Genomic DNA, 44,444 nt, shown 5'->3' on the forward strand with positions numbered 1-44,444 from the left:
TCCCATCTCCGAAAAAACCTCGGACATGGAAAAAAACGAAGGCTTCTTCGATTACTGGTGGGATGAATCTGAAGGCAAAATCTGGCTGGAGATCGACAAACTTGAGCAAGAGTTTATCTATGTGAATTCTCTGGCGGCAGGAATTGGATCAAATGATATCGGCCTGGACCGGAGTCAGCTTGGGGATACGCGGATTGTAAAGTTTGAGAAGGTTGGGCCAAAAGTTCTGCTGGTTCAGCCCAATTACGATTATCGGGCCACGTCAAATAATCCGCTGGAAGAAAAATCTATTAATGAAGCGTTTGCTCAATCCGTGTTGTTTGGATTTGAAGTGGCTGCGGAAGAGGACGGTCGAATCCTGATCGATATTACCGATTTTTTGATGCAGGATGCCCACGGTGTGGCCGAGAGACTTAGCGAGAGTGACCAGGGAAATTATTCAGTGAATCAATCCCGCTCGGCAATTCACTTGCCGGGGACGTTCAATTTTCCCAAAAACACAGAGTTTGAGGCGACACTTACATTCACGGGAAGCGGAGCCGGGGGTTGGCTCCGGTCAGTCACACCCACGCCGAATGCGGTAACCGTTCGTCAGCACCACTCCTTTGTGGAACTGCCGGATGATGAGTATCAACCCAGAAAATTCGACCCACGCTCTGGCTATTTTACGATTGGATACCAGGATTACAGCGCTCCCATTGGCGGTGAGTTTTATAAGCAGTATATCGTCCGCCACCGGTTGGAAAAGAAAAATCCGGAAGCGGATGTTAGTGAGCCGGTTGAGCCGATTGTCTATTACCTGGATAACGGAACTCCCGAACCGGTTCGGTCGGCTCTGCTGGACGGTGCCCGCTGGTGGAACCAGGCGTTTGAAGCGATTGGATACGAAAATGCGTTTCAGGTTGAGATTCTGCCGGATGACGCCCATCCGCTTGATGTCCGGTATAATGTGATCAACTGGGTGCACCGGTCCACGCGGGGCTGGTCGTACGGATCTTCAGTGGTGGATCCGAGAACGGGCGAGATCATCAAAGGAAATGTGCTGCTGGGATCGCTGCGGGTTCGTCAGGATTACTTGATTGCTGAGGGATTGCTGGCCCCGTATGAAGAGGGCACGGAACCCGATGATGAGATGCTGGAGATGGCGCTCGCCCGAATTCGTCAGCTATCGGCTCACGAAGTAGGTCACACACTTGGCTTAGCCCATAACTTTGCCGCCAGTACCAACGATCTGGCTTCCGTAATGGATTACCCGCATCCCCGGGCGACGGTTCTTCCGGATGGTACACTGAGCCTGGAAAATGCTTACGATACCGACATCGGCAAGTGGGATAAACGAACCATTGCATACGGCTACCAGGATTTTCCGGATGATGTAAACGAGGAAGAAGCACTTGAAGAAATTATACAGGAGACTCTGGATATGGACTTGCTTTATATTTCTGATGAAGCCGCGCGTCCCCAAAACGGTGTTCATCCGAAAGCTCATCTTTGGGACTACGGAACCGATGTGATTGATCAGATGGATCATATCCTGGATATTCGCAGAACTGCGCTCAACAATTTTGATGAGGAAGTAATCCGGATGGGACGGCCGATGGCAGATCTGGAAAATGCACTCGTCCCGATCTATCTCTATCATCGATATCAGATAGAAGCCGTTTCGAAACTGATTGGGGGTGTGAACTACGCATACAATCTTCGTGGGGATGATCAAACCAATCCTGAAATAGTAGATGCCCAACTTCAGCGAAATGCCGTTCAGTCGCTCATTCAAACCCTTCAGCCCAATGAATTAGCCCTGCCCGAAGAGATTCTGGATCTGATCCCGCCACAACCGGTGCAGACTCCATCATCCAGGGAACATTTCAGGGGATATACCAATCCCATGCTCGATCCGGTAGCGATGGCGGAAGTTGCGGCAGATCAAACAGCCAATATGATTTTTAACGCGGAACGAGCAGCCCGGCTCACAACACAATCAGCAAGGAATCCTGTATTTCCCGATTTGATGGAAGTAACGGAAGAGGTATTGAATGCCACAATTTTAGGAGACATGAGTGAAGGATATAAGGGAGCCATTCAGCGAGGTGTGAATATAGCCGTTTTTCGAAATTTGGTTGAACTCGCCTCCAACGAAAATGCCTCACCGGATGTAAAAGCGATTACCAAATCTGTTCTCGAAGATCTGCAGCTTAATTTAACCGAGCGTATATTAGGACTTGACAACACGGTTTGGAACGCTCATTATAACTATATTCTCGGGTTGATCGAACAGTACAACAAAGAACCCGAATCATTTTCAACACCTCCGGCTCCATACACTCCTCCGGGTTCGCCGATTGGAAGTGGGTATCTATTTGAATATGGATGCGGAACCTTATCCATCGAACATTAAACAAAGCTATAATCATGTCTAATCAATTGTCTACAAAGCTTTTATTTATCATTGTTTTAACTATCGGGATTCTTTTAGTTGGCTGTCAGGGAGATTCCGATTCTGAAATGTCAGATTCTTCGGCAGAAGCAGAAACTGTTCTGAGTTCTGTAATGAGCGACACCCTGAACGCCATTTCCGAACCATTGGTCGATCATATGTACACAGCCGATCCGTCAGCCCACGTGTTTGATGGTACGCTCTACATCTATCCATCGCACGATTATGAATCCGGAATTCCGCAGGATGACCTCGGCAGCCATTTCGATATGAAAGATTACCACGTGTTTTCGATGGAAACTGTGGGTGGAGAAGTAACCGATCACGGAATGGCTTTGCACGTAGATGATGTCCCCTGGGCAGATCGGCAGATGTGGGCTCCCGATGCCAACAGGAAAGGTGATACATACTACTTTTATTTTCCGGCAAAGGATGAGAATGGAGTATTCTTCATAGGTGCGGCCACGGCCGACTCACCCACCGGACCTTTTGATCCGCAGCCTGAACCGATTGAAGGTAGCTACAGTATGGACCCGGCTGTGTATAAAGACACGGATGGTGAGTATTACATGTATTTTGGCGGAATCTGGGGCGGTCAGCTCCAGCGGTGGGAAACCGGTGAGTATGTGGAAGAAGATGTTTATCCTGCAGATGACGAACCCGCGATTATGCCAAAAATTGCACGCATGAGTGATGATATGCTGAGCTTTGATGAAGAACCCAAAGATGTGATGCTTTTGGATCAAAATGGAGATCCAATCACAGCCGGAGATAACGACCGACGATTTTTCGAAGCCGCCTGGGTTCACAAATATAACGACACGTACTACTTCTCATACTCCACAGGCGATACTCACAAAATAGTCTATGCAACCGGTGATAATCCCTACGGACCGTTTACATACCAGGGAGTAATTCTGGAGCCGGTCATCGGATGGACAAACCATCATTCCATTGCTGAGTTCGAAGGAAAATGGTACCTGTTCTACCACGACACAGAACTCTCCGGTGGTCAGACTCACCTCAGAAATATCAAAATGGCTGAGATGACACATAATCCCGATGGAAGTATTGAGACGATAGATCCGTATCCGGATATGGAGTAAAACGTGAAACGGCAGATGTGAAATTGTATTTACCTCTCCCAAACCCTCTCCTCAAGGAGAGGGCTTACAGTTACTTGTGGGCAACCTGGTTTGATTTAAATCATTTGATGATGGCGAACAAAAGAGAAAATAAAACTCCCCTCTCCCGCGGGAGAGGGGCCGGGGGTGAGGGCGAAAAAAGCAACAAATCGATAAAGCTTTCACTCCATGCAGGCGCAGAGCCCTATCAATTCAGATATGCAAAAGAACTCCGCCGGGAAATGACAAAGGCTGAAGAAGTGCTTTGGGAACAACTTCGCGCCCGTCGTTTCCTAAACCTAAAATTCAGGCGACAGCACCCAATTCTTGATTTTGTTGTTGATTTCTATTGCCACGAACTAAAGCTGATTGTTGAAGCTGATGGCAAATATCATAGTGAAGAGAATACTCAGTATTATGATGATGAACGGACGAAAGAGTTACAGCGATATGGTTACTTAGTTATAAGATTTTCAAATGAGGAAATTTTGAATGATATGGATCAGGTTTTGAGACAATTGAAGAAGAAAGTAAAAATCAGAAAAACTCTGCCATAACGAATGTTCGACGATTTTACCTTCGAAAAAAATGACCGTGGCTTTTCGCAGAAAGCTTTTTCCTTCATGCGAAAGACGATTATTCCGGCCACGAAATATCTCTTTAGTCCGCGTATCATCAACCCGGAAAATATGCCGATGACCGGGCCGTGTTTTATTTACGGGAATCATGCCAACTACTTTGATCCCTTCATGATCAATGTCGGCATGACCCGAGAACCCACCGCCGGAGTGATGACCCGCGACCAGTTTCATAAAACGCTCCCGCGAATTTTCATGGACAGCATCGGCATTGTTCCAACCAGCAAGTATGTACCCGAACCTGGAAGCATTCGCAGTGTGTTGAAAATGATGGATCAAAACCGGATGATTGTCATTTTTCCCGAAGGCGGCCGTCGCTGGGATGGAAAACCAAAACCTCTCATCGAAACCACACTTAAGTTGTTTTGGAAAATGAAGATCCCGGTTCACCCGGTACAAATTCATGGGTCCTATTTAGGATGGCCGCGGTGGGCAGATAAAATCAGAAAAGGAAGTGTAGAACTACATTTTTGGATCCGCTGCATGCATCCGATTTTGATGATTATGATACATTTGCCAGTCAATGCCGTAAACTGATCACATTTGATGAATATCATCCGCCGGAGAATGCGATGCCGCAAAAATGCAGTAAACCGGCATCAGGTATTCACCGATTTCTTTATCGATGCCCGGATACCGGTGTAGATGGAGCCGTTTTCTCACCCGACGGCGAGCATGTATTCAGCCGGACATCCGATTTTCGATACCGAATGAACACCGCCTCCAGGTTGATCGCCCCGGATGATTCGATTGTATCGATCATCGATCTGCATGAAGAGATTAACGCCATGCCGATGGTTTTTGAAGATTCCCGGGAAAAAGTATTGCTTCAAAAAAATGGCAGTTTTGTAAATACTCTGGACAAAGAACAGCGCCTTCAGGCAATCGGTCGCGGTTTAGCACAACTTACACCAGGCGGGCTTAAAATCGCAGTCGGTTCACGTAAATTTGATTTAACGCTGGATCAAATCCAGTACACCTCTGTTGAGCAAAATCATAAATTGACAGTTACCGGCGCTGATCAAAGTATCCAGTTCAACCTGGAAGGACAAAGTGCCCTTCAATGGCAACTTTATATAAACAGGTTGAAAGCTGGCGAAAATCCTGTAAATTCGCTGTGACATGGGCTCCTGGACACTCGACATATCTGCCGGAGAATTTTTTCTCGATTTTGCCTGGATGGGCGTTCTCCTGGTTATTGCTACCTATCTCAGAAGCAAAGTAAGTATTCTCCAAAAATACTTGATTCCCGCCAACCTTTTAGCCGGAACACTCGGGTTGATTTTAGGTGCAAATCTGCTGGGCTGGATCGACCTTACATCCGAACGATTGGGAACCTACGTCTATCACCTCTTGGCACTTCTGTTTATAGCTTTAGGTTTACGTGCACCGAAAAGCAAAATGGGCCTCTCATCTGTAAAATTTGGGCTGATATTTCTCTCCGTTTACCTGGTGCAGGCAATTGTTGGGTTGATTATTGCCTTTATCCTGATCTATACATTTCTGCCGGATCTGTTTGCCGGGATCGGGTTGCTGCCGCCTTTGGCTTTTGGGATGAATCCCGGGATTGCGTACACCATCGGTACAAACTGGGAGCAGTTCGGATTTGCAAGCGGCGGAATTGTAGGACTTACCTTTTCTGCCTGTGGGTTTATGGTGGCTTATACGGTTGGTATATGGTTGGTACGGCAAGGCATCAAACAAGGACGCGCAGCCTATATAAACTCCGATGATGAACTGCCGGATGAAGTGAAAAAGGAATTTTGGATAAACCGAAAGCAAATGAAGAAGAGAAAATTACCACTTCTTCCGAGAATATTGAGTCGTTTTCACTTCATCTCGGGCTGATCGGTTTTACATTTATACTTACTTACCTGGTGGTAACAGTGCTGGAGTGGGGACTGATCTCCGTTGGAGCTGAAAATGAGGTTACAACGCTTTGGTCATTTCATTTTATACTTGCAGCAATTGTGGCTCTTTTTGTTCGCAAGATGATGGATACCGTGAATGCCAGCCGGGTGATTGACGACACAACAATGACCCGCTGCTCCAATCTATTTATGGATTTTATGATTGTGGCTTCCGTTGCCGCAATCAGTCTTGTAGTGGTTGCTCAATACTGGGTGTCTTTACTTGCCATTTCAATCCTGGTGTCTCTTGCAACATGGTGGGTCATTCAATATATGACTCGGGATGCATTTCAGCAGTTTGAATTTGAACGCTTTGCAACCATTTTTGGCAACATGACCGGAACTCTACAGTCGGCGTTGGTTCTTCTTAGAATTGTAGATTCGGGGATGAAATCACCCGCCAGTTATAACCTTGTGTATGGTAGCGGACTGGCACTTGTTTTTGGCTTTCCGCTGCTTCTTCTCATCAACGCACCCGTCCACTATTTTGATGATCCCACAGAAGGATTCTGGATGGTGCTTTTTGCCCTGATTGCCTATTTGGTTTTGCTTGGTATTGCCTGGCAGTATCTGAAGAGGAATGGGGATTGAGATAGAACCAAATTCAGGGGTTAAAATTCTTTTAAGAATTCTTTCTTGATGCGAGCTATTCACTTCTAACTTCCTTACTTTTATAAGTAAGAAAGTGGAGAAAATTATGGCTCGGGGAGCTGAATCATATCAATTTTTACCTCTCCTACCTTTTCGATTCAGGTTTGCCGGTTATATAATGATTTTTCTGGGAATCGGAGCTGCATATCTTTATTTCTTCGGGGGCCGCCCCACATATTTTGAAATCCCTGTTTTTGCAATAGTGACGTCTTACGCCGAGACAAGATGGTTTGTATTTGCCCAGACTAACGCACTGGACGAACTTGCATTTGTTTTTTCACTACTTGGACTTCTGGCAATCCTGTTTTCTAAAGAGAAACACGAATTGCCGGAAATATCTTTTTTGAGGATCAAAGCCATTATTTATGGGGTCTACGGTACCTCTCTCTTTCTGATTCTACTATATATCACTGTTTTCGGTTGGCCGATTTTTATTGCTATAGCCTGTGCCTTTGCATTTTTCATGGTTCTCTCCATCATCATTTTCAGAGTTTTGGTTTACAAGTATCAAAAAGAGTATAACAACAGTTCAAACACAAAAGAAGGAGCGCTATGAAACGTATAATGTATTTTTTTATGACCACAATGGTGTTCATTGTTCTAAGCTCATGCGGATTATTGGATGGAAATGACGATGATTCAGGCACAAGTCCGCTGGGAGGAGATCCGTCACCAATGGCTGCATTAGGAAATGAGTTTTCACTGTATGCAGCAGGACTTGGAGTTTCTGAGTCGAATGCAGTGGTTACGTATCAGTCGGATGATATTGCTACAATTACAGCCAGTGGTAAAGTTACGGACCCGATGATGAAATCAATTTTGGAGCTTTCGCCCACATTTGAGATGGAAAGTCAAAGTTCAGATGTATATTCCGGAACAATAAAAATCAGGCTTACATCAAAGGGTATCCAGGATATTTATGAAGACGGCTCACCATTTACTCTCATTAACTACGGGGCAAAAAAAGGTGATACATACAAAAAAAAGGTGAACGGAAAAACGATCACGCGTAAAGTTACCAAGGTATCTAAGGATGATGATTACGAGTACGGATTTATATATATCAAGGTAATTGAAGTTGAGGAGACCGGAAACGGCATACCTGGTGTGTCAAAAATCAAATACGTTGGAAACCATTTATTTGGCTTTGTGGGAATGGAAATATTTTTTGAAGATGGATCCACCAAACGCGCTACGGTAATAAGTGATAACTTTAATGAATAGTAAAAGCTGAGTAATAATTGAATAAAGGAGGCTTTTAATTAAAGTCTCCTTTTTTATTGGATTATTTTAAAAAAGAATCCATTCTTGTGAAAGGAAGCAACGAGCTATTTAAACACTATATTTTTGCAGCATTTCACCTGACTTCCGCACTTTTTTGATGTGAAAAATATCGGCATTGTTTTTTAATGACTTACGGGCATAAAAAACAATGTTTGGGTGTCCTGATCTTTTTTTGGCGTATTTTGGGCGCATGTTTGTACGTAAGAAACCCAATAAAAGTGGAAGCACCAGTGTTCAGGTCATCGATAAAAGCTCGGGCAGCTACAAGGTGGTAAAAACCATGGGCAGCTCAGATGACCCGCAGCAGATCGATCGGCTGATTCGCCGTGCTCACCAATGGATCAGCCATCAACTGGGGCAATCCGAGCTTGATTTTCATGATGAGAAACAGCTGTACCATTCCTTCATTTCCGGAATTCAAAGCGTGACGGTAGCCGGAACAGAGCTGTTGCTTGGCCGGCTGTTTGATCAGATCGGCTTCAACCAGATTGACGATGATCTGTTTCGCAGGCTGGTATTGGCCAGGCTTTGTTTCCCGGTGAGCAAACTCAGGACTGACCGACTATCTGCAAAAATATCATGGAATCACTGTTGATGAGGATGCCATCTACCGGTACCTGGATAAACTCTACAACACTCAAAAGGAAACGGTCCAGCAGATCAGCTACCGCCATACGCGGAAGGTACTGGGCAAAGATATACGGTTGGTGTTTTACGATGTAACGACTCTCTATTTTGAAATTGATAGGGAAGATACCCTGCGCAAAACCGGTTTTAGCAAGGATGGCAAACATCACCGCCCCCAGATTGTCCTGGGCCTGTTGGTCAGCGAGAATGGCTATCCGCTGGCCTATGAAATCTTCCAGGGTAATACCTTTGAAGGCCACACGATGTTGCCGGTACTGGATGCCTTTAAGGATAAATACGGGCTTGACAAGCTGGTGATTGTTGCCGATTCGGGCCTGTTGTCTAAAGCCAATATTACCAACCTGCAAGACAACGGCTATGAGTTTATTTTGGGAGCGCGGATCAAAAACGAGGCAAAATCTATCAAAACCCAAATTCTCGAGTTGAAGTTGACCGACAATCAGAGCAGCGTAATTGACAAAGAAGATGGCATACGATTAATTATCAGCTATAGTGATAAACGAGCTCGTAAAGATCAACGCAATCGCCAAAAAGGCCTGCAAAAGTTGGAGAAACGGATCAAATCCGGGAAGCTCACCAAAGCCAACATCAACAACAGAGGCTACAATAAATACCTGGTCTTGGAAGGAGACGTATCGATCAGCATTGATCGGGAGAAATTTGAAGCCGATGCCAAGTGGGATGGACTGAAGGGATACCTGACCAACTCCACGCTCGGCAAAGACCAGGTGATTGAAAACTACGCTCATCTATGGAAAATAGAACGGGCCTTTAGAATTTCGAAGACAGACTTAAAAATCAGGCCTGTTTATCACAGGCTTCAACGCAGGATTGAAGCTCATATTTGTATCGCTTTTGTGGCATACAAGGTCTACAAAGAGCTGGAAAGGCAATTAAAAGAGAAGAAGTCAGATCTAAGCCCGGAAAAAGCTATCGATATCGCAAAAACGATCTATGCCATAAAAGTCGTCACTCCCTTGAACAAGGAGGAAATTCATCAAACCCTAATCTTAAATGAGGAACAGAGGATGCTGGCTGATTTATTCAACTTTTAACAGGGTGTCCCAATGCGGAAGTCAGGAAGCAACGAGCTATTTAAACACTATATTTTTGCAGCATTTCCAGATTCACTACCGGTCAAGTCAATCCAGGGATTGACATCTCCTGCCACTTACATCCTGTATCCTGTACCCTGCCTAATCTTGCTTGTACTTAAACAAGTTCTCAGCTCCCACTTTCTCTTCGGCCTGGTTTAGTGCATATGCACTTTCAAAAAGAACGATAGGATTGCCCTCCATATCTTTTGTGATATGCGTGGAGTAATTATTTTCCAGTTTTTTGATGATCTCTTCACTTTCATTCGGCAACCACCGGGCAGAATTATACGAAACCGGCTGCTGATGAAGTTCAACGCCATATTCGGTAGACATTCTATGCGTAACAACATCAAACTGAAGAACGCCAACGGTTCCAAGCAGAAGCTCATTCCCAACGCCTTGGGGAACTTCAAAAACGTGAACAACACCCTCTTCAGAGAGCTGCTTCAATCCCTCACGAAGTTGTTTTCGCTTGAATGGATCTTTGGTTGAAACCTTCATAAAATGTTCCGGTGTAAAGAGCGGAATCACATTAAATTTTACTGGCTTGTCGGAATAGAGGGTTGAACCGATTCGGAAAAATCCCGGACTAAACAGCGAAACAATATCTCCGGGATAGGCTTCCTCCATGATGTGGCGTTCGTCTCCCATTAATGTATGTGGAGTAGACATGCGAACTTTCTTGCCGGTTCCTTCATGAATAGCTTCAAGGCCCCGCTCAAATTTGCCCGATGTAACCCGAACAAAAGCCGCACAATCGCGGTGATCGGGATTCATATTGGCCTGCAATTTGAATACAAATCCGCTAAAAGGTTGATTGAGATTATGTTCTTGCTCTTCTGAATTCTGATAAGGTTGCGGACTCGGAGCCAAATTCTGGAAATAATTTAGAAATACATCCAATCCAAAATTGTTCAACGCCGAACCAAAGAATACGGGAGAAACTTCGCCAATCTTAAATCCCTCACGATCCATGTTTTCAAACATATCCTCAATCAGAAGAATCTCTTCAGTTAAATCCTCTTTTTCAGGTCCGGATAATGAACTTTCAGCTAAACCCTCCTCCAGAGATGTAAAAACATCGGTTTCCGCTTTTTGAGCACCATGTTTAGATTTTCGATAGAGATGCATCTCTTTGCCGATCAGGTCATAAATTCCCTGGAATTTCCGTCCGTATCCAACAGGCCAGCTTGCGGGAATCGCTTCAATACCAAGTTTATTTTCCACGTTACTCAAAACTTCCAGCGGATCCATACCGGGACGGTCGCACTTATTTACAAACGTGATAACCGGTACCTGGCGCATTTTACAAACTTCAAACAGTTTTTCTGTCTGTTCCTCCACACCTTTGGCAACGTCAATTACCATTAAACCAGAGTCGGCGGCAACGAGAGTTCGCAGGGTATCTTCAGAAAAATCCTTGTGGCCGGGGGTATCAAGGAGATTGTATCGGATGCCGTCTTTCTCAAACCGAAGAACCGACGATGTTACTGAAATTCCACGCTCTTTTTCGATTGCCATCCAGTCGGATGCTGCATACCGGGCCGCTTTCCTCTGGCGGATGGAACCGGCTTCATGAATAGCACCCCCATACAGAAGCAGTTTTTCCGTGAGAGTTGTTTTTCCAGCATCCGGGTGCGAAATGATAGCAAAGGTTCGCCGCTTTTTCGCCTCCTCTAAAATCTGATTGTCCTGAACAGTTGTTTCGGTTTGTGGCATTGTTGGGTATTACTCAGTAAAAATTCAAAGAATTATAAAATAAGGAATTTTGTATTCGGGTTCACCTTGTGAGTTCATTAGATAAATGAATGAAGTGAATAGTAAAAGTAGATCAAACTGTATCTAACAATTTTGAATTTAAAAAGTGTAAAAACAATAGCTTAATGAAAACATGATAATCATCTGCATGTTTAGGTGAATGAAACGAAGGGAAAAAATTTTTCCAAAAAAACAATCATCAATAAAATATTATCTAAACATGTTTACCAAAAAAAGATTCTCCGTTATTACATCCTTTATACTTTCTATTTTCCTGGTTGCAGGGATTAGTAATTTGCAAGTCCAGGATGATACAGTGGTAGATGTAATAAACAACAGCGAAGATCCAACTAAAACAGGCCAAGCTGTTTGTCTTTCCTGTCAACAGGCCATTCGGGAAGGGGTTCGAGCTCAGTAAGGTTGGATAGCTCTCGATGAAAATAACGGGCAAGTTTTGGTGCGTGTAAAGTGTCGGGAGAGTGAATAAACATATAAGGGTGCTTACCGTCGCGAATCCAGTTGGCAATAATGATCGACCACTCCTTCAGGTGAGATTCATTTTGAATGACTTCATTACCTCCCACAAAACGAATAAATGGATTGGCTCCGGTGGAATCAAATCGAACGGGAATTTTTGGTTTTTTCTTTTTGGCTTTTAAAACCGAAGGGTCGTTACTTTTTAACTCATGGAGGCGCCGGGTATCAAAAACCACCCGGTTGATTCCGTAACTTTTCAATACATTATTCAGATGCCGTTCCTTCTTTCCCTTATCAAAAAAATCGGGGTGACGTACCTCAAGTGCAAAACTCAGGTGAGCCGGCAACACCTCAATTAACTCCTCAATATTCTGCATCTGTTCGTACGAAAAAGATGGACTTAACTGAATGTGAAATGGGCCCAGGTTTGTACGAATCGGTTGAAACAGATCCAGGAAGGAGAGGACCTCCTCGGTCACATTTTTGAGCTGTCTGTGATGCGTAATATTCTTTGGGAACTTGAAACAGAATTTAAAATCGGGAGGGACCTGTTCTCCCCATTTTTGAACGGTTTCGGGCGTTGGAACCCTGTAAAATGTAGTATTGCCTTCCACTGCATTAAAAACTGATGCGTACTCATTGAGAAAACGATCAGGTTTGGCACTTTCGCTAAAAAAGTTACCAACCCAGTCTTTAAATCCCCATTGAGTCAGGCCGATATGATATTTTTTGATGCTCATAGCTCAGGTTGAATACAACATGTATTCTTTTCAATAAACAAAATTTTAGGAAACTATCATTAAAAAAATCAGCAGATAATTTCATTTTTGTAAATGAGCTCGTTCCGTAATCCAGTTTAAAACGAAATTAAACGGCACTTTTAACAATAGTTAAGAAAAAATAATACTCATATTTACCCCGTAAAGACCAAAAAAAGGAAGCGGTTCCAGATTTGCATTGCATCGTCTGAATTCTATATTCTGTGATGGCGATTATAGCTAACAAACCTGCTTGCTTTAGAACGAATTATTCGTTGTTTTTTAATCGTCATAAAGGCATATTTAGTGAAATTTTCGGGTATGATAACTGAGACGCAGAAAGCGATCTCTTTGATGTCCATGAATCTCAATTTTACATAGAAAATGGTTTCAACTCTTACAACTCTGGACTGGATTCTCGTAGCTTCCTATTTTGTATTTGCCCTTTCCATTGCTCTCTATTTCTATAGCCGTGCGGGGAAAAATACAACTGAATTTTTTCTGTCCGGCCGTAATATGCCGTGGTGGATTATCGGTACAAGCATGGTGGCAACCACATTTGCGGCGGATACACCTCTCGCCGTTACCGAAATGGTTGCACTGGACGGAATTGCCGGTAACTGGCTTTGGTGGAACTTCCTGATGGGAGGAATGCTGACCGTATTTTTCTTTGCCCGGCTCTGGCGGCGCAGTGGAGTATTAACAGATGTGGAGTTTATTGAACTCCGTTATGCTGGCAAGCAAGCGGCATGGCTTCGCGGAATTAAAGCGATCTATTTTGGACTTCTGATGAATATTATCATCCTCGGATGGGTATCACTGGCCATGGAATCGATCTTTAATGTGCTGTTTCCGGGAATGACGCTTTTTGGCCAGGAAGCGTTTAATTTTTTAGGGATTCATATTAGTGCACCGCTTCTGTTGGTTGGATTTCTGATTATATTTGTTGGATTTTTCTCCCTGATTTCTGGTCTTTGGGGTGTGGCTGTAACCGATATTTTTCAGTTTGTTATTGCGCTTGGTGGTACAATTGTTCTTGCAGTATATGCGGTGAATATTCCTGAAATTGGCGGAATTTCAGGCCTCCAGGAAAAACTTCCGCCTGAGACATTTCAATTCCTTCCAACTATTGGTCAGACTGCCGAAGGAGTGGCCGTTCTTTCACTCAGTTTCGGTGCATTTGCCGCTTACTTCGGTGTGCAGTGGTGGTCGAGTTGGTATCCGGGAGCCGAACCCGGCGGAGGCGGTTATGTAGCCCAGAGAATTATGAGTGCCAAGGACGAAAAACACGCACTGTTCGCAACTCTTTGGTTTAATATTGCTCACTACTGCCTGCGTCCGTGGCCATGGATTATTGTTGCACTGGTTTCATTGGTACTGTATCCAAATCTGGCTGATTCCCGTGAAGGATTTGTTTTGGTGATGAGAGAAGTACTTCCACCCGGCCTGCTGGGACTTCTGTTTGCTGCATTTTTAGCGGCATTTACAAGCACATTTGCAGCTCACCTTAACTGGGGGACATCCTATCTGGTGAATGACTTCTGGCGTCGTTTTATCAAGCCGGATGAAGATGAAAAGCATTATGTATTTGTTTCAAGAGTTGTAACATTTGTATTAGCGATTCTTGCATTTTTGGTTACCACACAGCTCAGTACCATCCGTGAGGCGTGGGGATTGGTATTGACAGCATCCGGCGGACTGGGCTTGGTTCTGATCCTTCGATGGTACTGGTGGCGTATCAACGCATGGAGTGAACTGGCAGCTTCGCTGACACCTATTTTTCTTGTTATCCTTGTTCTTTTAGGCGTTCCGGTCCCCGGAATCCGTGATCCGTTTCCCATGAATCTCTATTATGTAGTAGCCATCACCACCGTTATCTGGCTGCTTGTAACATTTCTTACTAAGCCAACCGATCACAAAAAATTAACTCTCTTCTTTAGAAAGGTTCGTCCCGGCGGACCCGGCTGGAAACCGCTCCAGGAAGAAAACCCAGACATCGAAGACGACGGTGAACTGATGCCGCTCCTCTACAATTGGATTGCCGGTGTAGTTTTAGTGTACATGGCACTGTTTGGATTCGGACACTTCCTGTTCGGTAATTATGGCAGCTTTGCCATGTGTCTTGTAGCAGGTCTTCTTGCCCTCGGCTACCTCTACTGGGATCTGAGCAAGCGCGGTTTCGATACAATCATCGAAGTGGAAGATTTCGACCACAAGCGTGATGCTTCGGAAGTAGGAAAATAGAAGCCGAGAACCTGGCAGTACAAAGCAGAGCGGAGTTCCTGCCAGGTCGGTTGTCTTATATGTCTTTTGCAAATCATTCCAAATCTATTAGCTTAGAGATATGAGTAAACCAATTACGATCGAAAACTTATCTCTGAACGAAAAGATTGAACTCATGGAAAAATTGTGGGCCGATCTTTCATCCTCAGCACATTATAAGCCTCCAGAATGGCATGGCGAAGAACTTGCAAGAAGAAGAAAAGAAGTAGCTGAAGGAAAGATAACTTACATGGACTGGGATAAAGCCAAAGAAGAGATTCGAAAAGAAATTTTATGACCATTCGAATTCTTGAACCGGCCAGGAGAGATTTAATGAACGGGTTCGTTTCTATGGCATTAGCGATGATCTTAACCAATACAATGCCCCGCAATCTGCCAGGACCCCGACAAAACCGTGTCGGGGACTCTTGCAGGTTGCTGACCTAAGAACCTGGCAGAGCACGAAGCGGAGCGGAGTTCCTGTCAGAGTTCGAATGTTTACTTCAAAACGTACCCAATTGTAAATCGGGGTACGCAACTCTGCCAGGAACCGGAAAAGCACTGGTACTCTTGCAGGTTGCTTTCTCATGAACCTGCCAGGTTGCAAATCTATTCATCAAAGAATGCCAAACCCATAAAAAATCCATATCTTTATTAGCTGTTATACTTATTAAAAAGTTGCCGAATCATGCCAGCCTCAAGTGAACCAATAGCGTCGGCTTCTTGTTTGAAATCAGAAAGATAGTTAGACACTGAGATTCGATTTTTTATGCAGATAGATTTTGAGAAGGAACGCTTTTCCACACGGCACATCGGCCCGGATGAACAGCAAAAAAATGAGATGCTCGAGATTTGTGAAGCGGAGTCGATCGAGCAGTTATTGAAAGAGACTATTCCCGCTAAAATCCGCCTTGATAAACCCCTTAACCTTCCTCCGGCACTTAGTGAATTTGAGTACCTCGATCATATCAAAAAAACAGCTTCGGAGAATGAGATTTATCGCTCATTTATAGGTATGGGATATTATGACACTCATATGCCAAATGTGATCTTGCGGAATATCCTGGAAAATCCGGGCTGGTACACAGCCTACACACCGTACCAGGCTGAAATTTCGCAGGGACGGTTGGAAGCTCTGATTAATTTTCAGACGATGGTTACTGATCTGACCGGAATGGAGATCGCCAACGCGTCATTGTTGGATGAAGGAACCGCTGCAGCCGAAGCGATCTCGATGCTGCATGGACGCCGGCGAGGGAAAAAACGGAAAAAAGCAAACACCTTTTTTGTATCGGAAAACTGTCATCCCCAAACAAAATCGGTGTTAAAGAGCCGAATGGAACCACTGGAAATTGAACTGGTTTTTGGGAATCCCGGCGAAGCCGATCTGAATAATGAAAATATTTTCGGAATTTTGCTTCAATATCCCGATACCTATGGTACGGTTAAAGATCTGTCAGGTTTGATTGAGGCGGCTCATGCCAATGATGTGTATGTAACGGTTGCGGCCGACCTGTTGAGTCTTACACTTCTCACTCCGCCCGGCGAAATGGGAGCGGATGTTGTGGTGGGAACCACTCAGCGTTTTGGCGTGCCGATGGGTTATGGCGGTCCACATGCGGCTTATTTTGCTACAAAAGAGAAATTCAAGCGACAGATACCGGGACGAATTATCGGCGTAACGAAAGATGCTGAAGGAAATGCGGCATATAGAATGGCGCTTCAAACACGGGAGCAGCATATTCGCCGGGAAAAAGCCACTTCGAATATCTGTACAGCACAGGTTTTATTGGCTGTTATTTCGGGAATGTATGCGGCTTATCACGGCCCCGGGGGATTGAAAAAAATTGCATCAAAAATTCACGGCCTGGCGAAGCTTGCCTCAGCCGGTTTGAAGGAATTGGGGTACGAAACTGTTAGCGAACAGTTTTTTGATACCATAACGGTTCTGAATCTAACCTCCGATCAGATTGAGTTGATTCAGAAAAATGCTGAGGATCATCAGATAAACTTCAGATATTCGGAAGATGGAATTGGTATCTCTTTTGACGAAACAAAAGATATATCTGATGTTGAAGATGTGCTGAAGATATTTGCAGAGGCTGCAAATAAAGAGAATTCGTTTGATGTACAAAAGGCGTCCAGGGTGATGAGGGTAAATTATCCTGAATCACTCACCCGAACGACTCCATATTTGGAGCACCCGGTGTTCAACCAGTTTCACTCTGAGCACGAAATGCTTCGATACTTGAAAGAGCTTGAGAACCGGGATTTAAGTTTGACTCACTCGATGATCTCACTCGGTTCCTGCACAATGAAGCTGAATGCCACCGCTGAGATGATTCCCACTGACCTGGCCGGAGTTTGGCAATATACATCCATTTGCACCAACCAATCAGGCCAAAGGATATCACCAACTTTTTGAGGAACTGGATGATTGGCTTTCTGAGATCACCGGTTTTGCGAAGTTCTCACTTCAGCCCAATTCCGGAGCACAGGGTGAGTATACCGGTTTGATGACCATTCGCGGATATCATCACGCCAATGGCGAAACCCAGCGGAATGTGACGATTGTTCCTTCATCTGCTCACGGAACCAATCCGGCAAGCGCGGTGATGGCCGGCATGGAGGTTGTAGTTACAAAGTGTGATGAGGACGGAAATATTGATCTGGAAGATCTGCGTGAGAAAGTTGAAAAAAATAGTGAACGGCTCTCCTCTCTGATGGTTACTTATCCGTCCACGCACGGTGTGTTTGAAGAAGATATTCGGGAAATTTGTGAGTTGATACATGAACATGGCGGCCTCGTTTATATGGATGGTGCAAATATGAATGCTCAGATTGGCTGGACCTCACCGGCACAAATCGGGGCAGATGTCTGCCACCTGAATCTTCATAAAACATTTTGTATTCCGCATGGCGGCGGGGGGCCGGGAATGGGGCCTATTGGTGTTGTAGAAAAACTGGTTCCTTATCTTCCCGATCATGATGTCATTAAAATTAATGGAGATCAGGGGATTCCGGCTGTTTCATCAGCTCCCTGGGGTAGTGCCAGTATATTGACCATCTCGCACGCTTATATACGAATGATGGGTGCTGACGGTTTAAAGGAAGCAACTGAAGTGGCAGTATTGAATGCAAATTATTTGAAAGATCGGTTAAAAGAGCACTACCCGATTCTCTATACCGGTCGCGGCGGACGAACCGCTCATGAATTTATTGTGGATCTTAGAAAATTTAAACAGGATATAGGGATTGATGCCACTGATGTTGCAAAACGCCTGATGGATTACGGATTCCATGCTCCAACGATGTCATTCCCGGTTCCCGGAACACTGATGATTGAGCCAACCGAAAGCGAATCGAAAGAGGAGTTGGATCGATTTTGTGATGCGATGATTCAAATTCGAAAAGAGATTCAGGAAGTCGAAGATGGCGAGGCTGATTCCGAAGATAACGTATTGAAACATGCGCCTCATTCTATGAGAGTGGCGTTAAGCGATGATTGGAATCGACCCTACTCGCGCCAAAAAGCCGTCTTTCCGGTTCCAAATCAACGATTTAACAAATTCTGGCCGGCTGTGAGTCGGGTAGATGATGCATATGGCGACCGTAATCTCGTATGCAGTTGCCTTCCTGTAGAAGCATACTCCGAAGGACAAGAACCAGCGGCGGGAGAGTCGGTGTATCCGGCGTAAGAAATGGTAAGATCCGCGAAGTCTTCGAGACTTCGCGGATCTGAATTCGTAAAAAAAGGTTGGCACAAGCGAGACGCTTGCGCCATTTCAAATAATAAAATAAAGGATAGCGCGAGCGTCTCGCTCGTGCTTTCATTCAGTTTTGTTCATATATCTCCCATTGAGGGGAGACAGAATTTTTCAATAGGTTCTTGAATAATTCAGAGGAGTGTTCTCTCGCGTGATGACAGAAACACCTCCCGACCAAATTCTGAAAAACACAGAATTTGCCCACCCTCCTCAAGGAGGGATTATTCATACAAATTATCCGTATCCGCTTCAGCCAATTCAATCATTAAACTCCCGATCTTTTCTGTTACTTCTTTCATAAAAGCTTCTCCCTTTTCTTTCGTGGCTTTTTTTGGATTTCCGATACCTGTATCTGCCGAAACCTGGGACCATCGACGTTCTGCCCACGCCCAGCCTTCGCGAATTCCCTTGATAACCGATTTTTTCTCGGCTCCATCTCCGGCCTCTTCCAGCGGACGAATGAGATCTTCACGAAGATAAAGCATCACACTCGTTTCCATCTCATCGGCGTGGTCGCCTTCTTCTTCAAACGTTTTTGATTTGTCTCCCACCTGGAACCAATTACAGAGCGACAGCAACATATCAGGAAATTCCAGGCCTAATTCCCGGAGTAATGGTTTGAAATTGTTGCCACCGTGGCCATTCAGAACCAATAGTTTATGAATTCCCTGCCGATTTAAAACGGTGATAATGTCCCGTAAAATGTGAAGTTGTGTGCTGGGATTAAGATTCAGGTCGAGTTTAATATCCGGCTGCCCCGTATTTACGCCAAATGGAACCGTCGGAAAAACAACGACTTTTCTACCTGACTCCCAGGCAATTTTAGCTGACATCTCCGCAACGGCATCCACCTGGTAATTATCCGTAGCATATGGCATGTGATAGTTGTGTGCCTCTGTAGCTCCCCAGGGCAAAACGGCAAGCTCCACATTCATCTCTTTAATATTCTTCCAGTTATTCTCCGCAAGGATATATGGTTTCATTCGGACTTCGAGTTTTGAGTTACGTGTTACGGTGATTTAAAATCTTTCTGATAAATTTGTTTATGTCTAAAAGCGTGAAAAACCTTTAACTGTCTACTGTCTACTGTCTACTGTCTACTGTCTACTGTCTACTGTCTACTGTCTACGCCCATCCCGGCAACCGAACAATCTGCCGTATCGACTCCGGAGAAAACTCTTCACCAATCGTTGTATTCATTCCTTCAATTTTGAGTTGTTGCAGTATGATAAGACCGTCGTCTAATTCGAGGTCGCGAACGCTGAATGATTTTCCGCGGTCGCCCGAAGCAACATGTACTTGTACAGAACATAGATTCCGGTATCGCTGAAACGGGCTTTGGCTGACGGAAACATCCTGTACCCGTTTCTTTTTGATGTAAGCTGTGGATTTGGCAAGTCCCCGGCTTCGAAGCACCAGGATATCCTCACCCCAGCCCAGGGCTGTGTCATTGTATTTCAGCCATCCCCAGATCAAAGAGAGAATCGGCAAGATCCAGATGGCCAGGTTCAGATCAAATCTCCACCAGGCCAGTGCTGTTAAAGCAGTTACTAAAAATGCGGATCGGAAAATATATCTCCGCAGAGATCGGGAGGGAGGCGTCAGTGCCAACATCTCTTTTTGGTAGTCCGGTAAAACATCATCCAACAATGGCAAAATTTCATTTCGCTTAATGAGCGGGAAAAAAAGAATTGAACCGGTCCCTTTTTCATCACCATATCCGGCGCTTTCGAGATGGACCGACGCATAACCCAGGGGTTGACGAATGATCCCCTCGGAAATATGAATAGCCTGAATTCTGTTGAACGGCACAGTGACCCTTTTCTTCTCAAAGATGCCCCGGGAAATAACGATCTCTTTTTCTTTTACTACAAGGCTGAAATTTCCATACTTAAATAGTGTGCCGAAAAATGAGAGCAGCCATGCAAAAATAACAAATCCCGCAATCAGGGCGATATAAAACATTGTATCTGTTTGGGAAGGCAGAATGCTGTACAGATATTCATACATTTGGGATTCACTGATCAGTGGCTCAATCTGGGAGAAAACCGTACCGATTACTGATAGGGCAATACCAAAACTACCGGATGTAGAAGCCGCAATGAGCAGCTCTTTATTGGGCAGTGAAATGGTTTGTTTAATTTCCGGTATGGATTCAACAGAGGACTCATCTCCCTCTTCTTCCTGCTTTTCCCCGCGCCGCAACAGCTGATTAATCTCTTCTGCTTTTTCTCTTGTAATGGCTTCTATTGCAGCAGCCCGCGAACTGGCCCCGGCTGTTTGAATGTCCAGCCGAACAAGGCCAAAAATGCGCTGAATGACACCTGCAGTAATATCAATAACCTGGATCCGATCTTTGGTGAGATATAGATTTTTTCGCACAAAAATACCGCTCTTGATGTGTATCAGGCCATCCTCAACCTTAAACAAAAAACGCCACCAATTAGCTGCACCTGCAATCAATAAAAAAGCAAAACCGCCTGCGGTCCACCACCAAAATGAAAAACTTTCCGACTGGGCACCAAAAAAAAGAAATACAAGAATGGTTACAATATTTCCACGTATTAAACCAAAAGCACGACTGAGTGCTGCGACAGGATGTTGGCGTTGAAAATCAGACATCTTCTTCGGCAAGTCTTGCAAATGTGGATATTTGATGGCGTACCCTGTCGGCCAGAACCTCATCAAGTGCCGGGATTTCATGGGTAGTGGCAGCGGTTGAGATCGTTACACTGGCAAGATTGTAAGATCCCAATAGGGGTCCTTGTCGGGTGTCTACGTGTTGCACACGACTCAACGGGATCAGCGTTCGGGTTTTAAATATTACACCCCGTTTCAGGTCAATCTCATTTTCATCGATGGCATATCTCCAGTTTTTCCAGGAGAGATACGGCATCAAAAAGGTTGAGAGTATCCAAATTGCAACCACAATAATTCCAAGTGAAATGATAGCCCATTGATGATATCCGCTGTATCCAAAAATAGCTGCATAGGCAACAGGAAGTGCAAAAAGAAAGAGGGACCGAACAGAATTACTCCACTGCCAGACCCGTATAGCCCTCGGTGTTAATTTATGAAACGGGGGTTGCTTCATTTAGTTTAACAGTCAATAAAATTCAAATGGTTTTAAGTCGATTTAAAAATAGATGTTTTTCAGCCAAACTGTAATCCCTATTTTAAGAGGACTTACCCCATTAATGTAAGTGTAAACTTATTGCAAGTTGTATGTCCTTTTGTCTTGATACAAAAGAACGAAAAATCAAGACTGTGAATACTTGGCGGCGGACACGAGTTCACCGTGGAATCCTTTCAATGGTCCATCAGGTTTTCAGCCCTTAAATTTCGCTCCTCGCCGGTATGAAAGGATTCTTCTCACGGTTCTCTCGTTGTCCTTTTTCCCGCCAACTATTCAAGGTCGGTTATTTTCTCAAAATCACTATTTCCACTTGTTAAATGTATTAAACTACTGTTATTTAATACTTTAGCATACTTAAACTTAAAATTTCGGGGTAACTTCTCCTATTTTTAAAAAGGTTGAATGAGGGTTGTAGAAACCACAAACAAAAAAAGCCACGTAAAACGCGGCTTTTTCATTGGAAAATCGTAGTAGATTATCCGTTATTTTTAATGTCCTGAATTTCCAGTCGGATATCCTGGGCCAGTTTTTTTAGATTTTGCAATTGTTTTCTTGCACGAGTACCGGCAGCTTTATTTCCTTTTTCGTAGAATTTATCAAGATCTTCTTCGAGTTCAGTCATTAAGCCTTTTACTTCTTCAATTCTGCTCATTTAAATCTCCTTTTAAGTTAGTTGTTTTTGATGTTGATAAAATTTTATCATCCATCCGATTTTATAGAATCCTATTGATTCTATGCATAATATTCGATTAAGGTAAGAATATGGAGGCTAAAGTATGTTATTTACGGCTAAAAAAATTTTGTTTGGTTGAAATGTAACGGATCAACAGATTCTCAAACAGATAGATTTTTTAAAAAACATAATAAGTTATTGATTCTATGCTATTTATAGAATCACTATGTGTGTACAGGAAAAATGAATGAATTTCCTTTATCTGATTTGAAGGTAGTGTTTAATAGAGGAAATCGAGCTATTTCATCAATAATCCTCGTTTTGCTGAGCTTGAAAATCATCTGCGGCACTTTCTCCCCGTTTCTCATTTACAAAGAAACAGACCAACAAGGCCACCAAAAACAGGAAGGCGCAAAACAGGACAGATTGATGCAGTCCGAATTCAGCCTGGAGTAATCCAAGTCCGATAATTCCAAACACACCGGCTATTTTATTGGAGAGTCCCCAAAATCCAAAAAATTCCGCTGATTTTTCTTCGGGGGTAAAAATTCCAACCAACGCCCGGCTCGCAGATTGGCTGGATCCGAGGCTGATTCCTGCAATAACTCCTATCCACAGAAATACATATTGAGCTTCAAAACTGGTACTAAAGGTATGGTTAATCCATACGGTTAAATCGGTTACGGCCCATATGCCAAGAACTCCCAAAAACCAAAGGACAAGAGTTATATTATAGGTGAGTTTGGCTCCGATTTTATCCTGGATATAACCAAATGCAAAAGCCCCAATGGCGGCCGTAATCTGTACAACAACAAACATCAGGATTCGAACGGTTTCATCCCAGTTCACAACCTGGTCGCCATAAATAAATGCAAACGAAACGACGATATAGATCCCGGCCATAGCAAAGAAAACAGAGACAAGATAGACGGCCAGATCCTTGAATTTTGCAATCATCTTAAATGTATTGCCCAACCGCTTAAAACCAACAGAGAAGAATGTTTCTCCCGGCGGCAACTCTTTTCTGATCCCGGGTTCTTTCACCCAAAGAAATGTAGGTATGGCTGTGATCATAAAAAAGAGCGCTGTAAACGGTCCCACCCAACGGATTCGGTCAAAATTAGCGGCGGTTGGCTCGCCCAAAAAATAGATCACAAAACCAGCTGCAACGAGCCCGCCTATGTATCCCAAAGCCCATCCAAAACCGGAAATTTTACCAAGATCTTTTGGTGGCCCCAGGCTGGGCAGAAAAGCAGCAATGAAATTTTCCCCAATAGCATATGCAAAATTAGAGATCACAAGTAACACCACTCCTAAAACAACAAGCCCTGGTTTCACAAAATAGAGAAAACCGGTACTCAGTACGGTAAGAGCGTAGCTGTAGAAGAGAAACCGTTTTTTCATGGCAGAATAATCCATGATAGCTCCAAAAACGGGGCCGCTAAGTACAACAAGGAAATAACTAACCGCCAGTGCAACACTCCAAAGAAGATTTCCAAGGCGATAATTTTGTTCTGCATCTCCGACGATTACCGTGGTGAACAGAACGGGAAAAATAACTGTGATAATGAGCAGTGTGTAGGTGGAATTGGCAAAATCGAACATGGCCCATCCAAAAATCTCTTTCTTGGATGCACGGGGTATGTCGCTGCGAAGTCGTTTCATACAGGATTTTTGAGAATCAAGTTCAGAGCAGATATAACGATTTTAACGATCTAATAAAAGTAGCGTATTGATGATGGGTATTTCTGTGTTGTACAAACAATCAGAGAGGGCTTTGCAAAACCGTGGTTATTGGTCAATCTGAACTCGATTCAGATTCTCCATTCGTCTTTATAGCCAGTATCTGGAGATCCTGAATCAAGCCTGCCTGCGCTAAGCTTCGGCAGACAGGTTCAGGATGACGGTCAGAGTTTTGCAAGCCCTTCTCAAAAATGTATAGGGAAGTTGTAAGGTCCTGCTTTCGCAGATGCTGTTTTAATTAGGGCAGGAAGAAACAGATTGGGATTGCCGGAGGGCGAATCTGAACTACAAACTACGGCGGGATGTTCTGTTTCCTTCGGGCAGATTCTTTATCTTGAACAAAAATAAATCACAAATAAAAAGACTATGTACAACATTGTAAAAATCCCAGGGGATGGAATTGGAACAGAGATCACTGAATCAGTAACAACTATTTTGGCAGCAGCCGGTGCAGAGATAAACTGGATTGAGTGTGAAGCCGGCGAAGCAACGTTTAAAAAGACGGGGAATCCGCTGCCGGACGAAACATTCGATGCGATTGATAAGCATCGAATAGCACTAAAGGGACCTCTGACTACGCCGGTTGGAGCAGGTTTCCGATCTATCAATGTGGCATTACGGCAAAAGTTTGATCTGTATAGTAATATTCGTCCGGCCAAATCACTGCCGAATATTGAGAGTCCGTTCAGGGCCGTTGATCTTGTGATGTTCAGAGAGAACACACAGGGCCTTTATATTGGTAAAGAACAGTGGATTGATGAGGAAAAAGAAGAACATGCCGAAAGTATTGCAGTGGTTACACGTAAGGCCAGTGAAAAAATTATCACGGCGGCGTTTGAGTATGCAAAAAAGAACAACCGAAAGAAGATAACCCTGGTCCATAAGGCCAATATTTTGAAATTAACGACAGGTCTTTTTCTCAATATCGGAAAAGAGATTTCAAAGAAATACCCGGAGATAGTTTTTGAAGATCTGATTGTGGATAATATGGCGATGCAGATGGTACAGTATCCTCAACAGTTTGACGTAATCGTTACAACCAATCTTTTTGGTGATATTTTGTCTGACCTGGCATCCGGCCTTGTAGGGGGACTTGGTGTGACCGGTGCAGCCAATATTGGCGATGATGCTGCTATATTTGAAGCTGTTCACGGTTCCGCACCCGATATTGCAGGCCAGGGGAAAGCAAATCCAACCGCACTTCTGTTTTCGGCACTGATGATGCTGGAGTACCTGGATGAATATCGGCTGGCTGAAAAAATACGCTCTGCTGTTTATACGGTTTTACAAGATCACAAAGATGAGTGCACCCCCGATGTGGGCGGCAGTGGTACAACACAATCGTACACCGAAGCGATTTGTAAATTACTACGGGATTGATTGGCTGATTTTCCTACGATTACACCTGTTTTTAAATGGGGAAAATCCTTAGAAAGTTTAGTTCAGGCTTCGGCAGGAATCTTTTTGTTAGAAAATTTATAGATTAAACTATGTTTTTATGATTCAAGGGTAAAAACAGGCTTTAAACATACCTTAAAGCCTATTTTTATGCAGACAAAACCTTCATAGAAATATTTTTAAATTGATTAAAATCGGGCTTTCGCTATATGATTAATAATATCAAGAGATTGTAAAAAGGACCCATCGGTTTTAAAATTTTCCCTATATGCCCCTAAGGAAATCCCTTAGATGCAAAGGTTCTGAAAAGCTCTACCATACATGATAGGCAGTGCTTATTAACCAGCTGCTGTGTTTCATATAATGATTTTTTAGTGGTTATTCATTTTCACAAAAGTGAGTCATACATGAGTGATGAGTTACTATAAAAGACCCGAAAAAACCTGAGATGTAAGTATTGACCTCTCTTACCTTTTGTCGTTTAAAGTATTGATCTTGAATTGATACCGGCGAACCAAGCAAGAGACGCAATTATGTGAGACATAGTGAATTGGCTGGTGAAAACTTTTCAGGGATACTGAGGATCTTTGGAAATGGGTATACCACATAACCAATAATGAAGGTATACCATGAAGATAAAATCAGACAATTCACTATTTGCAATGCTGCTCCGTACTATCGCAAAAGCGGGGTTGAGCATGTACCTTGTTCTGTTTTTGTGCTCTTCCGTTAATGCCCAGGATATCCAGACAGTTCATGAAGTTTCAGGAACTGTTACGGATGCCAATGATGGCGAGACACTCCTGGGAGTTAATATTATGGTAGTAGGTACAACTACCGGTACAACTACAGACATGGAAGGAAACTACTCTCTATCGGTCCCATCACCAGATGCCCAGTTACGATTCTCGTATATAGGCTATCAACCTGTTGTGGTGGATGTAGACGGACGAAATACGATAAATGTGGAGATGGAGATTTCTGCTATTCTTGGCGAAGATCTCATTGTTACAGGATATTCTGCTCAGAGGCGAATAGATCTTACAGGGTCTATCAGTGTAGCCGATGTTCCCCAGATGCAGAAAATTGCTGAGTCATCTGTAAACCAACAGTTACAAGGTCAGGTTTCAGGTGTAACAGTTTCGCAATCAGGTCAGCCGGGCGATGAGCCCTCTGTACGAATACGGGGAGTTGGTAATTTTGGTAATGTAAATCCGCTTTATGTTGTTGATGGTGTTCCCACCAGCAGTATTGGCGATTTGAACCCCAGGGATGTTGAATCGTTACAAGTTTTGAAAGATGCTTCTGCGGCATCTATTTACGGTTCAAGGGCATCAAACGGGGTGATAATTATCACTACAAAACAGGGGCGTCCGGGATTGAGCGTTACTTTTGATTCGTATGTGGGGTACGAAACCCCCAAACATCACGGCAATGCTTTTAATATTGCTTCTCCTATGGAGATGGCCGAACTGGAGTGGCTGGCCTATAACAACTCAGGTCTCACCCCTTCATCTTCCCTGTACGGAAGCGGTTCAACACCCCAATTACCAGATTATATAGCTCCGACCGGTGCAATGGAGGGAGAGGTAAATCACGATGATTACTATGTGAATCCCTACTACACAGATACGGCTGATTTGGGAAACTTTTTCCGAATTACTCAGGCCAATAAACAGGGTACCAACTGGTTCCAGGAGATCTTTAAACCTGCTTATACAGTGAACTCTAACTTATCGGTAAGCGGTGGTACAGATGATGCCAGTTACATGTTATCGTTGAATTATATTAATGAAGAAGGCACCCTGCTGCGAACCTATAATGAACGGTACACGCTTCGTGTAAATACACAGTTCAACCTGACCGAAAATATTCGTGTTGGCCAGAACGCATCAATAGCCATGTGGGAAAATCCACAGGCTGGTTCACTTAATGAAGGTACAGCCACAGGTATGGTCTATCGGCAGCAACCCATTATTCCCGTTTACGATATAGCCGGGAACTTTGCGGGTAATTTCGGAGCTCCTTTGGGTAATGCCAGTAATCCGGTTGCACAGCGCGAACGAACCATGAATAATACGGGCGAAAATAATCGAATTTTTGGTAATGTATTTGCTGAAATCGATTTTCTCGAAAATATAACTTTCCGTTCTAATTTTGGCGGCAGTTATGCTACCAGTAATTGGAGTTGGTTCCAGTTCCCTGAATATGAAAATGCAGAAAATGCTGTTGTAAATTTATATGGAGATGGAGCCTGGAACGGCACAAACTGGACCTGGACAAATACGGTTACATACACAGATCTGCTGGCCGATGTTCATAATGTCACTGTTTTATTAGGAACGGAAGCGAACGAAGATACCGGCCGCGAACGTGGCGGAACCCGGACCGACTATTTCTCATTCAATCCTAATTATGTGAACCTGAGCAATGGTGCCGGAGATCCCACCAACTATAGCTGGCAGTACGAGAATGCACTGTTCTCTCTCTTCGGCCGTGCCGAATACAATTACGATAACCGGTACCTGCTGAATGCAACCGTTCGGCGAGACGGTTCCTCCCGATTTCTCGATAATCGATACGGTTTATTTCCATCCGGTAGTATTGGATGGCGTATTTCTGAGGAGGAATTTATGCGTGATGTTGACTGGTTGACAAACCTTCAATTACGTGCAGGATATGGCGTAATGGGGAACCAGTTGAATGTTGCAGCAGACAATGCCTACTCACTTTTTGGAGGAAACCAGCTTTCTACATTTTATCCGATAACAGGCGGGCCTACCATATTCCAGGGATTTGCACAAACGCGAATCGGTAATCCTGGGGCACGCTGGGAAGAGTCTCATACAATGAATTTCGGTGTAAATACCATGTTGTTTGAGGGAGCTCTTGAGATTGATATGGACTTCTATAAAAATGATGTGCGAGACTTGTTGTTCAACCCGGAATTGCCCGGACAGGCCGGCCTTGCATCACAGCCATATGTAAATGTTGGTAATGTAGAAAACAAAGGGCTTGATATGTCCATTACAGGACGCAGGGATATCTCCCAGGATTTCAACATGAGTGCAACGGTTAACTTTACTACATACAGCAATGAAGTGGTAAAAATTGCCGAAGGTGTTGATAATTTCGACGGAACAAGCCGGCGCTTTGGCAGCGGTAATCCTATTGTCAGAAACCAGGTTGGTTGGCCGATATCCACATTCTTTGGTTATAAAATTGAAGGATTTTGGAACGAACAGTCAGAAATTGACCAGGCCAATGCAAGTGCAGGCGGCGTGTACCAGGAAGAGGCAGCTCCCGGTAGATTCCGATATGCTGATGTAAATGGCGACGGACGCATTACTGCCGATGATCGCACCAGGTTGGGTGATCCACATCCCGATTTTACATACGGACTGGATCTCACCGTCAACTACAAAAGTTTTGACGTGAGTGCATTCTTCTATGGGTCGCAAGGCAATGATATCTGGAACCAGGTAAAATGGTGGACCGATTTCTATCCCTCTTTCCAGGGAGCGAAAAGTAAAACCGCTTTGTACGATTCCTGGACACCAGACAACCACAATGCCACAGCACCCATCCAGGAAAATGCCGGTTCTACGGCTACGAACCTTGTGCCCAACTCCTATTATGTTGAGGATGGTTCATATCTGAGATTGAGAACGTTCCAGGTTGGATACTCATTCACTCCCGATATGCTCTCATATGTTGGATTGAACAGGCTGAGGGTTTATGTACAAGCCCAGAACTTGTTTACCATCACAAATTATTCAGGGCCCGATCCTGAAGTAGGTAATACACAGTCAGCCAATGCCAGCACCACAAGTTTTGGTGTAGATGAAGGTGCATATCCAACCTCCCGCCAGTTCCTGGTTGGGTTTAATCTCGGATTTTAAAAGAATTAAATAGACAGAGGTCTAATATGAAGAACTCAAAAAATGTAATCATCATACTTGTACTAATCTTTACCGCAGGTATGTTCACAAAAGCGTGCGGAGATGAATTTCTTACGCGCCCTGCTATGGGATCGCTGAGTGAAGATGTAGTAGCCGATCGCAACGGCGTAGAAACACTTTTAATGGGGGCTTATGGGGCTCTCAGTCAAACCGGTAACCAGGGCTGGGGAGATGGCCTTCCGGGAGACGGAGCCTGGGCAGTTTGCCCCTCCAACTGGCTTTATGGAAGTGTTATGGGAACTGAAGCTCACAAAGGAAGTGATGCAGGTGACCAGCCACAAATGAACACCCTCGGAGGTATGAACGTATCACCCTCCACAGGATTCATAAACCTGAAATGGAGAGGTCTTTACGAAGGTATTGCCCGTACAAACTCTGTGCTGAGTGTACTGCCAGATGTACCTGTTTCTGAAGGTGTTTTCAGCGAGGCAGATAAAGCCAGGATAGAAGCTGAAGCGCGTTTTCTGCGCGGACACTTCTACTTTGAGCTGAAGAGGTTCTATAATAACGTTCCATGGATCGATGAAACTGTGGATGCACTTACACCTCAGCCAAATGACCAGGATATCTGGCCAAAGATAGAAGCGGATTTCCAGTTTGCATTTAACAATCTCCCGGCTGTTCAAGCACAGGCTGGACGACCCAATAACTGGGCGGCTGCATCATATCTCGCCAAATCCTATATGTACCAGGAGAAATTTTCGGAGGCCAAATCCTTGTATGATCAAATCATTTCCGATGGTAATACCTCTAACGGATTGGCATATGACCTTGTACCGCTCGATCAGGTACATAACCCGGTCAATAAAAACAATGCAGAATCGGTTTTTGCTATTCAGGCATCTGCCGATGACGGGACAGGCACTATTCAAAATGCTAATCCCGGGATGATGCTCAATTATCCGTATAACAGTCCGTTTCGCTGCTGTGGTTTTTACCAGCCTACACTTTACCTGGTAAATTCCTTTCAAACAGTTGATGGAAAACCACTGATTAACGACTTCCTTTCAACTCCTGTGAAAAATGATCTGGGAGTTCTTTCAAGTGAAAATTTTGAGCCTCACAGCGGTACTCTCGATCCACGGCTTGACTGGACGGTTGGCCGTCGCGGTGTTCCGTTCCACGACTGGGGACCACACCCCGGTCAGCGATGGGTGCGCGACCAGGCATATTCCGGTCCATATGCTTCCAAAAAGCACATCTGGTGGCAAAAAGATGATCAGGATGTAAACAATCCGAGTCAGTGGGCACCCGGTACATCGTATAACATCCCGATTATTCGTTTTGCTGATGTCCTGTTGATGGCAGCCGAAGCGGAAATCGAAACAGGAAGCCTGTCACAGGCACTGGAGTATATTAACCGTGTACGAGCACGTGCTGCGGATCCATCTGCATGGGTTAAAAACGAATTCAATGAAGGATATGCTTTTGAAATCGTAAGCAGTGAAGCAGAGATGCTGGCACTCGAACCCACCTCCGGAAGCTGGGTAGTACGGGAAGATACTGGAACCACGTTTGTGTATCTGGGCGGCGGTGCAGCCGATATCAATAATTGGAATGAGTATACAGAGCCTAATTATAATATCGATCTGTATGATGATCTTGGCACTCAGCAGCAAGCCAGGGAAATCGTACGGTTTGAACGCAAGCTGGAACTGGCCCTTGAAGGCCACAGGTACTTTGATCTGGTTCGATGGGGAATTGCTGAGGATGAAATCAATGAGTTTATGGACTACGAAGGTGATTTCTTCCCGGCTTCATATCTCAATGAAGGGCAGTTTACACCAAACAGAAATGAATACTTCCCGATTCCACAAAGACAGATCGACTTGAGCACTGTTGGTGGAACTCCGGTTTTACAACAAAATACAGGTTACTAACTTTTAAACTTTAAATTCTAAAAAGGGCACATGTTTACTGTGCCCTTTTTTTTTGGAATGTATTCTCTACATTCTGTCTGACTCAAGTAATTGATTTTTCAGAATTAATTGTTGACACGAAATAAGAGATGTAAGGGTAGTTGTAGTTGACTGTTTCATTCTGATTATTGCTCACAGCAAAGTTGCCAACACGTTAAATTTGTAAGAAAATCATCATCAGGAGGAGTATTTTTGTAAAAGCAACTATTGCAAATGTCTGACTTCAATAGTATATATTCGTGGAAACATTAATTTATTTTTAATATTGTAGAGCTAACAATAAAATAGGACAGCGATCCCCAAAGCCGACGGTAGGTTATTCGTGGATAGAGATGTAATTTAGAAGGTTAAGTATGGAATCGAACCCCAAAATTTTAATCGTAGAAGATGAGTTGGTTTTACAATTGATGCTCGAGCACATGCTAAAAAAAATGGGGTTCGAGCATTTAGGTACAGCCACCAAAGGTGCGTCTGCTATCCAAAAAGCCAAAGAAGACTCTTACGATCTAATCCTTATGGATATAATGCTACAGGACGAAATTGATGGCATTGAAGCCTACAGGGAGATCAAAAAAGAGAAAGAGATACCGGTTATCTATATTACCGGGAATACCGATCCGCGAAATAAAGAAAAAGCAAAAAATTTAGGATATCATGACTATATGGGGAAACCGATTACTTTTTCACATCTAAAAAATTCTATTGAAAGGCTTAACTTGTTGAAAGATTGAAAATTGATGCAATTCATATTTTTGTATGTTTCTATTATTAGTTCTGTGATTTTAGAAACACTTCCGTTTTCTTTTTTAGCATTCCACTGTCAAGATATTCCTGCAGATGCTCCCCCGGACAAGATGTATCCGCCCAATCTCCGTGGCCATAAATGTCATTTAAACTCAAATTATATTTTTGAATAGCATAGGCCGTCATTTCTGCAATGGCATTGAGTTGTGCTTCCGTCGGTTCCTGTTGATTATAGTTCCCCATCACACTTATGAGCAGATGTCCGCGCGGATCATATGTGGTATTGGTTTCACCCGCGTATTTGGGATCTCGACCTTCATAAATATTTCCGTCCAGATCGATTAAATAGTGATAAGGCAGATCCCACCAGTTGCGATCCTCCGCGCCCCATTCAAACAGGTTGTTCAGGATTTTAATGGGATCGTCTTCCGGTTCAAGCGGTTCGGCACTCCCGGAATGGTGTAGCGTAATTTGATTGATGGTATGAGGAACACGAAGCCGGTATTCAGCTGATCCGGTGCTTAGGGCCGAAGCCCTGTCAACCGGCAGCGAGTTTACTGTAGCGACCTCAAACTGGGCCATGCCGCTGTCGAAATTAGTGTTGATCAGGCCAACATGATAACCGTACCAGTTCATCGCTTCGCCAGGCTGAAGAAAAAACTGCTCAGACACACCATTTCGATAGAGCTGAACGGTAACCCTTTCGTTGATCTCCGTACTATCTTTCTTCTCAGAAGAGATACCCATGAAGTGCCCGGGATATGGAGTTGATTTCAACATTCGTGAAAAGACAAGGCTGAAGTCACGGAATTGAAGTGTATCTCCGTGCATCAGGTTTCTGCGCACGGCATTGGCATCATACCCTAACGGTTCATGCTCAGCCCAATCCTCTCGTTTTATTACATTTTCAGGAAGCCTGGCAGAATCCCTTATGGCTGATTCAATAACTTCTGTTTTGATCGGCTCAGAAAGCACACCCTCTATACCAGCCCGATTTACCCCGGAAACGACAATATCGGACGGACGCTTCATCCCTTCTCCTCCAAAAAAATCGATCTCACGATGAAAAGCGGGATAGTATTCCACTTCCCATTGGTCATTTAATTTTGTTCTCACAAGCCACCATTGAATATCATCTCCATTTTGTGGTTGAAGAGTTAGCGACCAGTAAGAGTTAAAATCGTGAAATGTAACCGCCGGTGCATCCGGAACAGTTGTTGAGATCCAGGGGGATGCAGGAATCAGTGATGGATATGCATTCGGCCCGGCGGCAAGAATTTGGTTGAAATCATCGGGGTTTTCCATGAACGTTTTCATGCTGAAGTGAACGGCACCGGTTACATTCGGAAATGCCCGTGATGTATATAATTGGCCGGTGATTTCATTCGCCGGCCATGATGATAAAATTCGGCTTGTAAACAGTCCCGGCCAGATATGCCGGTTGTAATCGTTCTGCTCCACCCACCAATCCAGCATGATGGGAAACGGCTGCCCAACCTGATCCAGACGATAATAGATCTGAGGTGTAAAATAATCCACCCAGCCCTCCTTCAGCCAGAGCCGGGCATCGGCATAGAGTTCATTGTAAGCATCGAATCCGGTAGTATACTCAGGATAACCCGGCCGCCAGATTCCAAACGGACTGATCCCAAATTTTACGTGAGGTTTTACTTGTTTGATCTCTTCAGACAGTTCTCTCATCAATGTATCCACATTACTTCGCCGCCAGTCTTTCCGGGAGAGTGTTGTGCCCTTTTCGACGGCTTTTTGCCAGCTTTCAGTGTCCGGGAAATCGGCTCCGTCAGCGTAGGAGGGATAGGGATAGAAATAATCGTCAAAATGAACGCCGTCGATATCATAGCGCTCAACCACGTCTAAAATGACTTCGATCGTATGCTGACGAACCTCAGGAATGCCGGGATCGAGCCAAAGATAATCGCCATATTCATGGACCCAGTCTGGCTGTATTTTGCTGATATGATCGGGCGAAATTTCTGATTTATCTGAAGGATGGCCGGCACGATAGGGATTGAACCAGGCGTGTAATTCCATTCCCCGTTTATGAGCTTCTGTTACAGCAAACTCAAGCGGATCATATGCAGGCAATGGCGGTTGTCCCATTTTCCCGGTCAGGTAGTACGACCAGGGTTCATGGGGTGAGGGGTAGAGAGCATCAGCCGCGGGACGAACCTGGAAAATGATGGCGTTGAAATTCAATGCAGCAGCACGATCCAGGATGTCAATCATCTCTTCTTTCTGTCTGTCCACGGGCAGGCCGGGCTCAGAAGGCCAGTCGATATTTGCAACAGTAGCCACCCATACGGCCCGAAATTCCCGGTTTGGTTTGAGACCGTCAACCTGCTGAACCGATGGTTTTTCAATCTCTGGTGGTTGTTGTTCCTCAACGATAGATTCGGTGGACCGACAACTTAGTATAGTCAGCCATAGAATTGGTAACAGAAGAAATAAACGGATCTTCAAAAGCCCTGATATCATTTGATGAAGTTTTTATTGGGTTGAAAAATCAAAAATTATAGACCAAATAATAAGGTTTTTTTGCGAACGGAGTAACCACGGGGATAAATATTCATAATCAAAAATATCTCTGCGCCATTTCAGATGACTCTATCAGAAAGGGGAAGGTTCAAGAATTAGCAGGGGCAGCAGGATTGTTCTCTCAATATTCGCGGATTAAATAGAAACGTATTGCATAAAGATCCAATCATTTTAAAAATGAAGTTTCCAACAAATATGTGTGACAGAACTGATAATAATATTTCGCATTAGTTATTAGAGATAGGATGGAGATGATTGATTTAGATATTCAAAAACTTTTCTACTCCAACCTTTTTAATGCCAGAGAGACTTAGAAAAAGGAATTAAATTATGAGATCTAATTATTTGCGAATTCTTACCATAACAATTTTTCTGCTAACACTAATAGTGACATCATGCAAGGATTCAACCAGTTCTGAAAGTTCATTCATCGAAATTACTGACAGTTCATATTCTGTTGTTCAATTAAATGGATGCGACATTGATTCGGGTGCTTCAGCCACACGGTTTCAATTTGTATTGAACTTTGATTCAAGTTCAGGAGTAGATATTAGTGGAATTGAGTTCGACATTTTATTTGAAAGCGGTACGGAAGGTGAAAATATTTTTGAAGATGACTTTGAAGTCGTTGGACAATCACTTGAATTTGACTTCTGCTTTAGATTTGGAAGTTCTTCATCATGGATTGAAATCTATCCATCTATTCTGGCTAATAATGAGGAGTTAGTAAGTAATGAAATTACGATCAGGATAGAGAGGCCGGAGGATGCCAATAAGAATTCATAATAGATTGATTTTGATTATTCATCAAGATAATCAAATAACTGATTTTTAATTCACATTCGGGCTTCTCGGCCTATCTTTTGACTAAAATTTGGTTAAACCAATTACTTTTTCCTTATTTCCAAGTCAGCTGTAGCAGACGGTAATAGATACCTTTCCATTATCTAAGGCTCTTTTGCAATTTTACTTTCCGAAAGCAATCAGATGTAATCTAAAGTGCCACAAACCGCTAAACAGTTACAATAAATTCCAATAAGGAGAGTCCATTATTTGATCACACTTACCCTGACACTTTTTTGATAGGCAGACCCAGCTTCAGGCGTGACAGTTAACCGCAGAATGTATATTCCCGACGATAAACCACCAGAATTCCATTCTTTAGTAAAGGTACCAGCAGACTGCGAATCGCTAAGGATCAATTTAATTTTACGACCCAGGAGATCAAAAAGTTGAAGGGTTACATCGGCCTCTTCTGCAAGTTGATATCGTACATTCCCGGCCTCCCGCATAGGGTTTGGAAAGGGGTTATACAGCTTGAACTCGTCTGGTGTAGCCGATTGGTCGAAGTAGATCCATTCGGTGTAATTAGATGGTGCTGAAGTCAACGAGTCGGAGTTCACGGCTTTTACAAACCAGCGCTGGTCAAATTCACCGGGCGGTAGATTGGTAATCGAGGCGTCCGCGTAGCTGTTGGTTTCTGATGTGCCAATTAATTCAACGGGTTGTTCGGATTGATCGGAGCGGGCCCTCAACTGTTTCCAGATTTCATAAAAAGCGATATCCCCCCCGGGCTCATTCCAGCTCAAAACAGCTGCGGGTCCTGCAGCTCGTTCTTCTATAGAAACGGAGAGATTTTTGGGCGCATCAGGTGCGGTACTGGATTGCAGATGTACCGTATAATCAGAATCCTGCATCCAGCTATCACCATCCATTCTGAATCTTGAAAACCCGATGGTTTGATTTGCCAGGAGGGCAATTTCAATTTCACTTAGTGGTCCGGATTGAATGTTTAGTGAGCGATTATTTTCAGTTGTATCAGCCGCAAAAACGAACAGGTCGATCGTTTCCGGGTCAACTCGGTATGTGATATAACTCAAATCTCCTGAATTTGATACAAATTCAGGCTCAGAAGATGGTATGTCTTCAAGAATATTCAGAATACTTGCCGTTGTAAATCGGTTGGATTCCTGGTCGCTGAGATATGATTTTCTTATTACTGGATATGGCATTTTTTCTCCATCAACCCGATTTTGAGCTTCCTGTATCTGAACTGTTTCAATCTCCTCATCATAATTTCCGAAAAGAGGAACTGTATACAAAAAAAGTCGATGGGAAGGACTTGTAAATGGCTGAGCTGAAAAATCCCAAAGGAACCAACCGTTTTCAGTATCAGATTGATCGCTGTTGCCGTAGTATCGCATCACAAAGTCATTACGACCCGAAACGGCTGCAATATCATTGATGTCGATCAGGTAGGGGTTCTCTCCCTTCACAAATATAATGGAACGGTTGTAGGTAGAAGAAGAACCCGAAGGAGAGTCAAAATTCAATTCAACCTGACCAGATATCAGTTCCACATTTTGAGCCGGATTTTGATAATCAATGTCCGCTTCATTGTGAACGCTTACTTTCCTTGTCTCGGTAATGGAAGCAAATGGACTTTCAAGCCCGCCCTCATTCTGGTAGGTTACAAAATCGAACGTAGTTTCGATATCGGATGCATCATACTGCATGGTATTCGTGTAAAGGTATCCGTTCCAAGTGCTGTTGGTTTGAGGATTCCCGCTGTCGTAACCTCCATCCGTGAGAAATGAATATTCATCCAAATAGTAGAGCAGTTGCAGTTGATCGGGTTGTTCGTGACCTTCGCCGCTGGTGATTGATTTCCCTTTTTCGCCCACCAGCGCAAGATAGTGCTGTTGGTTTGATGCATCCGTATGGCGAATGATGAATTGCTGATCTTCGGGGTTTGTAAGAGATTCAATGTCAGAACTACTGCTATTGTTGATTGGAATTGCCGCCTCAACCAGGTAAAACTGGTCTTCATTTTCTGTTTCACTATGGTGTTCGGAGAGATTATCAAAAATTGTTGTAAACATTCTGCCAACTTGTTCGTCTCCATACTCGCCGCTCCAACGTAGTAAATTGGCGGCTTGGATGGGCCGCTTGTTGCTGTCATCAAGTGCTGGCAGGGAACCATCAGGGGTTGAAAGATCGGCCAGCCATCGGACGGGATTCAGAAACCAATCATTAAAAAAGGGATCGAACGACTCATCAAGATCTTCATTAATACGAATAGCGTGCCAGAAGATGATGGCGTCCTTCAATACAAAATCCAAATAGAACGGGCCTTCCGCCCAAAACCGGCTGCCGTTTGCGGTTTGATACATCCAATATCGTCCCCTCTGGTCATCTGATGGCTCACTGGCTTTTCTTCGGGCAGTTGAAATATAATCGTCCAGGGTGTCCGCTCTTCCTGTGTTGCAGTTTGGGCACTCATGGATGCATAAGCGAGGGCAAAATATCCCTTCATAGGGCGATTCCCGGCTTCAAGATGATCCTCCGTTACTGTAAAAAGGCCGCCCACACCATACTCTCTTTTTAAACCATTATTAAAAAGAATATCAATATCAGCCCTGAAGCGATTCATCAAATCTGTTTTTTCCTGTTCTGTAAGGAGCGAAGAATCATCCAGTCCATAATGTTGGTACGCATTTTCTGTGGCCAAGTAGAGATCCAGCGCTCGTGCCATATTATTAAAGGAGCGGATAGCATTCAGGTAGTCATCAAACGGTTGATCTCCCGGTAATTTTCGAACCAATTTATTATTTGATGTTAGAGAATTAATGGCATTCGTCAATTTATCAATCACCATTGAGTGCTCGCCTATAGTAAGGCCGTAAGTATTCTTAGAGCTGCTCAGAATCGATCCCGTTTTGTTCTAATACGAGAGATGCCAGCGTTTCAAAAGCCAGGTTGCCGCTGTCGAAATTTGTATCAATCAGACCAACATGATAACCGTACCAGTTCATCGCTTCGCCAGGCTGAAGAAAAAACTGCTCAGATACACCATTTCGGTATAGCTGAACGGTAACCCTTTCGTTGATCTCCGTACTATCTTTCTTCTCAGAAGAGATACCCATGAAGTGCCCGGGATATGGAGTTGATTTCAACATTCGTGAAAAGACAAGGCTGAAGTCACGGAATTGAAGTGTATCTCCGTGCATCAGGTTTCTGCGCACGGCATTGGCATCATACCCTAACGGTTCATGCTCAGCCCAATCCTCTCGTTTTATTACATTTTCAGGAAGCCTGGCAGAATCCCTTATGGCTGATTCAATAACTTCTGTTTTGATCGGCTCAGAAAGCTCACCCTCTACTCCCGCACGATTTACCCCGGAAACGACAATATCGGACGGACGCTTCATCCCTTCTCCTCCAAAAAAATCGATCTCACGATGAAAAGCGGGATAGTATTCCACTTCCCATTGCCCATTTAATTTTGTTCTCACAAGCCACCATTGAATATCATCTCCATTTTGTGGTTGAAGAGTTAGCGACCAGTAAGAGTTAAAATCGTGAAATGTAACCGCCGGTGCATCCGGAACAGTTGTTGAGATCCAGGGGGATGCAGGAATCAGTGATGGATATGCATTCGGCCCGGCGGCAAGAATTTGGTTGAAATCATCGGGGTTTTCCATGAACGTTTTCATGCTGAAGTGAACGGCACCGGTTACATTCGGAAATGCCCGTGATGTATATAATTGGCCGGTGATTTCATTCGCCGGCCATGATGATAAAATTCGGCTAGTAAACAGTCCCGGCCAGATATGCCGGTTGTAATCGTTCTGCTCCACCCACCAATCCAGCATGATGGGAAACGGCTGCCCAACCTGATCCAGACGATAATAGATCTGAGGTGTAAAATAATCCACCCAGCCCTCCTTCAGCCAGAGCCGGGCATCGGCATAGAGTTCATTGTAAGCATCGAATCCGGTAGTATACTCAGGATAACCCGGCCGCCAGATTCCAAACGGACTGATCCCAAATTTTACGTGAGGTTTTACTTGTTTGATCTCTTCAGACAGTTCTCTCATCAATGTATCCACATTACTTCGCCGCCAGTCTTTCCGGGAGAGTGTGGTACCCTTTTCAACGGCTCTTTGCCAGCTTTCGGTATCCGGAAAATCGGCTCCATCAGCGTAGGAGGGATAGGGATAGAAATAATCGTCAAAATGCACGCCGTCGATATCATAGCGTTCAACCACATCTAAAATGACATCGATTGTATGCTGACGAACCTCAGGAATGCCGGGATCGAGCCAAAGATAATCGCCATATTCATGAACCCAATCGGGTTGAATTTTGCTGATATGATCGGGCGAAATTTCTGATTTATCTGAAGGATGGCCGGCACGATAGGGATTGAACCAGGCGTGTAATTCCATTCCCCGTTTATGAGCTTCTGTTACAGCAAACTCAAGCGGATCATATGCAGGCAATGGCGGTTGTCCCATTTTCCCGGTCAGGTAGTACGACCAGGGTTCATGGGGTGAGGGGTAGAGAGCATCAGCCGCAGGACGAACCTGGAAAATGATGGCGTTGAAATTCAATGCAGCAGCACGATCCAGGATGTCAATCATCTCTTCTTTCTGTCTGTCCACGGGCAGGCCGGGCTCAGAAGGCCAGTCGATATTTGCAACAGTAGCTACCCATATGGCCCGAAATTCACGGTTTGGTTTGAGACCGTCAACCTGCTGAACCGATGGTTTTTCAATCTCTGGTGGTTGTTGTTCCTCAACGATAGATTCGGTGGACCGACAACTTAGTATAGTCAGCCATAGAATTGGTAACAGAAGAAATAAACGGATCTTCAAAAGCCCTGATATCATTTGATGAAGTTTTTATTGGGTTGAAATATCAAAAATTATTGACCAAATGATAAGGTTTTTTTGCGAACGGAGTAACCACGGGGATAAATATTCATAATCAAAAATATCTCTGCGCCATTTCAGATGACTCTATCAGAAAAGGGAAGGTTCAAGAATTAGCGGGGGCAGCAGGATTGTTCTCTCAATATTCGTGGATCAAATAGAAACGTATTGCATAAAGATCCAATCATTTTAAAAATGAAGTTTCCAACAAATATGTGTGACAGAACTGATAATAATATTTCGCATTAGTTATTAGAGATAGGATGGAGATGATTGATTTAGATATTCAAAAACTTTTCTACTCCAACCTTTTTAATGCCAGAGAGACTTAGAAAAAGGAATTAAATTATGAGATCTAATTATTTGCGAATTCTTACCATAACAATTTTTCTGCTAACACTAATAGTGACATCATGCAAGGATTCAACCAGTTCTGAAAGTTCATTCATCGAAATTACTGACAGTTCATATTCTGTTGTTCAATTAAATGGATGCGACATTGATTCGGGTGCTTCAGCCACACGGTTTCAATTTGTATTGAACTTTGATTCAAGTTCAGGAGTAGATATTAGTGGAATTGAGTTCGACATTTTATTTGAAAGCGGTACGGAAGGTGAAAATATTTTTGAAGATGACTTTGAAGTCGTTGGACAATCACTTGAATTTGACTTCTGCTTTAGATTTGGAAGTTCTTCATCATGGATTGAAATCTATCCATCTATTCTGGCTAATAATGAGGAGTTAGTAAGTAATGAAATTACGATCAGGATAGAGAGGCCGGAGGATGCCAATAAGAATTCATAATAGATTGATTTTGATTATTCATCAAGATAATCAAATAACTGATTTTTAATTCACATTCGGGCTTCTCGGCCTATCTTTTGACTAAAATTTGGTTAAACCAATTACTTTTTCCTTATTTCCAAGTCAGCTGTAGCAGACGGTAATAGATACCTTTTCCATTATCTAAGGCCTTTTTGTAATCTTACTTTTCGAAATCTATCAGATGTAATCTAAAGTGCCACAAACCGCTAAACAGTTACAATAAATTCCAATAAGGAGAGTCCATTATTTGATCACACTTACCCTGACACTTTTTTGATAGGCAGCCCCAGCTTCAGGCGTGACAGTTAACCGCAGAATGTATATTCCCGACGATAAACCACCAGAATTCCATTCTTTAGTAAAGGTACCAGCAGACTGCGAATCGCTAAGGATCAATTTAATTTTACGACCCAGGAGATCAAAAAGTTGAAGGGTTACATCGGCCTCTTCTGCAAGTTGATATCGTACATTCCCGGCCTCCCGCATAGGGTTTGGAAAGGGGTTATACAGCTTGAACTCGTCTGGTGTAGCCGATTGGTCGAAGTAGATCCATTCGGTGTAATTAGATGGTGCTGAAGTCAACGAGTCGGAGTTCACGGCTTTTACAAACCAGCGCTGGTCAAATTCACCGGACGGCAGATTGGTAATCGAGGCGTCCGCGTAGCTGTTGGTTTCTGATGTGCCAATTAATTCAACGGGTTGTTCGGATTGATCGGAGCGGGCCCTCAACTGTTTCCAGATTTCATAAAAAGCGATATCCCCCCCGGGCTCATTCCAGCTTAAAACAGCTGCGGGTCCTGCAGCTCGTTCTTCTATAGAAACGGAGAGATTTTTGGGCGCATCAGGTGCGGTACTGGATTGCAGATGTACCGTATAATCAGAATCCTGCATCCAGCTATCACCATCCATTCTGAATCTTGAAAACCCGATGGTTTGATTTGCCAGGAGGGCAATTTCAATTTCACTTAGTGGTCCGGATTGAATGTTTAGTGAGCGATTATTTTCAGTTGTATCAGCCGCAAAAACGAACAGGTCGATCGTTTCCGGGTCAACTCGGTATGTGATATAACTCAAATCTCCTGAATTTGATACAAATTCAGGCTCAGAAGATGGTATGTCTTCAAGAATATTCAGAATACTTGCCGTTGTAAATCGGTTGGATTCCTGGTCGCTGAGATATGATTTTCTTATTACTGGATATGGCATTTTTTCTCCATCAACCCGATTTTGAGCTTCCTGTATCTGAACTGTTTCAATCTCCTCATCATAATTTCCGAAAAGAGGAACTGTATACAAAAAAAGTCGATGGGAAGGACTTGTAAATGGCTGAGCTGAAAAATCCCAAAGGAACCAACCGTTTTCAGTATCAGATTGATCGCTGTTGCCGTAGTATCGCATCACAAAGTCATTACGACCCGAAACGGCTGCAATATCATTGATGTCGATCAGGTAGGGGTTCTCTCCCTTCACAAATATAATGGAACGGTTGTAGGTAGAAGAAGAACCCGAAGGAGAGTCAAAATTCAATTCAACCTGACCAGATATCAGTTCCACATTTTGAGCCGGATTTTGATAATCAATGTCCGCTTCATTGTGAACGCTTACTTTCCTTGTCTCGGTAATGGAAGCAAATGGACTTTCAAGCCCGCCCTCATTCTGGTAGGTTACAAAATCGAACGTAGTTTCGATATCGGATGCATCATACTGCATGGTATTCGTGTAAAGGTATCCGTTCCAAGTGCTGTTGGTTTGAGGATTCCCACTGTCGTAACCTCCATCCGTGAGAAATGAATATTCATCCAAATAGTAGAGCAGTTGCAGTTGATCGGGTTGTTCGTGACCTTCGCCGCTGGTGATTGATTTCCCTTTTTCGCCCACCAGCGCAAGATAGTGCTGTTGGTTTGATGCATCCGTATGGCGAATGATGAATTGCTGATCTTCGGGGTTTGTAAGAGATTCAATGTCAGAACTACTGCTATTGTTGATTGGAATTGCCGCTTCAACCAGGTAAAACTGGTCTTCATTTTCTGTTTCACTATGGTGTTCGGAGAGATTATCAAAAATTGTTGTAAACATTCTGCCAACTTGTTCGTCTCCATACTCGCCGCTCCAACGTAGTAAATTGGCGGCTTGGATGGGCCGCTTGTTGCTGTCATCAAGTGCTGGCAGGGAACCATCAGGGGTTGAAAGATCGGCCAGCCATCGGACGGGATTCAGAAACCAATCATTAAAAAAGGGATCGAACGACTCATCAAGATCTTCATTAATACGAATAGCGTGCCAGAAGATGATGGCGTCCTTCAATACAAAATCCAAATAGAACGGGCCTTCCGCCCAAAACCGGCTGCCGTTTGCGGTTTGATACATCCAATATCGTCCCCTCTGGTCATCTGATGGCTCACTGGCTTTTCTTCGGGCAGTTGAAATATAATCGTCCAGGGTGTCCCGCTCTTCCTGTGTTGCAGTTTGGGCACTCATGGATGCATAAGCGAGGGCAAAATATCCCTTCATAGGGCGATTCCCGGCTTCAAGATGATCCTCCGTTACTGTAAAAAGGCCGCCCACACCATACTCTCTTTTTAAACCATTATTAAAAAGAATATCAATATCAGCCCTGAAGCGATTCATCAAATCTGTTTTTTCCTGTTCTGTAAGGAGCGAAGAATCATCCAGTCCATAATGTTGGTACGCATTTTCTGTGGCCAAGTAGAGATCCAGCGCTCGTGCCATATTATTAAAGGAGCGGATAGCATTCAGGTAGTCATCAAACGGTTGATCTCCCGGTAATTTTCGAACCAATTTATTATTTGATGTTAGAGAATTAATGGCATTCGTCAATTTATCAATCACCATTGAGTGCTCGCCTATAGTAAGGCCGTAAGTATTCTTAGACTGCTCAGAATCGATCCCGTTTTGTTCTAATACGAGAGATGTCAGCGTTTCGAAAGCCAGGTATTGCA

33 protein-coding genes are annotated in these 44,444 nt (G+C 43.8%); 21 read left to right on the plus strand and 12 right to left on the minus strand.

The features are described 5' to 3' along the window. From U5K72_00665 to U5K72_00715, 11 genes are all read left to right on the plus strand, one after another. Positions 1-2,398 (plus strand): zinc-dependent metalloprotease (locus tag U5K72_00665; protein MDZ7717314.1); only part of this gene is annotated, 2,398 nt, incomplete at its 5' end. A 14-nt stretch (positions 2,399-2,412) separates the two neighbouring features. After that, positions 2,413-3,543 carry a glycoside hydrolase family 43 protein gene (locus U5K72_00670; GenBank protein ID MDZ7717315.1) on the plus strand — a complete coding sequence of 377 codons (1,131 nt, stop codon included), beginning with the start codon at positions 2,413-2,415 and terminating at the stop codon, positions 3,541-3,543. A 17-nt stretch (positions 3,544-3,560) separates the two neighbouring features. Continuing rightward, on the plus strand, positions 3,561-4,118 hold the full coding sequence (locus U5K72_00675) for an endonuclease domain-containing protein (GenBank protein MDZ7717316.1): 558 nt from the start codon (positions 3,561-3,563) through the stop codon (positions 4,116-4,118). A gap of 66 nt (positions 4,119-4,184) precedes the next feature. Next, positions 4,185-4,736, plus strand: coding sequence for a lysophospholipid acyltransferase family protein (locus U5K72_00680; protein ID MDZ7717317.1), 552 nt, complete (start codon positions 4,185-4,187; stop codon positions 4,734-4,736). Continuing rightward, positions 4,670-5,320 carry a hypothetical protein gene (locus U5K72_00685; GenBank protein ID MDZ7717318.1) on the plus strand — a complete coding sequence of 217 codons (651 nt, stop codon included), beginning with the start codon at positions 4,670-4,672 and terminating at the stop codon, positions 5,318-5,320. The genes U5K72_00680 and U5K72_00685 overlap by 67 nt, the downstream gene beginning before the upstream one ends. A 1-nt stretch (position 5,321) precedes the next feature. Beyond that, positions 5,322-6,047: a sodium/glutamate symporter gene (locus tag U5K72_00690; protein ID MDZ7717319.1), complete on the plus strand. Its 726-nt coding sequence runs from the start codon at positions 5,322-5,324 to the stop codon at positions 6,045-6,047. Further along, complete coding sequence (locus U5K72_00695; GenBank protein MDZ7717320.1) at positions 5,963-6,700, plus strand: hypothetical protein; 738 nt, start codon at positions 5,963-5,965, stop codon at positions 6,698-6,700. The genes U5K72_00690 and U5K72_00695 overlap by 85 nt, the downstream gene beginning before the upstream one ends. Before the next feature lie 106 nt (positions 6,701-6,806). Next, positions 6,807-7,316, plus strand: coding sequence for a hypothetical protein (locus tag U5K72_00700; GenBank protein MDZ7717321.1), 510 nt, complete (start codon positions 6,807-6,809; stop codon positions 7,314-7,316). Then, the gene (locus U5K72_00705; GenBank protein MDZ7717322.1) at positions 7,313-7,984 is read left to right on the plus strand and encodes a hypothetical protein; all 672 of its coding nucleotides are present in this window, start codon (positions 7,313-7,315) and stop codon (positions 7,982-7,984) included. Before U5K72_00700 ends, U5K72_00705 begins: the two co-directional genes overlap by 4 nt. Before the next feature lie 250 nt (positions 7,985-8,234). Then, complete coding sequence (locus U5K72_00710) at positions 8,235-8,639, plus strand: hypothetical protein (GenBank protein ID MDZ7717323.1); 405 nt, start codon at positions 8,235-8,237, stop codon at positions 8,637-8,639. Positions 8,640-8,661: 22 nt separating this feature from the next. Continuing rightward, entirely contained in the window at positions 8,662-9,747 is a 1,086-nt protein-coding gene (locus tag U5K72_00715) for an IS1634 family transposase (protein MDZ7717324.1), read from the plus strand. Between the two features lie 141 nt (positions 9,748-9,888). Here the strand turns inward: U5K72_00715 and U5K72_00720 are convergent, their stop codons facing one another. Together U5K72_00720 and U5K72_00725 are read right to left on the minus strand one after the other, a co-directional pair. Next, positions 9,889-11,508 carry a peptide chain release factor 3 gene (locus U5K72_00720; GenBank protein MDZ7717325.1) on the minus strand — a complete coding sequence of 540 codons (1,620 nt, stop codon included), beginning with the start codon at positions 11,506-11,508 and terminating at the stop codon, positions 9,889-9,891. A gap of 389 nt (positions 11,509-11,897) precedes the next feature. Next, positions 11,898-12,764: a DUF72 domain-containing protein gene (locus U5K72_00725; GenBank protein ID MDZ7717326.1), complete on the minus strand. Its 867-nt coding sequence runs from the start codon at positions 12,762-12,764 to the stop codon at positions 11,898-11,900. Between the two features lie 402 nt (positions 12,765-13,166). Between U5K72_00725 and U5K72_00730 the strand changes: the two genes are divergently transcribed. From U5K72_00730 to U5K72_00745, 4 genes are all read left to right on the plus strand, one after another. Continuing rightward, entirely contained in the window at positions 13,167-15,026 is a 1,860-nt protein-coding gene (locus U5K72_00730; protein ID MDZ7717327.1) for a sodium:solute symporter family protein, read from the plus strand. A 100-nt stretch (positions 15,027-15,126) separates the two neighbouring features. Continuing rightward, positions 15,127-15,342, plus strand: coding sequence for an addiction module protein (locus tag U5K72_00735; GenBank protein ID MDZ7717328.1), 216 nt, complete (start codon positions 15,127-15,129; stop codon positions 15,340-15,342). Between the two features lie 471 nt (positions 15,343-15,813). Further along, the gene (gcvPA, locus tag U5K72_00740) at positions 15,814-17,469 is read left to right on the plus strand and encodes an aminomethyl-transferring glycine dehydrogenase subunit GcvPA (protein ID MDZ7717329.1); all 1,656 of its coding nucleotides are present in this window, start codon (positions 15,814-15,816) and stop codon (positions 17,467-17,469) included. Continuing rightward, positions 17,417-18,742 carry an aminotransferase class V-fold PLP-dependent enzyme gene (locus tag U5K72_00745; protein MDZ7717330.1) on the plus strand — a complete coding sequence of 442 codons (1,326 nt, stop codon included), beginning with the start codon at positions 17,417-17,419 and terminating at the stop codon, positions 18,740-18,742. Before gcvPA ends, U5K72_00745 begins: the two co-directional genes overlap by 53 nt. Before the next feature lie 290 nt (positions 18,743-19,032). On the opposite strand, the gene U5K72_00750 is transcribed toward U5K72_00745, so the two are convergent. From U5K72_00750 to U5K72_00770, 5 genes are all read right to left on the minus strand, one after another. Beyond that, positions 19,033-19,794: a creatininase family protein gene (locus U5K72_00750; protein MDZ7717331.1), complete on the minus strand. Its 762-nt coding sequence runs from the start codon at positions 19,792-19,794 to the stop codon at positions 19,033-19,035. 142 nt (positions 19,795-19,936) lie between these two features. Continuing rightward, positions 19,937-21,433, minus strand: coding sequence for a PH domain-containing protein (locus U5K72_00755; GenBank protein MDZ7717332.1), 1,497 nt, complete (start codon positions 21,431-21,433; stop codon positions 19,937-19,939). Beyond that, on the minus strand, positions 21,426-21,905 hold the full coding sequence (locus U5K72_00760; GenBank protein ID MDZ7717333.1) for a PH domain-containing protein: 480 nt from the start codon (positions 21,903-21,905) through the stop codon (positions 21,426-21,428). Before U5K72_00760 ends, U5K72_00755 begins: the two co-directional genes overlap by 8 nt. A gap of 517 nt (positions 21,906-22,422) precedes the next feature. Further along, entirely contained in the window at positions 22,423-22,599 is a 177-nt protein-coding gene (locus U5K72_00765) for a histone H1 (GenBank protein ID MDZ7717334.1), read from the minus strand. Between the two features lie 327 nt (positions 22,600-22,926). Further along, positions 22,927-24,285: an MFS transporter gene (locus U5K72_00770; GenBank protein MDZ7717335.1), complete on the minus strand. Its 1,359-nt coding sequence runs from the start codon at positions 24,283-24,285 to the stop codon at positions 22,927-22,929. Positions 24,286-24,729: 444 nt separating this feature from the next. Here U5K72_00770 and U5K72_00775 point away from each other — a divergent pair, with 444 nt between their 5' ends. From U5K72_00775 to U5K72_00790, 4 genes are all read left to right on the plus strand, one after another. Next, complete coding sequence (locus tag U5K72_00775; GenBank protein ID MDZ7717336.1) at positions 24,730-25,743, plus strand: isocitrate/isopropylmalate family dehydrogenase; 1,014 nt, start codon at positions 24,730-24,732, stop codon at positions 25,741-25,743. 647 nt (positions 25,744-26,390) lie between these two features. Beyond that, entirely contained in the window at positions 26,391-29,663 is a 3,273-nt protein-coding gene (locus U5K72_00780; GenBank protein MDZ7717337.1) for a TonB-dependent receptor, read from the plus strand. A gap of 26 nt (positions 29,664-29,689) precedes the next feature. Next, positions 29,690-31,603, plus strand: coding sequence for a RagB/SusD family nutrient uptake outer membrane protein (locus U5K72_00785; GenBank protein ID MDZ7717338.1), 1,914 nt, complete (start codon positions 29,690-29,692; stop codon positions 31,601-31,603). A gap of 392 nt (positions 31,604-31,995) precedes the next feature. Beyond that, positions 31,996-32,373: a response regulator gene (locus U5K72_00790; protein ID MDZ7717339.1), complete on the plus strand. Its 378-nt coding sequence runs from the start codon at positions 31,996-31,998 to the stop codon at positions 32,371-32,373. Positions 32,374-32,410: 37 nt separating this feature from the next. On the opposite strand, the gene U5K72_00795 is transcribed toward U5K72_00790, so the two are convergent. Continuing rightward, the gene (locus tag U5K72_00795) at positions 32,411-34,867 is read right to left on the minus strand and encodes a family 10 glycosylhydrolase (GenBank protein MDZ7717340.1); all 2,457 of its coding nucleotides are present in this window, start codon (positions 34,865-34,867) and stop codon (positions 32,411-32,413) included. A gap of 405 nt (positions 34,868-35,272) precedes the next feature. Here U5K72_00795 and U5K72_00800 point away from each other — a divergent pair, with 405 nt between their 5' ends. Beyond that, on the plus strand, positions 35,273-35,728 hold the full coding sequence (locus U5K72_00800) for a hypothetical protein (protein ID MDZ7717341.1): 456 nt from the start codon (positions 35,273-35,275) through the stop codon (positions 35,726-35,728). A gap of 263 nt (positions 35,729-35,991) precedes the next feature. Here U5K72_00800 and U5K72_00805 read toward each other — a convergent pair whose 3' ends face one another. Genes U5K72_00805 through U5K72_00815 form a run of 3 tightly spaced genes read right to left on the minus strand, consistent with a single transcriptional unit; the run spans position 35,992 to position 40,602 of the window. Then, positions 35,992-38,115, minus strand: coding sequence for a T9SS type A sorting domain-containing protein (locus U5K72_00805; GenBank protein MDZ7717342.1), 2,124 nt, complete (start codon positions 38,113-38,115; stop codon positions 35,992-35,994). Beyond that, on the minus strand, positions 38,049-38,600 hold the full coding sequence (locus U5K72_00810) for a hypothetical protein (GenBank protein ID MDZ7717343.1): 552 nt from the start codon (positions 38,598-38,600) through the stop codon (positions 38,049-38,051). Before U5K72_00810 ends, U5K72_00805 begins: the two co-directional genes overlap by 67 nt. 34 nt (positions 38,601-38,634) lie before the next feature. Continuing rightward, a complete protein-coding gene (locus U5K72_00815; GenBank protein ID MDZ7717344.1) occupies positions 38,635-40,602 on the minus strand; it encodes a family 10 glycosylhydrolase in 1,968 nt (655 codons plus the stop codon). A gap of 405 nt (positions 40,603-41,007) precedes the next feature. On the opposite strand from U5K72_00815, the gene U5K72_00820 reads away from it, so the two are divergent. Further along, positions 41,008-41,463 (plus strand): hypothetical protein, encoded by a 456-nt coding sequence (locus U5K72_00820; GenBank protein ID MDZ7717345.1) that lies wholly within the window; start codon positions 41,008-41,010, stop codon positions 41,461-41,463. 264 nt (positions 41,464-41,727) lie between these two features. On the opposite strand, the gene U5K72_00825 is transcribed toward U5K72_00820, so the two are convergent. Then, positions 41,728-44,444: T9SS type A sorting domain-containing protein (locus U5K72_00825; protein ID MDZ7717346.1), on the minus strand; the 2,717-nt coding region annotated here is incomplete at its 5' end.

Source organism: Balneolaceae bacterium, from assembly GCA_034521495.1.
GTDB lineage: Bacteria > Bacteroidota > Rhodothermia > Balneolales > Balneolaceae > Rhodohalobacter.

Bases quoted from the DNA above. Each gene is read 5' to 3' on its own strand.
- U5K72_00720 (MDZ7717325.1), bottom strand. From the start codon at position 11,508: ATGCCACAAACCGAAACAACTGTTCAGGACAATCAGATTTTAGAGGAG.
- U5K72_00735 (MDZ7717328.1), top strand. From the start codon at position 15,127: ATGAGTAAACCAATTACGATCGAAAACTTATCTCTGAACGAAAAGATT.
- U5K72_00770 (MDZ7717335.1), bottom strand. From the start codon at position 24,285: ATGAAACGACTTCGCAGCGACATACCCCGTGCATCCAAGAAAGAGATT.
- U5K72_00820 (MDZ7717345.1), top strand. From the start codon at position 41,008: ATGAGATCTAATTATTTGCGAATTCTTACCATAACAATTTTTCTGCTA.
- U5K72_00700 (MDZ7717321.1), top strand. From the start codon at position 6,807: ATGGCTCGGGGAGCTGAATCATATCAATTTTTACCTCTCCTACCTTTT.
- U5K72_00705 (MDZ7717322.1), top strand. From the start codon at position 7,313: ATGAAACGTATAATGTATTTTTTTATGACCACAATGGTGTTCATTGTT.
- U5K72_00810 (MDZ7717343.1), bottom strand. From the start codon at position 38,600: ATGGTGATTGATAAATTGACGAATGCCATTAATTCTCTAACATCAAAT.
- U5K72_00775 (MDZ7717336.1), top strand. From the start codon at position 24,730: ATGTACAACATTGTAAAAATCCCAGGGGATGGAATTGGAACAGAGATC.
- U5K72_00790 (MDZ7717339.1), top strand. From the start codon at position 31,996: ATGGAATCGAACCCCAAAATTTTAATCGTAGAAGATGAGTTGGTTTTA.
- U5K72_00680 (MDZ7717317.1), top strand. From the start codon at position 4,185: ATGCGAAAGACGATTATTCCGGCCACGAAATATCTCTTTAGTCCGCGT.
- U5K72_00755 (MDZ7717332.1), bottom strand. From the start codon at position 21,433: ATGTCTGATTTTCAACGCCAACATCCTGTCGCAGCACTCAGTCGTGCT.
- U5K72_00730 (MDZ7717327.1), top strand. From the start codon at position 13,167: ATGGTTTCAACTCTTACAACTCTGGACTGGATTCTCGTAGCTTCCTAT.
- U5K72_00670 (MDZ7717315.1), top strand. From the start codon at position 2,413: ATGTCTAATCAATTGTCTACAAAGCTTTTATTTATCATTGTTTTAACT.
- U5K72_00750 (MDZ7717331.1), bottom strand. From the start codon at position 19,794: ATGAAACCATATATCCTTGCGGAGAATAACTGGAAGAATATTAAAGAG.
- U5K72_00725 (MDZ7717326.1), bottom strand. From the start codon at position 12,764: ATGAGCATCAAAAAATATCATATCGGCCTGACTCAATGGGGATTTAAA.
- U5K72_00760 (MDZ7717333.1), bottom strand. From the start codon at position 21,905: ATGAAGCAACCCCCGTTTCATAAATTAACACCGAGGGCTATACGGGTC.
- U5K72_00805 (MDZ7717342.1), bottom strand. From the start codon at position 38,115: ATGTATCAAACCGCAAACGGCAGCCGGTTTTGGGCGGAAGGCCCGTTC.
- U5K72_00785 (MDZ7717338.1), top strand. From the start codon at position 29,690: ATGAAGAACTCAAAAAATGTAATCATCATACTTGTACTAATCTTTACC.
- U5K72_00710 (MDZ7717323.1), top strand. From the start codon at position 8,235: ATGTTTGTACGTAAGAAACCCAATAAAAGTGGAAGCACCAGTGTTCAG.
- U5K72_00765 (MDZ7717334.1), bottom strand. From the start codon at position 22,599: ATGAGCAGAATTGAAGAAGTAAAAGGCTTAATGACTGAACTCGAAGAA.
- U5K72_00780 (MDZ7717337.1), top strand. From the start codon at position 26,391: ATGAAGATAAAATCAGACAATTCACTATTTGCAATGCTGCTCCGTACT.
- U5K72_00800 (MDZ7717341.1), top strand. From the start codon at position 35,273: ATGAGATCTAATTATTTGCGAATTCTTACCATAACAATTTTTCTGCTA.
- gcvPA (MDZ7717329.1), top strand. From the start codon at position 15,814: ATGCAGATAGATTTTGAGAAGGAACGCTTTTCCACACGGCACATCGGC.
- U5K72_00690 (MDZ7717319.1), top strand. From the start codon at position 5,322: ATGGGCTCCTGGACACTCGACATATCTGCCGGAGAATTTTTTCTCGAT.